Raw genomic sequence first — 57,671 nt, 5'->3', positions numbered from 1 at the left:
AAAAGGAGTTGTTATCATCACAACTAAAACTGGAAAACCGGCTCTGAAGAAATAGCTAAAAAAACTTCCTCAATTTAAAATTTACTCGCATGAAAAACGTAAAACTTATTTCATTAGCCCTTTCTATGCTTATCTCTTTGGTATCAAAAGCACAGGATAAAACATATCACGGAAAACAGGAAAAGAACAGTGCCAAAATAGAAATCACACCTACAACTTTTACCAAACCAAAGGATACAATTTCGAATGTAACAGTTTCTTCAAATTTTGTTCAGCCAACAGTTCCGGCTTCACTGATTAGAATTTGCGCTCCTTCCCTATCTCTTTTAAAAGAGCCTTTGTATATTTTAGATGGTGACATTATAAACGCCAAACAATTTTCTAAACTAAACCCGAATGATATCGAAGAAATAAAAGTACTAAAAGGTAATGATGCGATTTCAACTTACGGAAATCAGGCTATTAACGGGGTTGTTGTTGTTATCACTAAAGAGGATTAGTAATAAAGTGCAAATCAGTTATAACAAAAACATTAATCATTTAAATTCCATCTTATGAAAATACTTCTAACACTTTCCCTACTTTTTTCAATCAATTCATTTTCTCAAACCAAAACTTCAATCGAGAAACCTTTTATTGAAGCTTCAGGTAAGGCAGACACATTAGTCATTCCAAATAAAATATGGGTAAACGTGCTTTTAATGGAAAAAGATTTTAAAGGCAAAAAGTCTGTCGAAGACATGGAAAAAGAAATGATTCTGAAATTAGAATCAATTGGTATCAATACTGAAAAAAAACTTAGCCTTAATTATATGTCTAGTAATTTTAAGAATTATGCTCTGAAGCAAACTGATATTTTTAAATCAAAATCATATTCTGTTTTAGTTACTGATGCTAATACAACCGCAAAAGTTTTTATAAGCCTGGAAGAAATTGGAATTTCAAACGTCCGAATTGAAAAAGTAGAAAATACAGAAGAAGAGAAGATTAAACTTTTAATAAACGGGAAGGCAATATTAAATGCAAAACAGACTGCTGAAAGTTTTGCAAAACCTTTAAACCAAAAAGTTGGAAATGCCATTCAAATAAGTACCTTTGAAATTATGCCAAATCAAGTTACCGGACAATTAAATGAAGTCGTAGTAAGAGGATACTCTTCAAAACCATATGGGAATAGAAATCCGAATTATGAAAGTAATATTGAGTTTGAAAAAATAAAGATTTCAAGTTCAGTTCAGGCAAAATTTCTATTAGAATAATTAAACACATAAACTATATTCAAACAAAATTTTATGAACCCAATTTTAAATCAAAATTTATTTCTTGTAAAAGAACATATCGGAATGTTTAAAGCCTCAAACAATTATGATATTTATGATCCTGAAACCAATCAGATTATTATGAATTGCCGCGAGAACAATCTGGGCTTTTTCACCAAAATGTTACGTTTCACTGATTACAAAAGAATGACACCTTTTAATGTTGAAATTACGACCGCTGCTGGTGAAAAATTGATTTCTGTAAAACGTGGCATTGCATTTTTTCGTTCTACTGTTGAAATATTTGATGAGAAAGACAGACTAGTTGGAACTTTTAAACAGAAATTCTTTTCTATTGGAGGAAAATTCGAAATATTAGACAAAAATGAAAAACCTGTCGCAACTCTTCAGGGAAAATGGACAGGCTGGGACTTTAAATTCTCTCACGAAAACAAACAGCTTGCTCAGGTGAGTAAAAAATGGGCCGGAATGGGTAAAGAGTTTTTTACCAGTGCAGATAATTATATTTTGCAAATTGAAGAAACAGTAGCAGCAGATTCGCCGCTTAGACAATTAATTCTGGCAGCCGTAATGTGTATTGATATGGTTTTGAAAGAATAAACAAAAGCTGTTAAACTTAGATTAAGAAAATAAAAAAGCATCTTTTTGGTAAGCAAAAACCGTATTTTTGTAGTACTAAACAGATGCTTTCTGCATTTCTAAAAACGACACTCATGACAAACTTAAAAAATAAAAATGCGCTCATTACAGGAGCTGGTAAAGGAATTGGAAAAGCGATTGCAATTGCTCTTGCAAAAGAAGGTGTAAACGTAATTTTAGTGTCCAGAACTCAATTGGATATTGAACAATTAGCCATAAAAATTGAAAACTTCGGAGTTAAGTCATTGGCACTAACAGCAGATGTTGCAGATATAAACTCTGTCAATTCAGCAGTAGAAAAAGCTTTGGCTGAATTTAAAACCATTGACATTTTAATCAACAATGCCGGAATCGCTTCTTTTGGAAAATTCCTGGAACTAGAACCTGCCGAATGGGAAAAAATTATTCAGGTAAACCTAATGGGAACTTACTATACCACGCGTGCTGTTTTGCCTAATATGATTGAAAGACAAACCGGTGATATCATTAATATTTCATCAACTGCGGGATTAAACGGAAACGCATTGACAAGTGCTTACAGTGCTTCTAAATTTGCCGTTTTGGGATTAACTGATTCTTTGATGCAGGAACTTAGAAAACACAACATTCGTGTTACTGCCTTAACACCAAGTACGGTTGCAACTGATATGGCAAAAGATTTAAACCTTACTGATGGCAATCCTGAAAAAGTAATGCAGTCTGAAGATATCGCTGAATTAATAATCGCTCAACTGAAATTAAACCGCAGAGTGTTTATAAAAAACAGCAGTATTTGGTCTACTAATCCTTAACACGCAAAGCGTAAACTTCAAATTTTAAACCCCAAATTCCAAACTCAAAATTAGATTAAGTTTATAAAGTTTCTGAATTGGAATTTGGAATTTTAAAAAATTGAAAATTAAAAAAATAAGATGGAACAATATTTAAGACAATTGGTTTCAATTGCATTTACAGATAAAAAAGAAATCTTTACCGGTTTTTTGATTGATTATTCAGATGACTGGATTTTACTTAAAAACAATCCTATCGACTTTATACTTGATGGTTTTGTGATTTTAAAAAACAAAAATATTGAGGCAATCGAAAGAGATGAAGAACTGGCTTTCAATGAAAAAGTAATTCGTCTGAAAGGATTAAAAACAAATGCCGAAGACATTATTCCGATGAAAGATCTGAGTACTATCCTACACTACATCAATAATAAATATGGTATTTTTCAGATTGTAAAAAAGTCCCCAAAATCAGTTTATTTAGGCAAGCTCATTGAAGTCAATGAAGAAATACTGACTATTGATTTCCTGGACATTAGAGGTTCTTTTGGAGGCGAACTGAGTTTTAATCCTGAAAAAATAAGAGTAATCGAATTTGATACGGATTATATTAATTCACTGAAGCTAGTTTCAGAAGAAAACAAGAAATAGCATTTTTATCAAACACAAGAAAGTCCTTCATTAAAAAGGACTTACTTATGTTTTTATCATTTCCGTTAGTGAAATAACAATATTGTGAATTAAGCTTCTGCCAATTTGTTTAAAAACTCCAGACGAACACTTCCATCTTCATCAATTTTAGTCAGACTGATTTCCTGTAAAGTATTAACCAATTCAGGATTCCAAGGTGTTTTTACTTTTACATAATTTTCTGTAAAGCCATGAATATAGCCTTCTTTGTTTTCGCTTTCGAATAAAACCGTTCTTTTAGATCCTAACTGGCTTTCGTAAAAAGCGCGTCTTTTTTTAACTGACAATCCACGGAGCATTTTACTTCGTTTTGCCCTTACGTTAGCAGGGACAACACCCGGCATGCCTGCTGCTTCAGTATTATCTCTTTCAGAATAAGTAAATACGTGTAAATAGGATATATCCATCTCATTAAGAAAATGATATGTTTCTAAGAAATGCTCATCTGTTTCTCCCGGAAAACCTACAATTACATCAACACCAATACACGCATCTGGCATTACTTGACGGATTTTGTTTACACGATCTGTATATACTTCACGCTGATAACGGCGCTTCATTAATTTTAAAATATCATTACTCCCCGATTGCAGCGGAATATGAAAATGCGGTACAAAAGTGCGGCTTTTAGACACGAACTCAATGGTTTCGTTTTTTAACAAATTAGGCTCAATCGATGAAATTCGCAAACGCTCAATTCCTTCCACTTTATCTAAAGCCTGAACTAAATCTAAGAAAGTGTGTTCGTGTTTTTTATTTCCAAATTCGCCTTTTCCGTAATCGCCAATATTTACTCCCGTCAGAACAATTTCTTTAATGTCCTGAGCAGAGATTTCTTTTGCATTCTGTAATACATTCTCTAAAGCATCACTTCTTGAAATTCCGCGGGCTAACGGAATCGTACAATAGGTACATTTGTAATCACAACCATCCTGAACCTTTAAAAAAGCACGGGTACGATCTCCAATAGAATAACTTCCAACATAAAAATCGGCTTCAGCAATCTCGCATGAATGAACCTCTCCCATGTCGTTTTTACTTAAATCGTGGATATAATCGGTAATTTTAAATTTTTCAGTAGCTCCCAAAACCAAATCAACACCATCTACTGCTGCTAATTCTTCAGGTTTTAATTGCGCGTAGCAACCTACAGCGGCAACAAAAGCCTTCTCATTAAGTTTCATTGCTTTTTTTACCACCTGTTTGAATTGTTTATCAGCATTTTCAGTTACAGAGCACGTATTAATAACATATATATCCGCAACTTCCTCAAAATCTACCCTGTCAAAGCCTTCATCATTAAAATTTCTGGCAATTGTAGATGTTTCTGAAAAATTCAGTTTACATCCAAGAGTATAAAAAGCAACTTTTTTTCTATTTTCCATAGGAATACACTACGTTTTAAGTAGCAAGATTATTATATTTACATCCTCAATTGAAGAGTTTGCAAATTTACACACAAATTTCTTTAAAAGAAAATCAATAATAAATTATAAATCAACATATTGAATAAGACACAGATTCATTTTACCCAAATAACAGATAAATAAATTTTGTCATACTTCAAATTGATGTTATCTTTTAGGAAGAAAAGTTTAAAGCTGTAAATTCAAAATTGAAAGAAAAAATCGACAAAAAGCAAATAAATCCGACTAAATACAAAAAATCAGCTCTAAATTTATTTTTTTCTTAAATTTTTCTTTGCTGAAATAAATATTAAACCTAACTTCACAAAGCGAAATCTGATAAAAAAAATTAAATCTGAACATAAGATTATTCGATTTATGACGTTTTAAAATTTTTAAAAACAGACAATGGGAAAGCCGAAAACCATTTTAGAGTAGGCAAATTTTTAAACTTATAAAACCTTATGAAAGCATTTTTGCCCACAATCTGCTTAATGTTCTTAACTTTTTTTAGTGCACGGGCACAAACAAACGCTCCTGCTGCAAACTCAAATCCGTTTCCAACAATCAGCACACTTACTACATGGGCCAGTTTTAACTCACAACAGAAATTTGACATAGCCATACGTGCTGTAGGATTTAAATTTGAAGTTAAAGAGCCAGGAGAAGGATCTACTGCTTATACTTATATTAGAAAAGTAGTTGTTAATGAAGTTAATTATACTGACAGAATCGTTTACAGAATTACAAATACCAATTCTGCTAGTATTATTTCGCTTGTTACTGCTTCTACTGATTTGGTAAGTTTATATACCCCACAATTAGCAACTTTTAAAAATAACAACTGCAAAACTGAAATGTCTAAAGACAAAAACACAACCTGCAGCTGTTACGAAAGCGACAATTTCGCAATCGACCTTTGCGATGAGCGCGTAAAATTAACTATGGGTGACGGAAATAAATATTTTGTTTCTGTAGCGAAAAAATAATTGATATCGTTTTATAATACAATCTTACAGCTAAACTAAACCCCAAAAATTATTTTTTTTGGGGTTTTTAATTCGTACCAAACTTCTGTTTCTCCTTCATATATAAACGAGTTGACGTATGTAAAGCCCAGTTTTTTCAAAATCCTTCTTGAATTTTCATTTCCTTCGTCTGCATAAGCAAACACAACCTCCGCTTTTATTACGCTAAAGGCATAATCTATAAAAGCTTTACCTGCCTCTGTTGCATATCCTTTTCCCCAATGCTTTTCTATAAAACGATAGCCGATTTCATAAAAATCTTTATGATTATTAATTTCGGTGGTAATGAATTTTATTCCGGACCAGCCTAAAAATTCATTGGTTTCTTTTAGAATAACTGCCCATCGCCCAATTCCAAAATCCTCATATTGCTTTTGAATATTTTTAATCTGATCAATGCTTTCCTCAATACTTAAAACAGGTTTATTTCCAAGAAAAACATGTACATTGGGATTCGAATCCAGTTCATACATTCCGTCAGCGTCAGAAAGAAGTAACTCCCTTAAGAGCAAACGTTCCGTTTCAATTGGCATTTTCATACACAGAATTATTTAAAATAACGTGAGTTCGATATAAGAATATTTAAGCAACAAGTCTGTTATTTTCAAAATCGACATTTATAGAAGGCTTTTTAGGAAAAAAAGAATAGGCTATAAGTCCTGATAGTAAGTTTGTTATAAAATTATCAAAACTCCTATGTCTTGTATGTTCTATTTGGCAAATATTTTTCAATTGATCATAAACAGTTTCGATTAATGATCGTTTTCTAAGCATAATTTTGTCTTGTAAAAGCATTATACTATTCTTCATATTCTTTTTGATTTTAGTGACCAAATGGACTCCATCAATAAAAAGTTGTTCAAACAAATCTTTTCCAATATATCCCTTATCTCCAAAAAGTTTTCCGAATATTCTTTTATGAAAGTTGTTGCTTTTTAATGGTTCTCTATCGTCAACATTGGCTTGAGTAAGCATAAAATCAAGAATTTCTCCTTTGTCGTTTATAATCAAATGCAACTTAAATCCAAAAAACCATCCTGTTGAAGTATGCCCTTTTGTTGCTAAATCCTTAAATGTTTTGTGTTGTTTTTCTCGTCTAATATGGCATGATCGTAAAGGGGTTGAGTCAATAATGGAAATTCCTGTACATTGTCCCAAACAACAAGTTTTCAAAAATAGCGCCATTGGCACAATAGCTTTTTTTTGAAGTTCTACAAATCTGTTATAGGAAACAAGGTTTGGGAATTCTTTTTTCAAATGCTTCCCAATATAAAACAAATAAAAATGCTTCAAATTTTTGTAACCCATAGCGTGGAAAAGCACTAAAATAGTCATAACTTCACTATCAGTCATCGTAAATTTTCGGTTTCTTTTCTTTGGAGAATCTTTTTCATTTAAGCTATGAGCAGTCATGGTTTTATCAAATTCTTTCGAGAATTCGTCTATAATAAAGTAAATTTCTGTAATTTTAGCATTGGATAACATAGGGATGGTTTTAATTGTAATTAATTGTTTGTCAGACATTAATATACAAAAACCATCTCTGTTTTCCAAATATTTTTTACTTCCTTATATCGAACTCACGTTAAAATATAACGCTGAACCACCTCAGCAACACCGTCATCATTATTCGATGCTACAATTACATTTGCCTTGTCTCTTAATTCAGGTGTTACGTTATCGACCCAAACCCCTAAACCGGCATATTCTATCATGGAGAGATCATTTCCGGCATTTCCAACAGCAATAATTTCGCTTTGATGGATGTTTAATTTCTCTGCCAATATTTTTATACTTGTTGCTTTATCAATTCCGAATTGGGCTGCTTCAAGGAAAAATGGTTTTGACATAGCAACACTCAAATGAGGCATTGTTGCTTTTAAGTCTTTCTCAACTTCTTTCAAATATGAAGGTTCTTCCAGTAAAATGCATTTTACCGCCGGTTTTGTAACGGCTGCTTTAAAATTAGAAACTTTGTTATGTGGTAATCCGGTAATGTCTTTTTCAATTTCGATATACTGAGAATCCGTTTCACTTATAATTTCACCATCCAAATAGGTGATAATATGCGTTTTCATTTTTACACTGTAATCGTATAAATCATGAATTTGTTCCGGCGTCAGACATTGTTCAAATAAAACAAGATCATCCTTTACAGTACTGATTACAGCTCCGTTAAATGAGATAATATAGGAATCATTCAAATCCAATTCTAATTCTTTAGCAAAAGCCGTCATAGCAGATGTTGGACGGCCTGAAGCCAAAACAACGTAAACACCTTTAGCCTGCGCTTTAAGCAGCATTTTTTTGTTTAAATCTGAAATTTTATGATCATCTGTCAACAAGGTATCATCCATGTCGAGCACTAACATTTTATATTGCATTTTTTCTTACTTCTTAGTCTCTAGTACTTAGTCCCCAGTCTTATTTTGCACTTAGTGACTGAGGACTAAGTACTAGGGACTAAAAAACTATTTAAATACTCATTCTAAATTCTTCAATAACAGGATTTGCCTTTGCAAAATCGGTTTCCTGAATAAAAACCTCAACCGCTAAATCTGTTTGCCCAAAACCAGCTAATCTTGCTGACTGGATATTATCTTTTTTTACAGTTTCTATACCTGCTGCTTCCAATCTTTCCTGCAAAGCAATTGCTAATACTTCACTACCTGAAAACGCTTTCATTAATCCCATGACATTTTATTTTATTATTGTTTTATTCTTTATTGTAAAATTATTTTTAGCTGATTTTGAAAATCATCATTTTCATTTACACCAATATGTCCCTGATTTTTCAAAGGATAAAAATTGGCTTTTGATTTTAAAAGGTTCTTTAGCCTAACAGAATGATCTAAAGGAATTAATTGATCGTCTGTTCCGTGAAAAATATAAACAGGAGCTTTTACTTTTGGTAAATATCTAAAAGTTTCTAAGTGAAATTTCTTCATGAAATTTGGAAAAAATGGAACTTTCATGCTTGATAATTCTACAAAACTATAATAAGGAGACTGGAGAATCAAAACTTTTGGTTTGTTTTCTGAAGCCAGAATTGTAGCCAGGCCTGAACCGATGGAATAACCTGTAATGATAATTTTATCTTCTGGATATCTTGCTTTCATTGCTGCATAAACCATTGCAACATCTTTATTTAACTGACCTTCATTTTCTATTTCTCCTTCGCTCTTTCCAAAACTTCGGTAATCCAAAATAAAAATATCATATCCTAATGAAGTATAAATTTTAGAAATACTGCCCCAGGTTTCAAGCGTCCCGGCATTTCCGTGAAGATAAAAAACCAAACCCCTCGAATGCTCTGCTTTAAATAAGAGCCCATGAAGATTTACACCGTCAAACGACTTAATATTTAATTCTTCAAATTGACTCTGATATTCAAATTGATACTCTTTAGGAAGGGCTGCATTTTGAAAAATCATTCCTGTCTGATTGAAATATATATAAGAAACAATAATCAAATAAATTACAATGAAAAACGCTAAAAGTACAATCATTAAAAATTTAAGTGTTTTTATCATTTCCATAGATATCGTAAAAGCTCTACTCTTCTTCTATTTGATCCTCTTCTTCGTCCAGCTCTTCTTCACCCTCTTCATCCATATCAAAGAAATAAGGTTCCAACAGCATTTTATCCGCTAAAATTTCAATGCGTTCCGTCAGAGTTTCCGCAAAAATAAGGCGCTGAGTTTTAGCGATACTGTTCGAAATCCGCATTATTTTGGGTTCGTGACGCAACTTTAAAATCGGGTCAGCATCATCGAGAATAAACATTTTAAGGCGATTTACATTGTAACCAGCGGTACTAAACATATCATTCAGCTTTGTTGGAGTTCCTATTAAAACATCAATCCCGGTTGAAACATAGTTTTTATCATAATCCATATCGCCTTTGTCATGAACTCCATAAACTTCAAGATTATTATATTTTCCGTATTTCTCGAAAAGGGCTTCCATTGCCAAAACTTTTTCTTTATCTTCAACAACGATTAAAGCGCGAGGAGACTCTTCATTTTTACCTGCTAATTGCTGAATTACATTCAACACAATGGTTGTCGATTTACCCGTTCCGGCAGGGGAAATAATCAGACAGTCGGCACCACTTTTAATTGTAGAAAAAGTTTCAATTTGCAATATATTTGCTTCCGTCAAACCGTTTTGAATTAAAGCGTCTTGTAATTTCTCGTTTATTTTTTTTAGTTTCATTTCTAAATTTTAGATTGATGATTTTAGGTTTCAGTTTGAAAAACTAAATCATTATTTGCTGGCAAACATTTTCACGTCAGTTTCAGAAATTTCATTGCCTCCCAAAATAATCAGTCTTTCAACAACATTTCGAAGTTCACGAATATTCCCCGTCCAGTCATATTCCTGCAATAATTTTATGGCAGAAGCCGAAAATACTTTCACAGCGTTTCCTTGCTCCGAAGCAATTTTTTCTGCAAAATGAGAAATTAAAGCCGGAATATCATCCCGTCTTTCATTCAACGGCGGAACTTTAATTAAAATTACTGCCAGACGATGGTATAAATCTTCGCGAAAACGGCCTTCTGCAATTTCTGTTTTCAAGTCTTTATTGGTTGCAGCAACCACACGAACATCCACCTTAATGTCTTTATCAGCACCCACCCTGGTAATCATACTTTCTTGTAATGCACGCAAAACTTTGGCTTGAGCCGAAAGACTCATATCTCCAATTTCATCCAGAAAAATGGTTCCTTTATCAGCTGCTTCAAACTTTCCCGCACGATCTTTTACTGCCGATGTAAATGCTCCTTTTACGTGTCCAAACAACTCACTTTCGATCAATTCACTCGGAATTGCAGCGCAGTTTACTTCAATTAAAGGAAAAGCAGAGCGCTCGCTTTTTTCGTGTAACTGATGCGCTACTAATTCTTTACCTGTTCCGTTTGGCCCAGTAATCAAAACTCTTGCTTCTGTTGGAGCCACTTTATCAATCATTACTTTAATATGATTAATAGAATCACTGTCCCCAATCATTTCGTAGTTTTTGCTGACTTTTTTCTTCAGAATTTTATTTTCAACTACTAATTGTTTCTTATCTAAAGCATTACGAACTGTATTCAGTAAACGGTTTAAATCCGGCGGTTTTGAAATATAATCAAAAGCTCCTAAACGCATCGTTTGAATCGCAGTTTCCATATCGCCATGCCCCGAAATCATGACCATCGGAATTTCTGGCTTTACTTTTTTTACTTCTTCCAGCACCTCAACACCGTCCATTTTTGGCATTTTGATATCACACAAAACCAAATCGTAGTCGTTGTTTTTTATTTTTTCAAGTCCGGCAACACCATCTTCAGCTTCATCCACCTGATACGAATCATTTTCTTCTGATAAAATTTTCACCAAAACTCTTCTGATTGCTGCTTCGTCTTCTATAATTAGTATTTTACTCATTTTTTTTAGATTCTGATATTTTAAGCTGCTAAGTTTCTAAGTTTTTTTTCTGATAGCTAAATTTTAGCATCCAAGAACCTTATTATCTTAACATCTTTAAAAAATTAATATTTTAGCCATTTATACAATTCTTTCCAAGTTGGTTTTTTACCGTACATTAAAATACCTACACGGTAAATTTTGGCAGCGAACCACACCACAAGGAAAAATGTAGCAAACAATAATGATACCGAAATTACAATTTGCCACCAGGGCACTCCAAAAGGAAGCCTCATTAACATTACAATTGGCGACGTAAGCGGAATCATTGAAAAAATTACTGCTACGGTTCCGTGTGGATCATTTACAACTGTAAAAAAACCAATATAAACGCTTAGAATTAATGGCATTATGATGGGCAATAAAAATTGCTGTGAATCAGTCTGATTATCTACCGCTGCTCCAATGGCTGCGTAAAATGAACTGTATAAAAAATAACCTCCTATAAAATAAATTACAAATCCTGTTAAAATGCTGGCAATAGGTAAATTCCATAATTCAGCCATATACATTTGTATAGAACCTGAAAGTTCATGTTGCGCTGCTTGTATTAATTCTGGAGAAATTCTTCCGGTTGGACTAACATTTACTCCAAAAAATGCCGATGCTGCGAACATCAATCCTAAACCAATAATCGCCCAGATTATAAATTGTAACAATCCCGCAAGTGAAGTACCTACAATTTTACCGATCATCAATTGAAATGGCTTTACTGATGAAATAATGATTTCGATAATTCGGTTAGTTTTTTCTTCGATTACACTTCGCATTACCATATTCCCATAGATGATAATAAACATCATAATCAGATAACCGAATGCGCCGCCAATAGCAATTTTAATTTCATTTAATCCTTTTAAACTTTCTTCTCCGGAAGCTTTAATCAAATGAATATTGACATTTGACTGTGCTTTCTGAATGGCCAAAGTATCCAGTTTGGCCTGTTCAAGATTTAGTTTTGTAATTTTATTTCCAATAATATCCTGAGTGCTTTCAATAAAAGAAATACTAGGACTGTTATTCGAGATGAATTCAATTTTAGTTTCTAAATCCTTGTTGTTTTTTGTTTTAGGAATAACAATTAATCCGCTGAAATTTTCTTTTGCAATACTGTCTTTTAAAGATTTTACATCCATTTCAGATAAATTAAGGTATCTGAATTCTGCTCCTTTTTTATTTTCTTTTAAAAAATCAGCCGCAAAAAGTCTGGTTTCATCGTGAATCGCAATTCGTTTGGTTTCTGCCTTCATTGAACTCAGATAACCAATAAAAATCGCTATAGCAACAAATAAAAGTGGGCTCAAAAAAGTCATAACAACAAAAGACTTATTACGGACTTTTGCAATAAATTCTCTTTTTATAATCAACGAGATAATACTCATAAAATATTTTAATTTTCAAATTCCAAGTCCCAATTCAATACGTTCTAAAATTGGAATCTGGAATTTAATTATTGAATTTTTAATTTTTGTTCTCTGTTACTGTTTGAATAAAAATATCGTTTATAGTGGGTATTTTCTCCACGAAATGGGTTACCTGCCCGCGTTGTGTCAATATGTTCAATAATTCATTCGGCGTAGCGTTTCCAATCTGGATATTTAATTTCAAATCGTCATTTAGAGATTTGAAATTAGCAGGCGAAACGGTATACCTCTGAGTAATATCATACATCAAACCTTCTACATTATTGGTCAGGATTCCAACTTCAAAACTATTGGTTCTAAACTGTCGTTTTACATCTGCCACTTTACCTTCAATCAATTTATTTGATTTATGAATTAAAGCTATATGCTCGCACATTTCCTCAACACTTTCCATTCTGTGAGTAGAGAAAATAATAGTAGAACCCTGTTCTTTCAAAGCTATAATTTCATCTTTAATAATATTGGCATTCACAGGATCGAAACCAGAGAAAGGTTCATCCAGAATCAACAATTTTGGTTTATGCAAAACACAAACCACAAACTGAATTTTTTGCGCCATCCCTTTAGAAAGCTCCTGAATTTTCTTGTCCCACCAGCCCTGAATTCCTAAACGGTCAAACCAAAAATCGAGCTGTTGCTTCGCATCAGCTTTAGAGAGTCCTTTCATTTGTGCGAGATACAAACATTGTTCACCAACTTTCATCGAACTATACAAACCTCTTTCCTCCGGAAGATATCCTATTGTCTGCACATGTTTTGGCTGTAGTTTTTCTCCATCCAGAATAACTTCACCGCTATCCGGCAGGGTAATTTGATTGATAATTCTGATTAGTGAGGTTTTACCGGCACCATTTGGTCCTAACAATCCATAAATACTACCCTTCGGGACATTTAATGAAACTTCGTTAAGTGCGACATAGTCACCATATCGTTTTACGACTTTATGGACTTCTAGTAAGTTGCTCATGCGATATATTTAGATTTTTTGCGTCAATTTGACTATTGTGGCTTTGAGTCTGTAAAAGTAAATAATTCGTATTTAATCTGTGCCAGAATAAAGAAAAAACCCATTCTAAATTTGCAGTAGAATGGGTTTTATAAGTGCTTATTGTTTATAAAATTAGTTTATGAAAACATATCTTTTACTTTTTCAAAAAATGATTTTTCTGATTTTTCAGGATTAGGAACAAAATGTTCATTATTTAAAGCATTTTCAAAAAATTGCTTTTGCTCTTTGTTCAACGTTTTTGGCGTCCATACGTTTACGTGAACTAATAAATCCCCGTTTCCGTATCCGTTTAAGCTTGGAATACCTTTTCCTTTTAATCTTAAGATTTTTCCGGATTGGATTCCTTCTTCGAGTTTAATACGCACTTTTCCATTGATTGCTTCTATATCTTTAGAAACTCCTAAAACAGCTTCAGGAAAACTGATATACAAGTCGTAATGAACATTTTCACCTTCACGTTTTAAGAATTCGTGCTCAACCTCTTCGATAGCAACAATTAAATCTCCTGGAATACTATTTCCGGGAGCATCGTTTCCTTTGTTAGATACTTTCAACTGCATTCCATCAGTAACCCCTGCAGGAATTTTGATTGACACGGTCTCATCCTCCTGAACCATTCCCTGAGCATCCGCTTCAGAAGGTCTTTTATCAAGAATTTGTCCGGATCCCCCACATGTAGGACAAGTAGATGCAGACTGCATTCTTCCTAAAATCGTGTTTGTGACACGCATTACCTGACCTTGCCCGTTACAAGTCGAACAGGTTTTATAAGTAACACCTTTAGCCTGAACTTTACGTTTCACTTTTACTTTTTTCTCAACTCCATTTGCAATTTCTTCCAGAGTTAATTTTACCTTAATTCGAAGATTGCTTCCTTTAGCGCGACGAGGACCTCCGCCTCCGCCACCAAATCCGCCAAATCCGCCGCCAAAAATATCACCAAACTGGCTGAAAATGTCGTCCATATTCATACCGCCATGACCGCCAAATCCACCCGAACCATCAAATGCCTGATGCCCGTACTGATCGTACTTTGCTTTTTTCTGCGGATCACTCAAAACTTCATAAGCCTCTGCCGCTAGTTTAAAGTTTTCTTCTGCCTCTTTGTCACCTGGATTTTTATCAGGATGATACTTTAAAGCACTTTTTCGGTATGCTTTTTTAATTTCCGCAGCATCAGCATTTTTTGAAATGCCCAGTATTTCGTAAAAATCTTTTTTCATAATTAGGTTAAATTGCTTCGCCAGTTCGCTAGCGCTTGTGTCCAAATTTTAAAATTCCAAATTCCAAAATGAGCTGAAATTCCTATTTGCTTTTTTAGTTTCCAACAACAACTTTAGGGAAACGAATAATTTTGTCTCCTAATTTGTACCCTTTTTCAATAACATCAACGATTTTCCCTTTTAATTTGTCAGACGGAGCCGGAATTTGGGTAATTGCCTCTGCTATATCTGCATTAAAAGCATCGCCAGCCTGAATTTCAACTTGTTCTAGACCTTTCCCAACTAAAGTGCTTTTTAGCTTTTCATGAATAAGCTCTACACCTTTTTTTAAGTTTTCATCTTCAGATTTGTTGATTTCTACAGCAGCTCTGTCAAAATCGTCCAAAACAGGCAGCATTGCAAGCAAAACTTCCTGATTGGCAGTTTTAAACAAATCGATACGTTCTTTTGAAGTTCTTTTTTTGTAATTTTCAAATTCAGCAAATAATCTCAAAAACTTATCCTTTTCTTTAGCTAAGTCCTGAGCTAACTGCTCCTCAACACTTAATTCTTCAACAATTAATTGCTCTCCATTAGCGTTATTCTCTATCGTTGCATCATCTAATTCCTGATCGAATTCTGTATTTTCCGTAGTCATATTACTTTTATTTTTAAAAATATTTTTAAACTTCATTTTATTTCTTTCTGTTGGATTGCAAAAGTACTGCCAAATCTTTTAAAATGTCAAATTGTCACTCTAAAAAATTGAGAGACTTCTATGGATACATTTTTATAAAGAAAAATTTAATATAATTTTAAGACTATTACGTTCTCGTTTGTTATATATTTGAGACCGAAACCAAATCATTATTATAACCTATCAAAGTTTGAATTTAAGGGTTAGCCTCGGCTTATATAAATTATTAATTCAAGTTTACCTTATATTAAAAAAAGCTTCGCCAGATTGACGAAGCTTTTTTTTTATTTTAATTCTGTCCCGTCCTGAAATAGCGATACACAAAAACAATCGTTATGGAAGAATACAGCAATTATGTAAAGCGCACCCAGCGAGATTACAGCATGTCCTTAAAACTTCAAATCGTTAGAGAAGTTGAGCAAGGTAGTTCATCAATTACCCAAATTAGAAAACAATATGGTATTCAAAGCCATGCTACAGTTCTGGGCTGGTTACGAAAATTTGGTAACTTTGATTGGGAAAACCAATCCCCTTTGAATATGGCAAAGTCACCCGAACAAAAAATTATGGAACTTGAAGCCCAAGTCAAGCTATTAGAAAAACAAAAGGCTTTTTTAGAACGACAAGCTTACGTTGCAGATAAAAAAGCAATCTTGTTTGACATGATGATTGATTTAGCTGAGAAAGAATATCATATCGATATCCGAAAAAACTCTGCACCCGAACAATCGCCCGCTTTAAAGCAAAAGAACAAAAAACAGTAGCGTTTACCTGTTATTTGTTCGGGATAGACAGACAGGTTTATTATCGAAAGACTAGAAGAATAGCATCCAAACAAAACAAAGCCAAAGAAGTGATTTTGATGGTGAATAATATCAGGAAGACAATGCCTAGAATAGGTGCTCGAAAACTATATTATCTTTTGTTGGATAAACTTCAATTAATGAAAATTGGAAGAGATAAGTTCTTTGATATACTCAGAGCCAATCATTTATTGATACATTCTAAACGAAGTTATCATGTAACGACTAACTCACATCATCGATTTAATAAACATCAAAATCGAATTCTAGATTTAGAAATTAACAGACCAGAGCAAGTTTGGGTCTCTGATATAACCTATATAGGAAAAAGAGATAATCCTTGCTATTTAAGCTTAGTCACAGATGCTTATTCTAAAAAGATTATGGGATATTATGTCGCCGATAACATGAACACAGAAAGCAGTTTGAAGGCTTTTAAAATGGCTCTTAAACACAGAAACAACAAAAACTTACCATTGATACATCACTCAGACAGAGGGATTCAATATTGTGCTAATGACTATCAAAAGCAGCTTAATAAAAATAAAATTCTATGTAGTATGACAAAAAACTCTGACCCTTATGAAAATGCAGTGGCAGAAAGGATTAATGGTATTTTAAAACAGGAATTTAGGGTTGACAAATACAACCAAAAAGCAGAAATCATGCAAAAAATTGTAAAAGAAGCTATTGATATCTATAATGAAATCAGACCTCATTATTCTAATTACATGCTTACTCCAAATCAGGGATCAAAGCAAAAATCTGTGGGGATGCAAAAATTAAGCATAAATATTAGTTAGCCTAAAAAGGAAGTATTCTATATTTCTAACACCTCTAAATTTTGATCTAAATGCTTTTATTTTAGCATTGAATGATTCTGCAGAAGCATTAGTACTTCTGTTATCAAAATAATTTAAGATGGTTTGATAATGATTCATAATTGTACGAGAGATTGTACCGAAAGACTTAAATCCAGATTGATCTACTTTTTCATGCCATCTGGCTAATTTTGCAAAACCAATGATTTTATCGGTTGTATTCTCAAAGATGCCACGGAGCTCTTGAGTCAGATTGTATCCTTTTTGAATATCAGGATATAACTCAAATAGTAAGGCAGCACGTTCTATTTGATTTTGAGTCCATTTCGATTTGGATTTATACAAGAAATAGCGACTCCTCTTTTAAAAATATCTCACGCAAAAAAAAAACAGCGGACAGCCCGGTGAACAAGGAAACACCATAATTCCTTTTACACTTCTGTTAAATTAAAGTGAACTTTGATTTTAAATATGAATTTAGAGCACCCTTTTTGCTCTCGAATCTGTATTTTTGTTTTTAATTTTATAAGTTAAGTATGAAAAAAAGTGTTGTATTCTTAATGCTGTTTGTTATTTCAAACCTAACAGCGCAACAACGTCCCAAGTTGGTTGTAGGAATTGTGATAGATCAAATGAAAATGGAATATTTATATCGGTTTTCAGATGATTTTTCTGCAAACGGATTTAAAAGATTGATGAATGATGGATATGTTTTTCAAAACATGCATTATAATTATATGCCTACCTATACAGCTCCCGGGCACGCATCGATTTATACAGGAACCACACCAGCAACTCATGGGATTGTGGGGAATGAGTGGTTTAGCAGAGCTCTTGGAAAGCAAATGTATTGTACTGATGATACTTCAGTAAAAACAGTTGGTGACGGAACTAAAGATGAAGGTGAAATGTCACCAAAAAATCTGCAAAGCACAACTATCACTGATGAAGTAAGAATGGCGACAAATTTTCAGGGAAAAGTGATTGGAATGAGCCTTAAAGATCGTGGAGCTGTTTTACCAGCGGGACATTTTGCTAATTGGGCCTTTTGGTACAGTAAGACAGGGGCTTTTATATCCAGTACTTTTTATGGAGAGAAACTACCTGATTGGGTGTCAGAGTTCAATAATGAGAAAAATTACCTAAAGTATATTAATAAGGGTTGGGAGTTATACAAACCAGCTTCAACTTATAATGAAAGTCTCCCGGATAATAATCCTTACGAAGGGAAATTATATGGTAGTTTAGTACCTGTTTTTCCATATGATTTAAAAGCTATGTATGAACAAAATGATGCAGGAATTTTGCGGTCTACACCTTTTGGGAATGATTTATTAGCTGATTTTGCCAAAAGAGCAATTGAAAAAGAAGAGTTAGGAAAAGATAATATTACTGATTTCTTAACAGTGAGTTTTTCTTCTACAGATTATGTTGGGCATTTATTAGGGCCACGTTCCATGGAGCTTCAGGATACTTATTTGAGATTAGACCAGACAATAGCAGACTTTTTAACTTTTTTGGATAAAACAGTAGGAAAAAATAATTACCTGCTCTTTTTAACCGCAGATCATGCTGGTGCTGAAAATGTTATTTACTTGAAAGACCGTAAATATGATGTAGACAATTATCCTTCAAAAGATTTTAGAAAGAATTTACAGGATTTCTCTGTGAAAACATTTGGAGTAGATTTACTTTTGAATTATTCTAATTTTAATATCTTTTTCAATAAAGAAATTATTAAAGATAAAGGTTTAGACTTAACGAAAGTGAAACAAGCATTTAAAGATTTTTTAATTTCGCTGCCACAAGTTAAAAAAGCATACACCGAAGAAGAAATTTTAGCTAATTCCGGAAATGATTACTATTTGAATTTTGTAGCAAAAGGATATGATGTAACACAGGATGGTGATATGGTTGTAATTGGTAAACCTGGTGTTATGGAATATTTACCAACTGGAACTTCGCACGGAACAGCTTATACTTATGATACTCACGTGCCAGCAATTTTTTATGGATGGCATATAAAAAAAGGACAATCTTATGATAAAAAAGCAATTACTGAAATTGCACCAACCATTGCTCAAAAAATAAAAGTTGCATTTCCTAGTGGAACAGAAGCAAAAGTAATGCAGGAAGTGTTGGATGAGAAGTAATATTTTAGGCTTTATAAATTTAAACCTGTCTTTTGAGGCAGGTTTTTTATACAAAAAATGCTTTTCATTGTTGAAAAGCATTTTTAATAGAATTAGTAAGCACTATATTAATAATAGCTATGCGTTTGTTAGTATTACTTCTTCATTAAAAGGAAGATTCCATGCTTCAGCAACTCCCTTGTAAAGGATTTTTCCGTTTGCAATGTTTAATCCTTTTTTTAATTCTTCGTTTTCGTTACAGGCTTTTTCCCATCCTTTGTTAGCTAATTGTACTGCGTATGGTAAAGTAGCATTTGTTAAAGCTAAAGTAGAAGTATAAGGAACTGCCCCTGGCATGTTAGCTACGCAGTAGTGAACAATATCATCAATAATAAAAGTTGGATTTTCATGTGTTGTTGGAGTACAAGTCTCAATACAACCTCCTTGATCTACAGCAACATCAACAACAACAGTTCCAGGACGCATTAATTTAAGCATGTCTCTTGTAATTAAGTGTGGTGCTTTTGCTCCCGGAATTAAAACTGCTCCTACAATTAAATCAGCATCTTTAATTGCTTTTGTAATGTTATAATGATTTGACATTTCTGTATTTACGTTCGCAGGCATGATATCATCCAGTTGACGTAAACGTGGTAAGCTTAAATCCATAATAGTTACCTGGGCACCTAAACCTGCAGCCATTTTTGCAGCCTGAGTCCCAACGATTCCGCCTCCTAACACTAATACTTTTGCAGGCGGCACACCAGGAACACCTCCTAAAAGAATTCCTCTTCCTTTTAGTGGCTTCTCAAGGTATTTAGCACCTTGCTGAATCGCCATACGACCCGCAACTTCTGACATTGGGACTAATAAAGGCAAGCTTCGGTCTGTTTTTTCAACGGTTTCGTAAGCTAAACATACAGCTCCTTTTTCAAGCATGGCATGAGTTAGCTCTTCTGATGAAGCAAAGTGAAAGTAAGTGAAAAGTAATTGATCTTTTTTAATTAAGGGATATTCAGAAGCAATTGGTTCTTTAACTTTTATAATCATTTCTGCAATGGTATAAACGTCCTCTATTGTTTGTAAAACGACTGCACCTGCTTTTGCATATTCTTCATCGCTGAAACCACTTCCTAGACCAGCACTGGACTGAATATAAACCGTGTGTCCGTGTTTTTTCATTTCAGAAACACCTGCAGGTGTTAAGGCTACACGGTTTTCATTATTTTTAATTTCTTTGGGAACACCTATTATCATTTTTGTTATATTTTATGTTTCTTATTGATTTTGTGTTACAAATTTATTGATAGAGAATATATTATTAGTATTTATACTTTAAATAAGAAAATATTATTTTATTTTATACTTTTACAGTAAAACATTCTTTTTAGATTCTTTTCTGTTTTCTAAAAAAGAAAAAATGACTGATTTTGGATCAGTATTAAAAATATTTCTATTATGGCTTTGGATGAAATTGATAAAAAAATCTTACGTCTTTTACAAGAAAATGCTCATTATACACTGAAAGACATTGCAAACAAAATAAATTTATCCTTGACACCTGTTCATGATAGGGTTAAGCGTCTTGAAAAAGAAGGTGTTATAGAGAAATATGTTTCGATTTTAAATAAGAAGAAACTAGGGAATAATCTAACTGTTTATTGTCAGGTAACTCTAACAAAACAAACATATGATACATCGGAAGGTTTTAATCAATCAATTTTAAACATGCCTGAAGTTGTTGAATGCAATTATGTTTCAGGAAATTTTGATTATATGCTTAAGATTATCATTCCGGATATGGAAAGTTATCATCATTTTCATCAAAAAAAGCTATCGGTTTTACCTGAAGTTTCCTTAATTAATACTGTTTTTGTAATTTCTGAAGTAAAAAGTACTACCGTGCTTCCTATTTAAAATAGTAACGATCAGAAGAAGCATGTGAAAAATAAAAAGCCACCTTATTTTTTAAGATGGCTTTAAAGATATTTTATTTTCAGTTTGAAAACCTTAAAGTGGTATTTTAAATGATAATTCTAAAGATTTCTCCGTTTTTATTGATCATTTCAATTCGGACACTTTGACCTTCATCTTTTTTATTTAAAAGTTTAGAGACCGTTTCAACATTGGTTGCTTTTATATTGTCAATACTTAAAATTATATTGCCTTGTAATTCACTTTGGTACTGCATTAAATTTTCATTTGTAATGTTTTTAATTTTTACACCGTAGTCAATTTTGAATTTCTTTTTGTCGAGAGCGTCAATGTTTTCTAATTCTATACCTTTAAATTCCGTACTAAAAAATTCATTTTTACTTAACGTTACTGATGCTGTTTTAGATTTTCCTTCTCTAATATAGGTCACTTGTACAACATCATTCGGTCTTTTTGTATTTATATAGCCAGAAAGATCTGCAAATGTCGAAATATTCTGATTATCTAATTTTACAATAATATCACCTTTTGTAAGTCCAGCTTTTTGAGCGCCTGATTTAGGGGTAACTTTATTGATATAGAATCCCTGTGTTTCAGAAATACCTAATTCTTTGGATGCATTGCTATTTAATTCACCACCTTCAACTCCTAAAATCCCTCTTTGTACATTTCCGAACTCCATTATATCTTCTACAATTTTGCGTGCATTGTTTGATGGAACTGCAAAAGAATATCCAACATAGGATCCTGTCATTGAAGTAATCATGGTGTTGATTCCAATTAATTCTCCTCGAGTATTTACCAATGCTCCACCACTATTTCCAGGGTTTACAGCAGCATCGGTCTGAATAAAGGATTGTATTCCACTATTGTCTAAATTTCTGGCTTTAGCCGAAACGATACCAGCTGTGACAGTCGAAGTTAAGTTGTACGGATTACCAACAGCTAAAACCCATTCTCCAACTTTTACACTGTCAGAATTTGCAAAAGCTGTATATGGTAATTTTTCCCCTGCATCAATTTTTAATAAAGCAATATCCATCTTAGAATCTGTTCCAATTAATTTTGCTTTATATGATTTTTTATTGTTTAGTGTAATCTCAATTTCGGTTGCATCCTTAATAACGTGATTATTGGTTACGATATAACCGTCTTCAGAAATAATAACGCCTGAACCAGTTCCAACCTGTTCTTGTTGTTGCTGCCCTCCGTAACCGTAGAAAAATTCGAGCATAGGATTAGTAACCGTTCTTCGGGAAACATTTTTAACGTGAACAACAGTATGAATTGTTTTATCCGCAGCTTCAGTAAAATCTACAGCTTCAGCAGCAAGACCAACATTTCTGCCAAATGAATTTGGGGCAAGAGTAACAACAGGATTTTCTCTTCCCAATAAAGAATTGGTGCCGTCAAATAATAATTTGTAAGCACCAAGTGTAGTGGCACCACTTAATAATGACACTAAAAATAAGCTTGAAAATCTTTTCATAATTAGGATTTATGTTTAAGTTACTACTGTAAAATTAAAGCAAAAAAATATTTTGGAAAACGGTTTAACGCTCTTTAACACTGATTAACATTTCATTAATTAATAGTTCGTACTTTTGTACTTCTAATAACTAAAAAAATGCAAATAGAATTTTATAAATATCAGGGTACAGGAAACGATTTTGTAATGATTGATAACCGTTCAGATTTCTTTCCTAAAAGCAATGTAAGACTTGTTGAACGATTATGTGACAGACGTTTCGGAATTGGAGCTGACGGACTTATTTTACTGGAAAATGACGTTGAAACCGACTTCAGAATGGTATATTATAATTCAGATGGAAACGAAAGCTCGATGTGTGGAAACGGGGGACGTTGTCTTGTAGCCTTTGCTAATCAATTGGGCGTTATTCAGGATAAAACTACTTTTATCGCTACAGATGGATTACACCATGCAACTGTTAATAAAGAATCAATTGTTTCCTTACAGATGATTGATGTTGATGAAGTTCAAAAGAAAGATTCGTATACATTTTTAAATACTGGTTCACCCCACCACGTGCAAATTGTAGATGATTTAGAACATTATAATGTAAAAGAAAACGGAGCTGCTATTCGTTATGGAGAATTGTACGGGCAAAAAGGGAGTAATGTCAATTTTGTCAAAAAAATAAGTGACTCTGAGTTTTCACTTCGCACTTATGAAAGAGGTGTTGAAGATGAAACTTTAGCCTGCGGAACTGGTGCTACAGCCGTTGCAATTGCTATGAATGCAACAGGACAAACAGATAAAACGGCAATTGATATAAATGTTGAAGGTGGAAAACTAGCTGTTTCTTTTGATAAATTAGGAGAACATTTTACGAATGTTTTTTTAATTGGTCCTGCAAAATTTGTTTTTAAAGGAACGATCGAAATTTAACTGAAACAAATCCAAAGTCAATAATGATAACTCTCAAAGGTAACAATATTTATCTGCGTGCATTAGAACCTAATGATTTAGATTTTGTTTATGCTATGGAAAACGATGAGGATATTTGGGAAGTCAGCAATACAAACACGCCTTATAGCCGTTATTTAATACGACAATATCTTGAAAATGCCCAACAGGATATTTATGAAGCTAAACAATTACGTTTAGCCATTTGCCAGGATGAAGATTTTCCGGCGATTGGATTGATTGATTTATTTGATTTTGATCCTAAAAATAACAGGGCAGGAGTGGGTATTGTAATCCAAAATAAAGAAAAAAGAAAACAAAACATTGGTTCTGAGGCTTTAGAGTTATTAATTAAATATTCTTTTTACAATTTAAATCTTCATCAATTGTATGCAAATATTAGTGTAGGAAATGTAGCAAGTATAGCTCTTTTTACTAAATTTGGCTTTGAGCAAACAGGAATTAAAAAAGATTGGATTTTGCTAAATGGACGCTATCAGGACGAGGCAATTTTTCAGTTGATTAACAAACAAATTTAAAATTTATACTTTGAAATTAAAAAAAATTATCACGATAGTTGCCGTAGCTGTTATTTCAGTTTTAATGATTTACGGATTTATTTTAATTAGCAGAATTTTTAGTGCCAATACAAAATTTGAAGAAAAAGAACTTTATGTGTATGTCCCTACTGATGCAACTTATGCCGATGTAAAAAAAATATTAAAACCTTACATTAAGAATTTCGATAATTTTGAAATGGTTGCCAATAAGCGCAGCTATCCTGAAAATGTAAAGTCAGGCCGTTTTTTACTTAAAAAAGACATGAACAATATTGATTTAGTACGTGCAATGCGCTCTAATGTGCCTGTTAAACTTGCTTTTAATAATCAGGAGCGGTTAGAGAATTTTGCCGGAAGAATAGGTTCTCAAATTGAAGCCGATAGCTTGTCATTGCTTAAAGCTATTAAAGATTCCACTTTCTTAAAAGAAAATGGGTTTAATGAACAGAATGTTTTTGCCATGTTCATTCCAAATACTTACGAAGTGTACTGGAACACTTCTGCGGTAAAATTCCGTGATAAAATGATTAAGGAATACCATAATTTCTGGACTCCAGAAAGAATTGAAAAAGCTAAGAAACAAGGTTTAACACCAGTTCAGGCTACAATTTTAGCTTCTATTGTGCATAAAGAGTCCGTTAAGAAAGATGAAAGACCTCGTATTGCAGGTGTATATTTAAATCGTTTGCGTTTAGAAATGCCTTTACAAGCAGATCCAACAGTTATTTATGCTTTAAAATTACGTGATAATAATTTCGATCAGGTTATTAAAAGGGTTTTTTATAATGATTTGATTATGAAATCTCCTTATAATACTTATGTAAACATAGGGCTTCCTCCGGGACCAATTGCAATGCCCGATATTACTGCTGTTGAAGCAGTTTTAAATCCTGAAAAACATGATTATATTTATTTTTGCGCAAGTACAGATCGTTTTGGATATCATGAATTTGCTTCAAGTTATGAGCAACACACCATTAATGCAAAAAAATATTCAGACTGGATTGCCGGTCAGGGCGTAACAAGATAGTTTTGAGTTTTAGAATTTATTTATTTTTATCGATTTTATTCGTTATGTGTATTCAGTATGCTGAAGCACAGAATAAAATCGATAATTTTTTTAAGCCTTCTGACACTTTGAGTGTAAAAAGGCAAAATACAGTTATCATAACTGAAGCTGCCTTGGCTTCAGCAACATTAATTGGACTCAATCAGATTTGGTATGCAGATTATCCAAGATCTGATTTCCATTTTATAAATGATAACAATGAGTGGCTTCAGATGGATAAAATAGGTCATCTTTATTCTGCTTATCATTTAGGAAGATTTGGAGCTGAAGCGTTGAATTGGAGTGGAGCAAGTAAAAAGAATCAACTTATTTATGGAGCAGGTATAGGATTCGCTTTCCTTACAGCAGTTGAAGTTTTAGACGGATATTCTGCAGAGTGGGGTGCATCTTCAGGTGATATAATTGCTAATGCAACTGGAACAGTCTTCTATGTTTCGCAGGAATTACTTTGGAAAGAACAGCGAATTATACCTAAATTTTCTTTTCATACTACGCAATATGCTAGTAAAAGTCCGGATAAGCTTGGAAAATCCCTAAATGAACAGATTCTAAAAGACTATAATGGACAAACTTATTGGCTTTCAGTAAACCTATATTCTTTTGCTAAACAAACAAAAATCCCGAGGTGGTTAAATCTAGCTTTTGGATATGGAGGTGAAGCCATGTTATCTGGAAATAATAAAACTGAAATTCCTGATTTGAATCAAAACTCGCAAAAATTTCGTCAGATTTATCTTTCTTTTGATATCGATTTTGCTAAAATTAACACAAAATCACATTTTTTAAAAACTATTTTTTCTGTTTTTAATACGATTAAAATACCGGCGCCAACTCTCGAATATAGCGCAAATAAAGGGTTTAAAGGGTATCTGATATATTTTTAAAACGCTAAACATCTGATTTTTAGTATTTTTTTTAATTCATTATCTTTGCACCGCAGAAATTTCAAAAGGGTGACAGCGTTTTGAAGAAAAACAATTTATGATAAAGAAATGGTATTTTTATGCGGGTTTAGTCGTTATTATTACATTTTTAAGTTTGGGTTTCAAACCCTTTAATCGGGATACTAATTCCTGGTTTTTAACAGAAAAAACAGATGGATCAGAATACATTTTTCCATCGCAACAAGAGGATGATTATCCTAATTTAAATGTTCCATACACCGGAAATCATTTTATTGGTTTCAAAGAAGCAATTGCTTTTAAAGAATCTCAGGGTAAATACCGAAAAGTAAATTCAATTGGCTATATGGGAAAATACCAATTCGGATCTAACGCTCTAAGATCTGTTGGTGTTAAGAATCAAAAAGCTTTTTTAAAGAATCCTGCCTTACAAGAAAAAGCTTTTATTGCGTTATTATCTAAAAACAAATGGATTTTACGTAATGAAATCGAAAAGTACGAAGGAAAAGTGATCAGCGGAATTGAAATTACCGAGTCAGGAATTTTGGCAGCAGCCCATTTAGGAGGGGCAGGTTCAGTAAAAAAATTTTTCAAAAACAAAGGGAACAAACATTTTAGGGATGCTTACGGCACTTCATTAAGAAGTTATATGAAAGCCTTTGGAGGTTATGATCTCTCTTATATTGAGGCAGATAGCAACGCAACAATTAACGACTAATAAAAAATAAAATCCCGACAAGTTCGGGATTTTTTATGCAAATAGAGTTTTTTAATCTATTAATATTTCTAAGATTTTAATAGCTGCTTCACTAATTTTTGTACCAGGCCCAAAAATAGCAATTGCTCCCGCATCGAATAGATATTGATAGTCCTGCGAAGGAATTACCCCTCCGACAATAACCATAATGTCTTCACGGTCATGTTTTTTAAGTTCATCAATTACTTGCGGTACTAATGTTTTGTGACCTGCAGCCAATGACGAAATACCTAAAATATGGACGTCATTTTCAATAGCTTGTTTTGCGGCTTCTGCTGGAGTTTGAAATAAAGGCCCAATATCAACATCAAAACCTATATCGGCATAACCTGTTGCCACTACTTTTGCGCCGCGGTCATGTCCGTCCTGTCCCATTTTGGCAATCATGATTCTTGGTCGCCTTCCTTCTTGTTTAGCAAAAGTGTCAGCAAGCTGCTTCGCTTTTTCAAAATTTTCATCGTTTTTAATTGCTGTACTATACACACCACTAACAGATTGAATTTGTGCTTTGAACCTGCCGAAAACACTTTCGAGAGCATTACTGATTTCGCCTAAGGTTGCTCTGTTCCTTGCAGCTTCAATAGTAATTTCAAGTAAATTTCCCTGACCGGTTTTAGCACAATGAATTAATTTTTCAAGGGATTGGTTTACTTTGTCCGTATTTCGGGTTGTTTTTATTTTTTCGAGCCTTTCGATTTGCTGCCTTCGAACAACTTCATTTTCTATATCTAAGATATGTAAAGGATCTTCTTTTTCTAATCTGAATTTATTTACACCTACAATGATATCCTGCCCGCTGTCTATTCTAGCTTGTTTTCTTGCGGCTGCCTCTTCAATTCTAAGTTTAGGAATTCCGGTTTCAATGGCTTTTGTCATTCCGCCTAATTCTTCTACTTCTTCGATAAGCTTCCATGTTTTTTCAACCATTTCATTGGTCAGGCTTTCCAGATAATAACTTCCTGCCCAAGGATCGACCGTTTTGGTAATTTTGGTTTCTTCCTGTAAAAAAATCTGAGTGTTGCGTGCAATTCTGGCAGAAAAGTCAGTTGGTAAAGCGATAGCTTCATCCAAAGCATTTGTATGTAATGATTGGGTTCCTCCAAAAACAGCAGCAGAGGCTTCAATACAAGTTCGTGTTACATTATTAAAGGGATCCTGCTCGGTTAAACTCCAGCCGCTTGTCTGGCAATGCGTTCTTAAAATTAATGATTTATCGTTTTTAGGATTAAATTGTTTTACCAGTTTCGCCCAAATCATTCTTCCGGCTCTCATTTTGGCAATTTCTATAAAATGATTCATCCCGATTGCCCAGAAAAAAGATAATCTTGGTGCAAATTCATCAATGGTCATACCTGTCGATAATCCGGTTCGGATATATTCTAAGCCATCTGCCAAAGTATAAGCGAGTTCGATATGAGCCGTTGCACCTGCTTCCTGCATGTGGTATCCTGAAATTGAAATAGAATTGAATTTCGGCATTTTTTTGCTTGTAAATGCAAAAATATCGGCAATGATTTTCATCGAAGGGGTTGGCGGATAGATGTAGGTATTGCGAACCATAAACTCTTTTAAGATATCGTTTTGTATGGTGCCTGAAAGTTTTTCAGTCGCAACTCCCTGTTCTTCTGCTGCGACAATATAAAAAGCCATGATAGGTAAAACGGCACCATTCATGGTCATGGATACCGACATTTCATCTAATGGAATTTGGTCAAAAAGTATTTTCATATCTTCAACCGAATCAATAGCAACACCTGCTTTTCCAACATCTCCCACGACTCTTTCATGATCGGAGTCGTAGCCCCTATGTGTTGGTAAATCAAATGCGATTGATAAACCTTTTTGACCTGCTGCTAAATTTCGTCTGTAAAAAGCATTGCTTTCTTCTGCGGTTGAAAATCCTGCATATTGTCTAATGGTCCATGGTTTTTGTACATACATAGTTGCATATGGACCACGCAGATTTGGTGCAAAGCCTGCCCCAAAATCTAAAAAGTCAAATTCCTCAATATCTTTTTCAGAATATCTTTTTTTGATTTCGATTCCTTCTGCTGTAATAAAGTTATCAATGGTTGATTCTTGATCATACAATTGTTGATCTGATTCTTCACTTTTAATTTCTAACTTAATATGTTTAAGGTCTTTTCTCAATTGTAAAGGCATTTAAAAAAGGTTTAATTCACTATCCCTTGATGTATGAAAAATAGATTTAATTACAATACAATTTTCATAAATCGAATAATGTAAAGCGTAGGGAAAAGTTTTAAAAAATATGATTCTTATATTGTCATATTTAATTTGAAATAAAAATGGATCTTTTTGAATTACAGCTATGCTGTTTTTAAATGAATCATTAAATCTGATCGCTAATTTTGGATGTATATTTTTATACCATAGTAATGATTTTTTATAATCCATTTTAGCTTCTGGAATGATTACTATTTTATAATTCATTTTCAATTTCTTTTAAAAAATCATCAATGTCAATAACATTATTTGGATTTTTTAAATAAATCTCAGTTCTTTCTCTAACCTGATCAATCTGCCATTGGGGAGTTTTGTATTCGTTATATTGAACAGGTAAAATAATCACTTCTACTTCATTTGCGGTAAAATCATCAGGTAAAATAATAGTCACAGAATGGTTTTTTACTGGTATTATTTGTCTTATTGCTTCCATAATCACTTTAGTTTTATTCAAATATAAATGTTTCAGATTAGTTTTACTCAAGTTCTAGTCGTTCCTGTTCCAGTTTTTCTGCTAATCTTTTTTCAATTATCGGTGTAATCAATGTTTTTCTGGGCTTTATTTTTACAAAAGGAAACAGTTCTAAATCGTTTTTCATTTTGTCTTCCGGGTTTGGATATTTATTCGTCCCTAATAGAACTTCTTTTTGAGCATCGAATAATTCTTGTTCTTTATTAGCGCTTTCCTGAATTTTCTTTTTAATGGTTCCATTGTTCAAGAGTTTCAAAAAACCTCCATTGGCTTCAATATCTTTAAATAAAGCCAGACTTTTTTCTGCAAGTTGTATGGTTAAGCTTTCAATATAATAACTGCCATCAGCAGCATTGTCTACTTTATCAAAATAGCTTTCGTGTTTTAAAATCAGTAATTGATTTCTTGCCAGTCGGTCGCCAAATTCATTGTCTTTATGGTACAAAGAATCGTAAGGCAAATTAGCAACAGCATCAGCACCTCCTAATATTGCCGACATACATTCTGTCGTGGTGCGAAGCATGTTAACATTATAATCGTATATGGTTTTATTGCGTTTCGTTGGCGTAACCAATAAATGACACTCCAAATCCGGATTATATTCGGCAGCAATTAAGTTAAAAAGTATTCTCAGGGCGCGGAGTTTTGCTATTTCAAAGAAATAATTTGTTCCTATAGCTGCCTGAAAGACAATTGGTTTTGTCCAATCTGGAAAACGATTCAGATATTCGTTTGTATGTGCAAGACTATATGCGATTTGCTGTGTTATATTGGCACCTGCATTTTGATATAAACTTAAATCGACGCTAAGTAAAGAAAGATTTGTCGTTGCTTTCGAAATTTTTTCAAGAGTTTCAAAATTATTTTTATCAGAAGTTACAAACCAATTTCCTTCCCTGCCTAAATACCCAATTGGATCTAAATTGCAATAAAAAACAGCTTTTTTCTGAACAGAAATAGTATCTAGTATCTTAACGAAATCGATTGAAATAAAATTCAAATTAAAGTAAATGATTCGGTTTTCTAAAGGAAGATTTTCTAATAATTTTTGAATATTTATTTTCTCATTTTGAATGGTAAAGCGTAAGCTTTCTGCACCTCTTTCAAGTGTGTTTAAGGCTCTTTGAATCGATTTGTCTACATCGTAAACGAAAATGTTTTGACAGATTTTAAAATTAGAAGACAGCGTTTTTACCGGAGCGGTTTTGTAATCTTCGTCGTAATGGTAAAATGGTTTTACCTGAATGTCTTCCGGAGAATTCCAGATTACGGTTTTGTTGTAATCGGCACCATCCAGTTCAAACTGAATTTTTTGTTTCCATTGTTTGGATGAAATCGGACTAAAATCGTCGAATAGGGTAGTAGCCATTTGTGTTTTTCTAATTATTCTTTTTCCTGAATCGTATCACCTTCAAATTTGATAATGTATATGTCTTCGCTGTCTTTTTTCATGAAGTACTTTTCGCGGGCATATTTCTCAATCTGTTCAGGATTTTTGAGCTGTTTAATCTGTTCCTGATCTTTTTTTATTTCTTCCTGATAATAGTTTTTATTGTCTTCAAGCTCATGAATCTGATCGTTTAAAAACCGGTGGTCGAAATAAGAGTAATTGTCTAAAAACAGCATCCATACTATAAAAAAGAGTAATACCCAAACGTATTTATTGCTAAGGAATTTAAACCAGGATTTATCTTTGTACGGATTTTTCATTATAGTTTTATTTTTTAGCCTCTATGGAGCCGGTATCCTTTTTATGGCTTTTTCTGCCATAAAAAGATAAAGGCGAGAGCGGGACACGAGCGAAGCGAACTGGCAAAGCAAATAGCTCCTTATTTTTATGGAATAAATTTACAAATAAAAATTATAAAATCCTTTGATTAATTACGGCACGAACTACATCAATCGCAACGGTATTGTATTTGTCATTTGGAATTATAATGTCGGCAAAAGCTTTTGAAGGCTCGATAAATTGTTCATGCATCGGTTTTAAGGTGTTTTGGTAACGATTTAAAACTTCGTCAATATCACGTCCGCGTTCTGAAATATCTCTTTTTAAACGACGAATTAATCTTTCATCAGAATCGGCATGAACGAAGATTTTAATATCGAACATATCCCGTAATTCAGGATTTGTTAAAATTAAAATACCTTCAACTATCATTACTTTTCTTGGATGTGTTGATATAGTGTCATCTGTTCTGTTATGCTGAATGAAAGAATAAACGGGCTGATCTATGGTTTCGCCTGCTTTTAAGGCTTTAAGATGTTTTACCAGTAATTCAAAATCTATCGCACGAGGATGATCAAAATTAATTAGAGCTCTTTCATCAAATGACAAATTATGGGTTTCTTTATAGTATGAATCCTGAGAAATTACACCTACTTCCGTATCCGGTAATTCGTTCATGATTTGGTGTACTACTGTTGTTTTTCCACTTCCTGTTCCTCCGGCAATTCCAATAATGAGCATAAATTTTGATGTTATAATTTGTTTCGCAAAAATAATAATTTAACTGAATCACTAAACATATTCTGTATTTAAACCATATACGTAATGTAAGTAAAATGAAGCTATAAAATATTTAAACAAAATGCTACTTAACTAAAATTATTGCTGTTATATTAACAAAAGACCGAATCATTTTATTCTAAACTATTTAAGTAATGTAAGTGGTTTAATTAGTGTACTTAAATGAGCTTCTAAATTTATAGAAAAAAAACATAATAAATTTACAATCTCTATATGCGCTTATATGGTAGAAAAGCAAAAAAATCCCGAAAGTAAACCTTCGGGATTTGGTGCAATCAGTATAGTTTTTATAAAATATTCTGAATTTAGTAAGCACTTGTAATTATTTATTCTTTTTTGCTTTAATCATCATTTCAAGCTGATCCCAAAGTTCTTCAGGAATTGCTTCTAATAAGTTGAATTGTCCTGCACCTTTTAGCCATTCGCCTCCATCTATTGTTATAACATCTCCGTTTACATAAGCTGAAAAATCAGACACCAGATAGGCTGCCAGATTTGCCAGTTCCTGATGATCACCGACACGTTTTAAAGGTACTTTTTTGGCCATGTCAAATTTGTCTGCCAAATCCCCGGGTAATAATCTGTCCCATGCACCTTTAGTTGGGAAAGGTCCCGGAGCAATAGCATTAGAACGAATTCCGTATTTTGCCCATTCGACAGCCAGACTTCTGGTCATAGCTAAAACTCCTGCTTTTGCCGTAGCACTTGGAACCACATAAGCAGATCCTGTCCAGGCATAAGTCGTTACGATATTTAAAATCGTTGCCGATGTTTGTTTGCTGTCGATCCAGTGTTTCCCAAAAGCAAGGGTGCAGTTTTTAGTGCCTTTTAATACAATATCTATAACTGTGTCAAATGCATTAGCAGACAAACGTTCTGTTGGGGAAATGAAATTTCCGGCTGCGTTATTTAAAAGAACATCTACTTTTCCAAAAGCTTTTAAAACTTGCTGAAGCATATTTTCGACTTCTTCATAATGTCGCACATCGCATTGAATTGGTAAACATTTTCCGCCGGTTTCAGCTTCCAGTTCAGTTGCTGTTGTTTTAAGTTTTTCTAAATCTCTTGAAGTAATCGCTACCTGAGCTCCTAATTCTAAAAAATATTTGGTCATTGCTTTTCCTAAACCACTGCCGCCGCCTGTAACTACAATGACTTTACCTTTTAATGCATCGTCCCGTAACATTTTATCTGTATAGCTCATACTTTTGTGTTTTTACAAAATTAATTAATTTAAATAGGATGCACGCATAATATTGTTATATTTTTTTTAAAAAAATTAAAGTGCACATATTTTTTTTGCTGCTGATTCGAGTGTAAAGTCATCTTTGGCAAAACAAAATCGTATCAACTTATGGTCTTTATGATCCGAATAGAAAGTTGAGATTGGAATTGCAGCAACACCATGATTTGTGATGAGTTTTTTACAAAAAGTAACATCGTCGTCGTTTGAAATTGAAGCATATGAAGCAACCTGAAAATAAGTTCCTTCACAAGGTTTTAATTCAAATCGGCTGTTTTGAAGCAGTTTTTGAAAATAATCCCGTTTTTCCTGATAGAATTTTCCAAGTAAATTGACGTTCACTATATCTAAATATTCACTTATTACAGCTTGTGAAATGCTGTTAACACTAAAAACCAAAAACTGATGCACTTTCTTGAGTTCTTTCATTAAATGTTCAGGAGCTATGGTGTAGCCAATTTTCCAACCAGTAATATGAAATGATTTTCCAAAAGAAGAAACCATTATGCAGCGGTCTAAAAGAAAACTTTTGGTGTGGGCAGAAATATGTTTTTCTTCGAAAGTGATGTATTCGTAAACTTCATCAGCTAAAACAATACTATCTGGGTGTTTTTCAAGAATATTTTTTAATTCAACAAAATCTGCTTCGGTTAGTATTTTCCCCGTTGGATTATGCGGATTATTGAGGATGATCATCTTCGTTTTTGAAGAACACGCTTTTTCTATGGTTTCCCAATTTGGAGTATAGTCATCATGTAAAGCTACTCGAATTGGTTTTGCATTGCACAATAAAACTGGAGATTCATAAGAATCGTAGCTTGGATCCAGAATAATAACTTCATCGTTTTCTTTAACTAAGGCTAGAATCGTAGTAAAAATTCCCTGAGTCGCACCAGCTGTAATTAAAAGTTCTGTGTCAGGATTTATAATTCTGTTATAGGAACTCAGAACTAATTTTGCAATTTGATTCATCAACGGCGGATATCCTGCCATTGGTGTATATTGGTGTACATTTTCTTTGGATAACTTCGCTAAAATATCGGTCAATCTTTCATCAACAGGAAAATTTGGGAATCCTTGTGAAAGATTTATTGCATTGTGTTCAGTGGCCATTTTAGACATTACTGTAAAAATGCTGGTGGTGATATTTGGAAGTTTACTCATAAAAAGAATTAATGAAAAAGCTATAATACTCCTTATTGCTGTACAGGAAATACAATAGAATACATTGTTCTTACTATTTTACCATTCTGTTTTCCGGGTTTCCATCTTGGAGATAATTTTAAAACTCTTATTAGTTCTTCTCCAGTCCCATATCCAATATCACGTAAAACATTTATATTACTTAGCGAGCCATCCCTCTCAATAATAAAAGTAGCAAACAACTTACCTTGAATCGTTGGTCTTTTGCTTGACTTTTTATAGTTATCATCTAAAAAACGATTAAACTTAACTCTGCCACCTGGGAATTCGGGTTTAATTTCTATATCTATAGGAATATAAATTGCATTTTCATCTTGAAGAATTATCTTTCCATTTTTATCTTTTTGAAGATCATTAATTCTTGTGATTTTTTGAGAAAATATGGTTTGAGCTAAACTAATTAAAATTAAAATTAAAACCTTTTTCATAGGCAATGGGCTTTTAAGATTTACATTTTATGAATAATAAAAATCGCAGGACGTTTATCAAGATCAATTTTTAATTTTTTCCAGTCAGCAACTTTCATTGTTTTGATGAATTCTGTTGGCAACGTAATATCTGCTGCAATACAAAGATGTGTTGAAGGATTTAAAATCTGCAAAAGATCTTCAATAAGTTTGTTATTTCTGTATGGAGTTTCAATGAATAATTGCGATTGATTTTTATCATACGATAATTTTTCAAAATGACGAATTGCCGATTTTTTTTCGTCTTTATCAATTGGTAAATAGCCATTAAAAGTAAAACTTTGGCCATTCATTCCGGAAGCCATCATAGCTAATAAAATAGAAGAAGGGCCAACTAATGGTACAACCTGAATTCCTTTTTGGTGTGCCAGTTTGACAATCACAGCTCCGGGATCAGCAACTCCGGGACAGCCGGCTTCGCTCATTAATCCCATATTTTTTCCTTCTAATAAAGGTTTTATGAAGTCTAAGTGTTCGCTCGTTTCAGTTCGTTTATTAAGTGTAAAAAGAACTAATTCGGATTGCTTTTTCTCAGGTAAAACTGTTTTTATGGATTTTCGGGCAGTTTTATCGTTTTCAACAATATAATGGTCGATAACTTCTATCGTTCTTCTAACCGTTTGAGGCAAAACATCCATAGGATCACTTTCGCCCATTGTGGTTGGAATTAAATATAGTTTTCCGAAAGAATTCATAATGTGTTTTGTTTAAAATTGAAAAATTCAATTATCTCTTTTTAGAAACAATTGAATCGAATTAGGAGTGTTTTTTAAGAAGCTGATCTGCGATGACGTCAGTTACTTCGTCCAGCATTTGGTAAACGTTGTCAAAACCATTTACAGAGCCATAATATGGATCGGGAACATCGACATTTTCATTTGGGAATAAATCGTTCAAAATCAAACGAACTTTGTTTTTGTGATCTGGTGTTTTTGCCAGATGTATAACATCCCGAAAATTCGAATTATCCATTACATAAATATAATCGAATTCATCAAAGTCAGAAACTTGAATTTGTCTGCCTTTTTGTGAGCTGATGTTTATTCCATTTTTTTTAGCGACTTCAATAGAACGTTTATCAGGACAATGTCCAACATGCCACGAACCTGTACCGGCAGAATCTACCAAAAATTTATCTTTAGGAAGTTTAGAAGCTAAAATGCCTTCGGCTAAAGGGGATCTGCAGATATTTCCTAAACAAACCATTAAAATTTTTACTGGCATGATGCGCGTTTATAGCGTTAATTTTTTGTTGATGTCATCGACAAATTTTTTAAATTGTTTGTCTGTTGAAACTAGATTGTCGACTGTTTTACAAGCATGTAATACGGTAGCATGATCGCGATCCCCAATTTGAGATCCAATGTTTGCCAAAGAAGCTTTTGTAAATTTCTTTGCAAAAAACATGGCCAATTGTCTCGCCTGAACCACGTGTCTTTTTCTTGTTTTTGACTGAAGAGTTTCAATATCCAGCTGAAAATAATCAGACACAATTTTTTGAATATAATCGATAGAGATTTCTCTCTTTACGTTTTTAACAAATTTCTCTACTACGTTTTTAGCTAACTCAATTGTGACTTCTTTTTTGTTGAAGGAAGATTGAGCAATTAATGAAATAATAGCTCCTTCAAGTTCTCTGACATTGGTTTTGATATTACGTGCCACATATTCGAGTATGTCTTCCGGCATTTCGACACCATCACGGTAAAGAATGTTTTTTAATATCGAAATACGGGTTTCATAATCTGGCTGATGCAATTCAGCAGATAATCCCCATTTGAAGCGCGATAACAAACGCTGTTCAATATCCTGCATGTCAACAGGAGCTTTGTCAGAAGTTAGAATTACCTGTTTTCCGTTTTGGTGCAAATAGTTGAAGATATGGAAAAACACATCCTGAGTACCCGATTTTCCAGATAAAAACTGAACATCATCGATAATTAAAACGTCAATTAACTGATAAAAATGAATGAAATCATTACGATTGTTCTTTTTTACGGAATCAATATATTGCTGCGTGAAAATTTCTGCTGAAATATATAAGACGGTCTTTTCAGGATATTTATCTTTTACTTCAACACCTATGGCATGAGCCAGGTGTGTTTTACCTAGACCAACCCCGCCAAAAATCAATAGCGGATTAAAAGATGTTCCTCCAGGTTTATTGGCAACAGCCATACCTGCAGAACGAGCCAGACGGTTTGAATCTCCTTCAAGGAAATTGTCAAAACTGTAATTCGAATTTAATTGCGATTCAATTTTTAAATTTCTGATTCCAGGAATTACAAACGGATTTTTAAGTTCCGGATTAAGGTTTTTAAATGGAGCATCAACTTCTTGTGGTTTCATTGGCACTCTGTTGGAACTTGGCAGCTGTTCTGTAAACGGCTGTTTGTTTCCATAAGTGTTTTCCATTTTGATTTTATAGAGTAACTTTGCGTTTTTTCCCAGTTCTTTGGTAAGCGCAACTTTCAATAATTTTACGTAATGCTCTTCGAGCCATTCGTAGAAAAATTTACTTGGAACCTGAATATATAACGCGTTGTCGGTTAGCTCAACTGATTTGATTGGTTCAAACCAGGTTTTGTATGCCTGATCTTGAATATTGTCTTTTATAAAGGACAAACAGTTTTCCCATACTGATTGAGCAGTTTTAGTCATAAATTCAGATAAATTTTTTTATTATTGATAAAGATTCTCCTAATAAAAAGGAGCGATTTAATTCCATATTTTGGGATAACAAATATGTGAACAAAATTCTGTAAAAAAAAATATTTTGTTCTCTAATTTTATAAAATAATATTGTATAGAGGCTTTTTAAAATTAATTTTTTTTAATATTTAAATAATGAAAAATCATCAAACTCAGATACGTGTTCGCTACTCAGAAACCGATCAAATGGGAATCGTATATCATGGGAATTATGTTCCTTATTTTGAGATAGGTCGAGTGGAATGGCTTAGAAATAAAGGGATTTCGTATAAAAGTATGGAAGAAAGCGGAATCGGACTGCCTATTGTTTCGATGCAGATAAATTACAAAAAGTCGGCACGTTATGATGAGCTTTTAACAATTCATACTACTTTCAAAAGTCAGTCTTCAGTTAAGATTGAATTTGACTGTGCGATCTATAATGAAGCGAATGAGTTATTAACAACGGCAGTGTTTATTTTGGTATTTATTTCGCTAAAAACAGGTCGGCCAACTGCTCCTCCGGATTATATTTTAGAATTATTTAAAACGCTTGAATAATTGTTAAAATGAGGGGTGTTTTTATATCGATTTACATAATTTTTATATCGATTTCAAACATTAAATTAAAAGTGCTGAATATAGATTCAGCATTTTTTTTTCGCGTTTTGGTGATGATTTTGCCAATAGGAAGTCCCGAATTTTCATCAATTTCCATTTCCTGAGAGGTTATTTCGAGTTTTTTCTCCTTAATTACCCGCATTACCTTGTTCATGTTTTTATAATCGAAAGAAATTAGAAATTGAACATCAATGGTTTTTTCTATAATTTCACAAACTTCAAGTGTCATTTGTGCGGTAGTTTTGTATGCAGTTATTAATCCGCCAACTCCCAATTTTATTCCGCCAAAAAAGCGAACTATAACTACAAGAATATTGGTTAAACCAAAGGACTGTATCTGTCCATAAATCGGGGTTCCGGCTGTATTACCAGGTTCACCATCATCATTTGCCCGATATGAAATTTTTGGGACAGTGCCAATCTGGTAGGCGTAACAATAGTGTACTGCATGAGGATGCTGCTTTTTTAATCTTTCAATAATAGGTTTTACTTCTTCTTCATTTTCTATAGGAAAAGCATAACCAAAGAATTTGCTTCCTTTTTCTTTAAAAAGCACTTCTTCAGATTCAAAAGCAATAGTTTGGTAAGTGTCGTTGTATTCCAAAACTAAATTCTAAGTTTTTTTTAAAATATTAAGTTTAAGTTCACTCAGGTTTATAATTAAATTGGCCTAAATCAGGGTGAAAAATCATTTTAATCTTTAAAACAAAAACATCATTATTCTAATATTTTTTTCTCAAATAAATCTACAACATCCTCCTTGCCAACTTGTAAATTCCAGACATGAAGGCCTAATGCTGCAGCAGCATCGGTATTTTCTTTTTTGTCATCAACAAACAAAGTTCGTTTTGGCGATAATTTGTGTTTGTTGATAATGTATTGATACGCTTCCGGATTTGGTTTTCGTATTCCAATTTCAAATGAAAAATATACTTTTTCAAAACATTGATAAAAATCACTGTAAAATGGGATTCCACTTTTCTTTTCGAAAGTTGCAATATGAATTGAGTCGGTGTTGCTCAATAAAAAAAGGCGGTATTTTTTAGAAAGCATCTTGAGAAATTCTAATCGGTATGGGGGGAAATCTGCGAGTATAGCGTTCCATGCTTCCAGAATTTCTTCAATTGAAGCATTAGGAAGCTGGTTTTGAAAACCTGCCAAAAAATCATCATGCGAAATAGCACCAGTTTCAAACGACAGATTTAAACGGTCAAATTCTGAATTCCACTCGGTCATCCCTAATTTCTTCAGTCCGGAAATAGTAGCTTCTTTATCTAAATTGATGAAAATGTCACCAAAATCAAAAATTATTGTATCAATCATAATTTCTAATATATATTAATTCGTCGTTCTGAATGTAAGTCTTGGTTGTATTTTTTTGAGCAATAACCGGAGCCTTAATCCCTCTATTAAAAATATTTTTCCCTTTAAAAATGCGGGCTTCATCCCAAATATTCTGTTCAATGAAAGTCTGTAAAGTTTGTGAACCACCTTCGATAATAACAGACTGAATCTGATTTTGATGTAAAACATCCAAAATTTGCGGTATTATATTTTGTTTAAAATTAATTACTTCAAAAGTTGTATTTTCTGTTGATAAGCTGGTTTCAGATTTCGTAAAAACAATGGTTTTGATGCTGTTGTCAAAAATAAAACTGTCTGTTGTAATTCGGTTGTTTTGATCCAAAACTATTCTCGCAGGACTGTTTCCTGACCAGTCCCTTATATTTAATTTTGGATTGTCATCAATTACTGTTTGAGTGCCAACAAGGATGGCTTGTTCTTCGCTTCTCCATTTATGCACCAATTGTCTTGAATAAGGATTGGTTATCCAGACTGGATGGCGTTCCTGATTCGTTTTTTTTTCAGGTGCTAAGAAGCCATCCTGGGTTTCAGCCCATTTTAAGATAATATAAGGCCGCTTCTTGTTGTGAAAGGTAAAAAAGCGCTTGTTGAGTTCATAGCATTCATTTTCTAAAACACCAACAATTACATTAGAACCTGACTCTATTATTTTTTTTATTCCCTTTCCGGCAACTTTTTCGTTCGGATCAACAGTGCCTACAACCACATTTGGTATTTTATGTTCGATAATCAAATCGCAGCAGGGAGGTGTTTTTCCAAAATGACTGCAGGGTTCTAAACTTACATAAATAGTGGCTTTTTTGAGAAGCGATTTATCTTTTACAGATCGTATGGCATTGACTTCGGCGTGAGGTTCTCCCGCTTTTTTGTGCCAGCCTTCCCCAATAATTTTATCCTCATAAACAAGTATACTTCCTACCATTGGATTTGGATATGTTGTTCCAAAGCCATTTTTAGCCAGCTCAATGCAGCGTCTGATGTATTTCTCATGTCTGTTCACAATGCAAAAGTAGTCATTTTTGAGTTTTAGTCTAATGTTAACAGCGGAGTTGTAAAACAATACCAAAAGTATGTTTATTTTTGTGGAAGGCAGAATAAATTTTTAAAATGAAAAATTGGATTATCAGAGAAGTTAAAAAAGAAGACAATCAGGCAGTTGCCCAATTAATACGATGGGTTTTTGATGAAATGGAAATTCCGAAAACCGGAACAGCTTATGAAGATCCATATTTAGATTTAATGTTTGAACAATACAGTAAGCCGCAATCAGTTTATTTTGTAGTAGAGAATGAAGGTGAAATTGTAGGCTGTTGTGGCATTGCACCTTTGGAAAATGGTGATCCAAAAATTTGCGAATTACAAAAAATGTATTTTTTGCCTCAAACCCGCGGATTAGGAATTGGAAGCAAAATGATTGAAAAATGCTTAGAACTTGCTAAAGGCTTTGGTTTTGAAAAATGTTATTTAGAAACAATGCCATTTATGCATGCTGCCCAAAAATTATACAAAAAGTCAGGGTTTGTGTATTTAGATGATCCGTTAGGATGCACAGGGCACAATTCCTGCCCGGTTTGGATGTTAAAAGAATTGTAAAATGATATTTTAATAAAATTTATTTCTCAAAATTTAATAGGAAGTAATTTAAAGTCCCAAATGAAAATCAAACAATACAGAACACAATTTATCAAGGAACTCTCTTCGTTGTATGATGCATACGAAGCTGAGAGTTTTTTTTATCTGATATTAGAAGATAAGTATAATCTTAGACAAATAGATTTGGCACTGAATCATGAATTGGCTTTTTCAGATGCTGATTTAGAGGTTTTCGATGCTTTTTTAAATGAATTGAAAAAAGAAGTTCCGATTCAGTATTTACTTGGGAAAACAAATTTTTATGGACTGGATTTTGAAGTAAATGAAAACGTTTTGATTCCGAGACCTGAAACAGAAGAACTGGTTGACTGGATTATTAATGAAAATAAGTTCATTGATAAAACTAAAAAACTAAAAATTCTGGATATTGGAACCGGAAGCGGCTGTATTGCAATTTCGCTGGCAAAGAATCTGCTTAATGCAGAAGTTTATGCTATGGATATCTCAAAAAAAGCTATCGAAACGGCAAAAAAAAACGCAAGGAATAATAATGTCAAAATTATTTTTATACTTAAAAATGTTTTAGGATTAGATATCCTGAAATCTAATTTTGATATTATTGTTTCGAACCCACCGTATGTCCGTAACTTAGAAAAGAAGGAAATTAAAAAGAATGTTTTGGATTATGAACCGCATCTGGCACTTTTTGTGGATGATAATGATGCATTGGTTTTTTATAGGAAAATCGCTGAATTAGCTCAAAAAAACCTTTTAGAAAGAGGGCAATTGTATTTTGAAATCAATCAGTATTTAGGGGAGGAAATGACTGAATTACTCGAAAAAATGGATTTTAAAAATATTGAATTGCGAAAGGATATTTATGAAAATGATCGTATGATTTCCTGCAAGGTTTCCAAAATCTTGTAGGGATGTATTCTAAATATCATTATAAACCTATAAGGTTTTGGAAATTTTACAGAGAAATGAAAAGTTCTTGAAAAAATGATAGGTCTAACTTAGCCCCGATAGCAGTGAAAATCCTTTTATGCCGGGGTTCGGCATAAAAGATTGAAACGTATAGCGGGACAACTGGTCTTTAAAACGAGTAAATTCTGCTTCAAATAAAAATTATTCGTAACGTAAAGCTTCAATAGGATCTAATTGCGAAGCTTTAATTGCAGGGTATAATCCGGAAACAATTGCCACCATAAAGCTGGTTCCAAAAGCTGCAAAAATTGCCATCCATGGAATCACGAATGCAAAACTCATTGCGGCTGCAAATGCGAAACCGATTAGAATTCCTAATACAATTCCGACTAAGCCGCCAATTTGTCCAATCAATAAAGTTTCGATAAAAAACTGAACAGAAATAGTAATTTTTGTTGCACCCAAAGCTTTACGAACACCAATTTCTCGGGTACGTTCGGTTACTGAGACGATCATGATATTCATTAAGGCAATTGATGATCCTAAAATGGTGATGATACTGATAATCCAGGAAGCCCAGCCTAAATATTTAGTGATTCCGAGAATTCTGTTGATTAAATCATCGCTTCGGCCAATACCAAAATTATTATCACGAACAGGACTGAGTTTTCGAACTCTTCTCATCGTACTGGTTGCGTTATCAACAGCCTGATCTAAAAGTTCTTTTTTAGCAACCATTACACTTATCGTATAGTTGATTTTTGGTGCAGTAAACAACGAACGCGCTACCTGAATTGGAATCAAGACGCGTAAATCCTGGCTGTTACCAAACGTGGATCCTTTTTCTTTTAAAACGCCAATAACTTTAAAACGCGCTCCGCGGATTGAAATGATTTTGTCAATTGGATTAACGTCCTTTAATAGCCCTTTTTCGAAATCGGAACCTACCACACAGGAATACGTATTGTTGTCAATATCAAACTGATTGAATGGACGCCCTGAATTTATTTCTAAGCCAGAGTTGCCTATGAAATGTTCGTCAACACCTACAATTGTAATTTCAGGATCTGTTTTTTGATCTAAATATTTGACTTCGGCTTTTGAAGTTGCTGTAAATGAAAGTGAAGTCTCGGTAAACGGGTATTTGTATTTGTTTTTAAAAGCGACAGCTTCAGGGTAAGAAATAATGGGATTGATGATTTCGCGCTCATTTCCGCCCCGGTTTTTAACGGTGTTTTCGTATTGATTGATGTTGAAAGTATTTGCACCCATAGATGCAAAATTAGTAGAAACCGTATTCTCAAGCGCTGTTACAACAGTCAGAATCCCAACTAAAGCTGTAATTCCGATAGCGATAATCAATACGGTAAGAATAGTTCGCAGCAATTGCGTTTTGATAGAACCAAAAGCAATTCGGATATTTTCTTTAAATAATTTTAGCATCATGACCAATTTGTCACGAAAATACGGTTTTTGTTACAAGTTTGTTTTCGAAGTGTTATTATTTATTCTAAAAAGTAAGATATTTGCAGGCGATTTTAAATTAAGTTGAAAGTTGGAAAGTCCTAAAATCGAAAGGCCAAGAACCAACAATCAAAAAAATCTAGAAATAAATTAATTTTAAAGGTTTTGTATTTTAGTTTCACAGAAAGCTAAAATCTAAAATCAACAATCTAAAATAAAAGAAATGGCTTCAAAACCAAGTATTCCACAAGGGACAAGAGATTTTTCACCTGCAGAGGTGTCAAAGCGTCAATATATTATCCAAACGATAAAAAATGATTTTGAGAAATTTGGTTTTCAGCCTATTGAAACCCCTTCGTTTGAAAATTCGGATACCTTGATGGGGAAATATGGAGAAGAGGGCGATCGTTTGATTTTTAAGATATTGAATTCGGGAAATTTTTTCTTCAATAAAAATAAAATCGAATTGCCAGAATCTTTAGAAGTGCTTCAAACTAATTCGGCAGAAACAATTAATGTTGATCAAAGAATTGAGTTGAATAAGTTTACAAGCAGAATTTCAGAAAAAGCATTGCGTTATGATTTGACTGTGCCGTTTGCAAGGTATGTTGTACAGCACCAAAATGAAATTGAATTTCCTTTTAAAAGATATCAGATCCAGCCGGTTTGGCGAGCAGATCGTCCGCAAAAAGGCCGTTTTAGGGAGTTTTTTCAATGTGATGCCGACGTTGTAGGTTCAAAGTCGCTTTGGCAGGAAGTAGAACTGGTTCAGTTGTATGATACCGTTTTTACCTCTTTAGGTTTAGAAGGTGTGACTATAAAAATCAATAACCGAAAAATTTTATCTGGAATAGCAGAAGTTATAGGAGCTTCGGATAAATTAATCGATTTTACAGTTGCCCTAGACAAATTAGATAAAATTGGTGAAGATGGTGTAAAGAAAGAAATGATTGAAAAAGGAATTTCTGAAGAAGCTTTGGTAAAAGTACAGCCGCTTTTTAGTTTCAGTGGCACTTTTGCAGATAAAATCAACCAGCTTTCAGCATTATTGGCTTCTTCTGAAGAAGGAATGAAAGGTGTTGAAGAATTGAAATTTATTTGTGACAATGTTGCCGTTTTAGGATTGTCAAGCGCAATTTTAGATCTGGATGTGACATTGGCTCGTGGATTAAATTACTACACCGGTGCTATTTTCGAAGTTTCAGCACCAAAAACTGTTTCAATAGGTTCGATAGGCGGCGGTGGAAGATACGACGATTTGACTGGTATTTTTGGTTTAAAAAATATGAGTGGTGTCGGAATTTCTTTTGGATTAGACCGAATTTATCTGGTTTTAGAAGAATTGCAATTATTCCCGGAAACAGTTGCTGCGACATCAAAAGCGTTATTTGTCAATTATGGAGATAAAGAAGCTTTGTATGCTTCGCAGGCAATTCAGAAATTAAGACAGGAAAATATAAAAGTAGAATTGTATCCTGATAATGTAAAAGTTGGGAAACAATTTCAATATGCAGATAAACGTTTGATTCCGTTTGCTGTAATTGCAGGAGATCAGGAAATTGCCTCAAATTCTTATTCGCTTAAAAATTTAGTAACGGGTGAGCAGATTTCGGTTGATTTTGAGGGATTGAAAAATGCTTTACTGCAATAAAAAGATTTTAATTTTTTATTCCACACAGATTTCAGCAGATTTAAATTGATTTCTAATTGAAAATCTGTTCACATCTGCTAAAATCCTTTTAAATCTGCGTGAAACAACTTTTTTTTATAATAGATTTTTAGAGTAAATGACTTTGTTTTTCTCAGATTATGAGAAACTTAATAGATTTTATTTGATTAAAAACCTATTTACATCTGCTGAAACCCTTTTTAAATCTGCAAAAAATAGTTGCGCGGCAAGAAAAAAAACTCTTAATTTGCCGACCTTAAGTTACGGGCGTAGTTCAAGGGTAGAATAGCGGTCTCCAAAACCGTTGATGGGGGTTCGAATCCCTCCGCCCGTGCAAATAAAAATAGTAGATAACATTATTATTTACGAAAGGCTTTCGGAATGTCTAGTCCTGAAAAAGTGATACAGGATTAATAAGTACAATTTTAGACAGTAGCAAGCTCAGGTTTGCTACTGTTTTTTGTTTTATAGGTTCTCATTTTAATTTTGTTTTGGTTATGCATCTGATTTTTGCTTTGATCCAGGTTAGTTTACATAATAATTTAGGAATATCTCATCCTTTGATTATTTAAAAGCTTTCATAAAACAAAAAAACGCAATTACTTAATTTATAGCAATTGCGTTTTTTAGGGCTTTGTACTCAGAGCGGGACTTGAACCCGCACGGACATTTCTGTCCACTGGATTTTAAGTCCAGCGTGTCTACCAATTTCACCATCCGAGCATTTTGTGGTACCTCCAGGGATCGAACCAGGGACACATGGATTTTCAGTCCATTGCGGATCATAACATATTGTTGTGGGGAAATATTAAAATCTAGATATTTGTATGTTCAATCTATCCCCCAATGCAAGATTCTTTTATCGATATCCTTAAGTTGTTATTACCTGAGATAATAGTAGACTACTTCGAACTTACTTCTTATAAAAAGAAAGATGAAACACTCCATCTGTATTTAAAAGAGATTAATTCGATACCTAAAGAATACAGAGAATCAAAATTAAGCTCAAAAGGATTCTTCGAAGAGATAACGGTCCAGGATTTTCCTATCCGTGAACACCAAGTATATCTTCACATCACTCGCAGAAGATGGCTTAATGAAGATACTCGAAAGATCGTTTTTAGAGATTGGAATTTAGTAGCAGACGGAACTCGTGTAACCCAGGAGTTTGCGTCTTTTTTAAAAGAGATCAATAGATTCCAGTCCAAATGATTGTAATACCATTGCCTCTTTCTATGGAGTTTCTGGTAGAAACCTGCAATGTCAATACAAAGATTTTCTAAGTGATTTCAAAGTTTGGGATCAAATATCACATGCTAAAAAATGGCTTCTTTTTCCACAAAATATTGGAAAGCGTTTATCAATAGACGAAACCTCACTTTCAAATGGCGAACTCTATACTATTTTAAGGATCATAACATATTGTTGTGGGGAAATATTAAAATCTAGATATTTGTATGTTTAATCTATCCCCCAATGCAAGATTCTTTTATCGATATCCTTAAGTTGTTATTACCTGAGATAATAGTAGACTACTTCGAACTTACTTCTTATAAAAAGAAAGATGAAACACTCCATCTGTATTTAAAAGAGATTAATTCGATACCTAAAGAATACAGAGAATCAAAATTAAGCTCAAAAGGATTCTTCGAAGAGATAACGGTTCAGGATTTTCCTATCCGTGGACACCAAGTATACCTTCACATCACTCGCAGAAGATGGCTTAATGAAGATACTCGAAAAATCGTTTTTAGAGATTGGAATTTAGTAGCAGACGGAACTCGTGTAACCCAGGAGTTTGCGTCTTTTTTAAAAGAGATCAATAGATTCCAGTCCAAATGATTGCAATACCATTGCCTCTTTCTATGGAGTTTCTGGTAGAAACCTGCAATGTCAATACAAAGATTTTCTAAGTGATTTCAAAGTTTGGGATCAAATATCACATGCTAAAAAATGGCTTCTTTTTCCACAAAATATTGGAAAGCGTTTATCAATAGACGAAACCTCACTTTCAAATGGCGAACTCTATACTATTTTAACCAACAAATCCGGTAAAGGTAGAAAAGGAACTATAGTAGCTATGATTGCAGGAACTAAAGCAGAAACAGTTATTGGCGTTATTGAAAAAATTCCTCTTAAACAGCGGAATCTAGTCAAGGAAATTACTCAGGATATGGCCGGGAATATGGGATTGATAGCTAAAAAGTGTTTTGCTAATGCCACTCGAGTTACAGACCGATTCCATGTTCAAAAGCTAGCTGCAGAAGCCCTGCAGGAAATCAGGATTAAATATCGTTGGCAAGCCATTGATCAAGAAAATGATGCTATTGAAAAAGCCAAAAAGTCAAAAGTAAATTTCGAATCTAAAACACTTTCAAATGGGGATACCCTTAAGCAATTACTAGCGAGGAGTCGCTATTTCTTGTATAAATCCAAATCGAAATGGACTCAAAATCAAATAGAACGTGCTGCCTTACTATTTGAGTTATATCCTGATATTCAAAAAGGATACAATCTAACTCAAGAGCTCCGTGGCATCTTTGAGAATACAACCGATAAAATCATTGGTTTTGCAAAATTAGCCAGATGGCATGAAAAAGTAGATCAATCTGGATTTAAGTCTTTCGGTACAATCTCTCGTACAATTATGAATCATTATCAAACCATCTTAAATTATTTTGATAACAGAAGTACTAATGCTTCTGCAGAATCATTCAATGCTAAAATAAAAGCATTTAGATCAAAATTTAGAGGTGTTAGAAATATAGAATACTTCCTTTTTAGGCTAACTAATATTTATGCTTAATTTTTGCATCCCCACAGGTTTTTGCTTTGATCCTCCATTGCTCTACCATCTGAGCTAAGGTACCTCATTTTAAACAAAAAACCCTGTTTCATCAGAAACAGGGTTTTCAAAAGAAAGGCGACGACATACTCTCCCACAAAACTGCAGTACCATCTGCGCTGGCGGGCTTAACTTCTCTGTTCGGAATGGGAAGAGGTGAGCCCCGCCGCAATAACCACCTTAAGGTTGTTAGTAATTAGTCCTTAGTGCTTAGTAATTAGTTTTTAAGCTAATCACTACTTACTCTTTACTAGTTACTTTCCGCGTACGGACAATATCTTAACATACTGAGATAAAGAAAACTATTATTCTATTAGAAAGTGCTTCCCTCCCGTCTTTTACACGGGAGGAAAAAGGTGTACATAAGCTTACGGATTATTAGTACTACTCGACTATGACATTACTGCCTTTACATCTATAGCCTATCAACGTGGTCATCTTCCACGATCCTTAAAAGAAATCTCATCTTGTGGTGGGTTTCGCGCTTATATGCTTTCAGCGCTTATCCCTTCCCAACGTAGCTACTCTGCGGTGCCCCTGGCGGGACAACAGATACACTAGAGGTTAGTCCAATTCGGTCCTCTCGTACTAGAATCAGATCCACTCAAATTTCTAACGCCCACAGTAGATAGAGACCGAACTGTCTCACGACGTTCTGAACCCAGCTCGCGTGCCACTTTAATGGGCGAACAGCCCAACCCTTGGGACCTTCTCCAGCCCCAGGATGTGACGAGCCGACATCGAGGTGCCAAACCCCCCCGTCGATATGAGCTCTTGGGGGAGATCAGCCTGTTATCCCCGGCGTACCTTTTATCCTTTGAGCGATGGCCCTTCCATGCGGAACCACCGGATCACTATGCTCTACTTTCGTACCTGATCGACCTGTATGTCTCTCAGTCAAGCTCCCTTATGCCATTGCACTCTTCGCACGGTTACCAAGCGTACTGAGGGAACCTTTAGAAGCCTCCGTTACTCTTTTGGAGGCGACCACCCCAGTCAAACTACCCACCAAGCACTGTCCTCTTCTTCGAAGAGTTAGGCCTCAGATAAACAAAGGGTTGTATTTCAACAATGACTCCACAACGCCTGGCGACGCCGCTTCATAGTCTCCAACCTATCCTACACATCATTTATCCAAGGTCAATACTAAGCTATAGTAAAGGTGCACAGGGTCTTTTCGTCCCACTGCGGGTAAACGGCATCTTCACCGTTACTACAATTTCACCGAGCTCATGGCTGAGACAGTGTCCAGATCGTTACACCATTCGTGCAGGTCGGAACTTACCCGACAAGGAATTTCGCTACCTTAGGACCGTTATAGTTACGGCCGCCGTTTACTGGGGCTTCAATTCAATGCTTCTCCGAAGATAACATCTCCTCTTAACCTTCCAGCACCGGGCAGGTGTCAGGCCCTATACTTCATCTTACGATTTTGCAGAGCCCTGTGTTTTTGATAAACAGTCGCCTGGACCTCTTCACTGCGGCCCCGATTGCTCGGGGCGACCCTTCTCCCGAAGTTACGGGTCTATTTTGCCTAATTCCTTAGCCATGAATCTCTCGAGCACCTTAGGATTCTCTCCTCAACTACCTGTGTCGGTTTACGGTACTGGTACTAATTACCTGAAGTTTAGAGGTTTTTCTTGGAAGCCCTTAGGCGCACTATCTCTTTGTCCGAAGACTCCGAGTACTATCGTATTTCACCATTCTCTACGGATTTGCCTATAGAGAATATAGCTAGGTACTTTAACGAACTATTCCGTCAGTTCGCGGCGCTTTCATCACTCCGTCACCCCATCACAGTAATTAGTAGTACGGGAATATTAACCCGTTGACCATCGACTGTCCCTTTCGGGTTCGCCTTAGGACCAGACTAACCCACAGCTGATTAGCATAGCTGTGGAAACCTTAGTTTTTCGGTGTGCGGGTTTCTCGCCCGCATTATCGTTACTTATGCCTACATTTTCTTTTCCAGCCAGTCCAGAATACCTTACGATACACCTTCAACCCTGCTGGAATGCTCCCCTACCACTTGCAGTAAACTGCAAATCCATAGCTTCGGTAATATGCTTATGCCCGATTATTATCCATGCTCGTCCGCTCGACTAGTGAGCTGTTACGCACTCTTTAAATGAATGGCTGCTTCCAAGCCAACATCCTAGCTGTCTGGGCAGACAAACCTCGTTCTTTCAACTTAGCATATATTTGGGGACCTTAGCTGATGGTCTGGGTTCTTTCCCTCTCGGACTTGGACCTTAGCACCCAAGCCCTCACTGCTGTAAAACATTATATAGCATTCGGAGTTTGTCAGGAATTGGTAGGCGGTGAAGCCCCCGCATCCAATCAGTAGCTCTACCTCTATATAACTATTATCAGCGCTGCACCTAAATGCATTTCGGGGAGTACGAGCTATTTCCGAGTTTGATTGGCCTTTCACCCCTACCCACAGGTCATCCGAAGACTTTTCAACGTCAACCGGTTCGGACCTCCACACTGTGTTACCAGCGCTTCATCCTGCCCATGGGTAGATCACACGGTTTCGCGTCTAACACTACTGACTAAAGCGCCCTATTCAGACTCGCTTTCGCTACGGATCCGTGACTTAATCACTTAACCTTGCCAGCAACGTTAACTCGTAGGCTCATTATGCAAAAGGCACGCCGTCACCCCACCAAAGGGCTCCGACCGCTTGTAAGCGTATGGTTTCAGGATCTATTTCACTCCGTTATTCACGGTTCTTTTCACCTTTCCCTCACGGTACTGGTTCACTATCGGTCTCTCAGGAGTATTTAGCCTTAGCGGATGGTCCCGCCAAATTCAGACAGGGTTTCACGTGCCCCGCCCTACTCAGGATACCACTATCTATTATACTTGTTACCCATACGGGGCTATCACCCTCTTTGGCGCTACTTTCCAGTAACTTCCGGTTCCGTGTACATAAAATATCGTGGTCCTACAACCCCAACATTGCCGTAACAACATTGGTTTGGGCTAATCCGCGTTCGCTCGCCACTACTTACGGAATCACTTTTGTTTTCTTCTCCTCCGCCTACTTAGATGTTTCAGTTCAGCGGGTTTGCCCACCTATCGGTGTACTATGTCTTCAACATAGTGGGTTGCCCCATTCGGGTATCTGCGGATCAAATGGTGTGTGCCCATACCCGCAGCTTTTCGCAGCTTATCACGCCCTTCATCGCCTCTGAGAGCCTAGGCATCCCCCATACGCCCTTATTTTGCTTATTGTACCAATCTTGTTACTTAAAACAAGACCGTTTTTTTGTTTTCTTTTATTTGTATTACTACTAATAATAAAAAACGCTTTCTACTTTTTAATTTTTTCTTATCTCAATATGTCAATGAACTTTAACAATTAATAATTATCAATTGATAATTTTCAATTATTTCGTGGAGAATAACGGAGTCGAACCGTTGACCTCCTGCGTGCAAGGCAGGCGCTCTAGCCAGCTGAGCTAATCCCCCATTTTTTAGTTGTCAGTTAACAGTTTTTAGTTAACAGTACTTAAAACGGTTACTCAACCTCTAAAATTTCCTTTTTTTAAGTTAAATAGTAGTCCCGGGCAGACTCGAACTGCCGACCCCTACATTATCAGTGTAGTACTCTAACCAGCTGAGCTACGAGACTCTGTTTTTACTTAATTTTCATTATTTTTTTAAATTAACAGCAAGAGTAATCAAATCTTTCAATTCAGAACTTTCTAAATAATCATCTTTTATCCCCAACGTGTGTATCCACTAACATATGAGGCTCTAGAAAGGAGGTGTTCCAGCCGCACCTTCCGGTACGGCTACCTTGTTACGACTTAGCCCTAGTTACCAGTTTTACCCTAGGCAGCTCCTTGCGGTCACCGACTTCAGGCACCCCCAGCTTCCATGGCTTGACGGGCGGTGTGTACAAGGCCCGGGAACGTATTCACCGGATCATGGCTGATATCCGATTACTAGCGATTCCAGCTTCACGGAGTCGAGTTGCAGACTCCGATCCGAACTGTGACCGGCTTTATAGATTCGCTCCTGCTCACACAGTGGCTGCTCTCTGTACCGGCCATTGTAGCACGTGTGTAGCCCAAGGCGTAAGGGCCGTGATGATTTGACGTCATCCCCACCTTCCTCACAGTTTGCACTGGCAGTCTTGTTAGAGTTCCCGACTTGACTCGATGGCAACTAACAACAGGGGTTGCGCTCGTTATAGGACTTAACCTGACACCTCACGGCACGAGCTGACGACAACCATGCAGCACCTTGTAAATTGTCTTGCGAAAGTTCTGTTTCCAAAACGGTCAATCTACATTTAAGCCTTGGTAAGGTTCCTCGCGTATCATCGAATTAAACCACATGCTCCACCGCTTGTGCGGGCCCCCGTCAATTCCTTTGAGTTTCAAACTTGCGTTCGTACTCCCCAGGTGGGATACTTATCACTTTCGCTTAGCCACTGAACTTGCGCCCAACAGCTAGTATCCATCGTTTACGGCGTGGACTACCAGGGTATCTAATCCTGTTCGCTACCCACGCTTTCGTCCATCAGCGTCAATCCATTAGTAGTAACCTGCCTTCGCAATTGGTATTCCATGTAATCTCTAAGCATTTCACCGCTACACTACATATTCTAGTTACTTCCTAATAATTCAAGTTCAGCAGTATCAATGGCCGTTCCACCGTTGAGCGATGGGCTTTCACCACTGACTTACTAAACCGCCTACAGACCCTTTAAACCCAATGATTCCGGATAACGCTTGGATCCTCCGTATTACCGCGGCTGCTGGCACGGAGTTAGCCGATCCTTATTCTTACGATACCGTCAAATTCCTTCACGAAGGAGTGTTTCTTCTCGTACAAAAGCAGTTTACAATCCATAGGACCGTCATCCTGCACGCGGCATGGCTGGATCAGGCTTGCGCCCATTGTCCAATATTCCTCACTGCTGCCTCCCGTAGGAGTCTGGTCCGTGTCTCAGTACCAGTGTGGGGGATCTCCCTCTCAGGACCCCTACCCATCGTAGCCATGGTAAGCCGTTACCTTACCATCTAGCTAATGGGACGCATGCTCATCTTTTACCGTTGTGACTTTAATAGTAGGTTGATGCCAACTCACTATACTATGGGGTATTAATCCAAATTTCTCTGGGCTATCCCCCTGTAAAAGGTAGATTGCATACGCGTTACGCACCCGTGCGCCGGTCTCAAAGCCCGAAGACTTCTACCCCTCGACTTGCATGTGTTAAGCCTGCCGCTAGCGTTCATCCTGAGCCAGGATCAAACTCTTCATCGTATATTTTAATATTATATTGCGATGAATATCTATCGGTTCTTCTCGAATCTATCGATTCCATTACTCTTATTCTTTTGTCCTAACATCTCTGTTAAAACGGCTGTCAATTCAATATGTCTACGAACGTATCTTTCTTTATTTTTTTCGCTTATCGTTTGTTTCTTAAAGCGGGTGCAAAAGTAAAACTTCTTTTTGTTTCCTGCAAGAAAAATTTAAAAAAAATTGAAACTTTTTTTTCGTTTCTTTTTTCTCCTTTTTCTTTCAATCTCTCAACGAACTTTCCGTGTTTTGCGGGGTGCAAATGTAAAAGCATTTTTCAAATCTCGCAAGCTTTTTCTAATCTTTTTTTTGAAAATCTCTTTTCTCTCAATCAGCATGCTTGCCAGTATTTCAGTGAACGCCTTTCGTTATTGCGGGTGCAAAAGTAACACCTTTATTTACATTTACAACTCTTTTTTTTATATTTTTTCAATCTTTTTAAACCTTTTTTATTAACTAACTCATAACAAATTCCTTACAGATTAGACTTTTTTTGAAAAATTGTCAGTTTTTTATACTACAATCTATTTTTTCCTTATTTCAGCATGCTTTTTGAATTCCATTTTTAAGGAGTTTTTAATCTTTAATACTATTTGCTGAACAAAAGTTATGTTTTAAAAAAGCTTCTTTTCATCCTGAAAAACTTTGATTATATCTTTTCTACAGCTATTTCTCTTTAAAAAGCACCTCATAGCCCCGATAGAAGTGAAAATACTTTTGCTTTTTTCTTTAAAAAGCAAAAGATTGAAACCAATAGCGGGAAAAAGCTCCTTATTAAAAGTAAATACCCTTTTCTTAAATCCCAAACTAAAAGGTTTCGACTTTGTTTTCGGGATAATCGGGATAATCAGCCTTTAAAACTTACTACTTATTTCAACAAACCTTACGACCTTTCCCCTGTTACATATTATAGTAGCGTTTTATACTTATATATAGTACAATTTGCTACTCATTATATAATAGCAATCTTATACATATATATATTGTATGTATTTTTGTAATCATGTATATTTGCATTCACAAAATTATAAACAATGATCAAGATTACTTTACCCGATGGGTCAATTAGAGAGTTCGCTTCAGGCGCAACTCCAATGGAGGTCGCTAAAAACATTAGCGAAGGTTTTGCACGAAATGTTATTTCTGCATCTTTTAATGGTACAACTATTGAAACCGAAACTCCATTAACGACCGATGGTAATCTTATATTATATACTTGGAATGATGTGGAAGGAAAAAAAGCTTTCTGGCATTCTACTTCGCACGTAATGGCACAAGCTCTTGAGGAATTGTATCCCGGAATTAAATTAACTCTTGGACCTGCAATTGCTAACGGTTTTTACTATGATGTCGATTTTGGAGACCAGAAAATCTCTGAGGCTGATTTTAAAAAGATCGAAGACCGTATTCTTGAAATCGCAAGAGGTAAGTTTGATTTCAAAATGCGTCCAGTAACTAAAGCGGAAGCTTTAGAAATGTATAAAGACAACGTTTACAAGACTGAATTGATTTCAAATCTTGAAGACGGAACTATTACATTCTGCGACCACTCTACTTTTACTGATTTATGCCGCGGTGGACATATTCCGAATACTGGAATTATTAAAGCTGTAAAAATCATGAGTGTTGCTGGTGCTTACTGGAGAGGTGATGAAAAAAACAAACAGTTAACTCGTGTTTACGGAACTTCTTTCCCCAAACAAAAAGATTTAACTGAATATCTTGAACTTCTTGAAGAGGCAAAACGTCGTGATCACCGTAAATTAGGAAAAGAGCTTGAATTGTTTGCTTTCTCTCAAAAAGTTGGTCAAGGTTTGCCTTTGTGGCTACCAAAAGGTGCCGCATTAAGAGATCGTTTAGAGCAATTTCTAAAAAGAGCTCAAAAGAAAGCAGGTTACGAGCAAGTTGTTAGTCCGCATATTGGTCAGAAAGAATTGTATGTAACTTCTGGTCACTATGCTAAATATGGAGCAGATAGTTTCCAGCCAATTCATACTCCAGCAGAAGGTGAAGAGTTTTTATTAAAACCTATGAACTGCCCTCACCATTGCGAAATATATAATGTAAGACCGTGGTCGTATAAAGATTTACCGAAGCGTTATGCTGAATTTGGCACTGTTTACAGATATGAGCAATCTGGTGAATTACATGGCTTAACTCGCGTTCGAGGTTTTACTCAGGATGATGCCCATATTTTCTGTACTCCAGAGCAATTGGATGAAGAGTTCAAAAAAGTAATTGATCTTGTATTGTATGTATTTGGTTCCTTAGGTTTTGAAAACTTTACTGCTCAGATTTCATTAAGAGATCAAGAAGATAGGGAAAAGTACATTGGTACAGATGAAAACTGGGAGAAAGCTGAGAATGCGATTATTAATGCCGCAAAAGACAAAGGCCTTAATACCGTTGTAGAGTATGGTGAAGCTGCTTTCTATGGTCCAAAGTTAGATTTCATGGTTAAAGATGCTCTAGGAAGACAATGGCAATTAGGAACCATTCAGGTAGATTACAACTTACCTGAGCGTTTTGAATTGACCTATAAAGGTGCTGACAATGAATTACACAGACCTGTAATGATCCACAGAGCTCCTTTTGGATCAATGGAACGTTTTATTGCGATTTTACTAGAACACACAGCTGGGAACTTCCCTCTTTGGCTAATGCCTGAGCAGGCTATAATCTTGTCTTTGAGCGAGAAATACGAAAATTATGCTAAAAAAGTTTTAGATTTGCTAGAAAATCACGAAATTCGCGCCCTAATTGATAACCGAAACGAAACAATAGGCAAGAAAATTAGAGATGCAGAAATGCAAAAAACACCATTTATGCTGATTGTAGGAGAGGAAGAAGAAAAGAATAACACTATTTCTATTCGTCGTCACGGACAAGAAGGAAAAGGAAATATTACAGTTACAATTGATGAATTTATCAAAATTGTAAACGAAGAAATAAATAAAACATTAAAAGTTTTTACAGTTTAACTTAAATTATAAAGCCATAGCAATAAGAAGCAACAGAGGTTTTCAACCTCGCGTAGAAAAAAAAGATGCACACAGAATAAACAATAATATTCGTGGTGTACAAGAAGTAAGACTAGTAGGCGAAAATATTGAGCCTGGTGTATTTAAACTAGCCGAAGCATTACGATTAGCCGATCAATTTGAATTGGATCTAGTTGAGATTTCGCCGAATGCTGAACCACCGGTTTGCAAAATCATGGACTACAAAAAATTTGTCTATGAACAAAAAAAGCGTGACAAGGTATTAAAAGCTAAATCGTCTCAGGTTGTAGTAAAAGAAATTCGTTTTGGTCCACAGACTGACGAACATGACTATGAATTTAAAAGAAAAAATGCTGAGAAGTTCCTAAAAGAAGGTGCTAAGCTAAAAGCATTTGTATTTTTTAAAGGACGTTCAATCATTTACAAAGATCAGGGTCAGATTTTATTGTTGCGCCTTGCTCAAGATTTGGAAGAACACGGTAAAGTTGAAGCTATGCCTATACTAGAAGGAAAGAGAATGATTATGTTCATTGCTCCGAAGAAAAAGAAATAAGTCGTAAAGCAGAAAGTCATAAAGCCAAAAGTCAAAACAGACTTTCAAGCTTTAGACTTTTAAACTTTCAGACTAAGATATAAGTAAGTAAGAATAAATTAAAACACTAGGAAAAATGCCTAAAATGAAAACAAAATCTAGCGCTAAGAAACGTTTTAAAGTTACTGGCTCTGGAAAAATTAAAAGAAAGCATGCTTTTAAAAGTCACATCCTGACTAAAAAATCTAAAAAACGTAAATTAGCTTTGACACACTCAGCGCTAGTTCACCAAACAGATATGAAAAGCATTAAACAACAATTAAGAATTATCTAATATAAGTCGAAAGCAAAAAGTCTTAAAGTTTAAAAGTCTGTAACTGACTTTTGACATTTGACTTTAAAACCTTTGACTAGAGAATTTCTTTAGGTTAAAAAATTATTTATATAACCTTGG

Annotated in this window: 56 protein-coding genes, 4 tRNA genes, 3 rRNA genes and 1 pseudogene (1 of these 64 running past the window's edge); 27 read left to right on the top strand and 37 right to left on the bottom strand. The window is 34.7% G+C overall.

Annotation, left to right across the window (positions count from 1 at the left end):
- From ACNC7R_RS05645 to ACNC7R_RS05620, 6 genes are all read left to right on the top strand, one after another.
- A protein-coding gene (locus ACNC7R_RS05645; RefSeq protein ID WP_417939974.1) for a hypothetical protein crosses the window boundary here: on the top strand, window positions 1-55 show its end. Its footprint begins 887 nt before the window's first position; 55 of the gene's 942 nt are visible here — the last part of the coding sequence; its start codon lies off the left edge, out of view; it ends in the stop codon at window positions 53-55.
- 34 nt (window positions 56-89) lie between these two features.
- On the top strand, window positions 90-500 hold the full coding sequence (locus ACNC7R_RS05640; protein ID WP_417939973.1) for a TonB-dependent receptor: 411 nt from the start codon (window positions 90-92) through the stop codon (window positions 498-500).
- Window positions 501-554: 54 nt separating this feature from the next.
- Window positions 555-1,259, top strand: a complete 705-nt coding sequence (locus tag ACNC7R_RS05635) for an SIMPL domain-containing protein (RefSeq protein WP_417939972.1) — start codon at window positions 555-557, stop codon at window positions 1,257-1,259.
- Between the two features lie 33 nt (window positions 1,260-1,292).
- Window positions 1,293-1,880 carry an LURP-one-related/scramblase family protein gene (locus ACNC7R_RS05630; RefSeq protein ID WP_417939971.1) on the top strand — a complete coding sequence of 196 codons (588 nt, stop codon included), beginning with the start codon at window positions 1,293-1,295 and terminating at the stop codon, window positions 1,878-1,880.
- 113 nt (window positions 1,881-1,993) lie between these two features.
- A complete protein-coding gene (locus tag ACNC7R_RS05625; protein WP_417939970.1) occupies window positions 1,994-2,710 on the top strand; it encodes a 3-ketoacyl-ACP reductase in 717 nt (238 codons plus the stop codon).
- 120 nt (window positions 2,711-2,830) lie between these two features.
- On the top strand, window positions 2,831-3,340 hold the full coding sequence (locus tag ACNC7R_RS05620) for a hypothetical protein (RefSeq protein ID WP_417939969.1): 510 nt from the start codon (window positions 2,831-2,833) through the stop codon (window positions 3,338-3,340).
- 89 nt (window positions 3,341-3,429) lie between these two features.
- On the opposite strand, the gene mtaB is transcribed toward ACNC7R_RS05620, so the two are convergent.
- On the bottom strand, window positions 3,430-4,764 hold the full coding sequence (mtaB, locus tag ACNC7R_RS05615; protein ID WP_417939968.1) for a tRNA (N(6)-L-threonylcarbamoyladenosine(37)-C(2))-methylthiotransferase MtaB: 1,335 nt from the start codon (window positions 4,762-4,764) through the stop codon (window positions 3,430-3,432).
- 485 nt (window positions 4,765-5,249) lie between these two features.
- On the opposite strand from mtaB, the gene ACNC7R_RS05610 reads away from it, so the two are divergent.
- Window positions 5,250-5,774, top strand: a complete 525-nt coding sequence (locus ACNC7R_RS05610) for a hypothetical protein (RefSeq protein ID WP_417939967.1) — start codon at window positions 5,250-5,252, stop codon at window positions 5,772-5,774.
- Window positions 5,775-5,809: 35 nt separating this feature from the next.
- Here the strand turns inward: ACNC7R_RS05610 and ACNC7R_RS05605 are convergent, their stop codons facing one another.
- The 11 genes from ACNC7R_RS05605 to ACNC7R_RS05555 all read right to left on the bottom strand — a co-directional run bounded on the left by ACNC7R_RS05605 (window position 5,810) and on the right by ACNC7R_RS05555 (window position 15,614).
- Window positions 5,810-6,352, bottom strand: coding sequence for a GNAT family N-acetyltransferase (locus tag ACNC7R_RS05605; protein WP_417939966.1), 543 nt, complete (start codon window positions 6,350-6,352; stop codon window positions 5,810-5,812).
- A gap of 43 nt (window positions 6,353-6,395) precedes the next feature.
- Window positions 6,396-7,298 (bottom strand): IS982 family transposase, encoded by a 903-nt coding sequence (locus ACNC7R_RS05600; RefSeq protein WP_417943122.1) that lies wholly within the window; start codon window positions 7,296-7,298, stop codon window positions 6,396-6,398.
- A 95-nt stretch (window positions 7,299-7,393) separates the two neighbouring features.
- On the bottom strand, window positions 7,394-8,197 hold the full coding sequence (locus ACNC7R_RS05595) for a Cof-type HAD-IIB family hydrolase (RefSeq protein WP_417939965.1): 804 nt from the start codon (window positions 8,195-8,197) through the stop codon (window positions 7,394-7,396).
- Window positions 8,198-8,288: 91 nt separating this feature from the next.
- The gene (locus ACNC7R_RS05590) at window positions 8,289-8,507 is read right to left on the bottom strand and encodes a putative signal transducing protein (protein ID WP_417939964.1); all 219 of its coding nucleotides are present in this window, start codon (window positions 8,505-8,507) and stop codon (window positions 8,289-8,291) included.
- Between the two features lie 29 nt (window positions 8,508-8,536).
- Window positions 8,537-9,322, bottom strand: coding sequence for an alpha/beta hydrolase (locus ACNC7R_RS05585; RefSeq protein WP_417939963.1), 786 nt, complete (start codon window positions 9,320-9,322; stop codon window positions 8,537-8,539).
- Window positions 9,323-9,368: 46 nt separating this feature from the next.
- Window positions 9,369-10,031 carry a DEAD/DEAH box helicase gene (locus tag ACNC7R_RS05580; RefSeq protein WP_417939962.1) on the bottom strand — a complete coding sequence of 221 codons (663 nt, stop codon included), beginning with the start codon at window positions 10,029-10,031 and terminating at the stop codon, window positions 9,369-9,371.
- A gap of 51 nt (window positions 10,032-10,082) precedes the next feature.
- Window positions 10,083-11,246 carry a sigma-54-dependent transcriptional regulator gene (locus tag ACNC7R_RS05575; RefSeq protein ID WP_417939961.1) on the bottom strand — a complete coding sequence of 388 codons (1,164 nt, stop codon included), beginning with the start codon at window positions 11,244-11,246 and terminating at the stop codon, window positions 10,083-10,085.
- A gap of 104 nt (window positions 11,247-11,350) precedes the next feature.
- Window positions 11,351-12,667 (bottom strand): ABC transporter permease, encoded by a 1,317-nt coding sequence (locus ACNC7R_RS05570; RefSeq protein ID WP_417939960.1) that lies wholly within the window; start codon window positions 12,665-12,667, stop codon window positions 11,351-11,353.
- Window positions 12,668-12,746: 79 nt separating this feature from the next.
- Window positions 12,747-13,676 (bottom strand): ABC transporter ATP-binding protein, encoded by a 930-nt coding sequence (locus tag ACNC7R_RS05565; RefSeq protein WP_417939959.1) that lies wholly within the window; start codon window positions 13,674-13,676, stop codon window positions 12,747-12,749.
- A gap of 158 nt (window positions 13,677-13,834) precedes the next feature.
- Window positions 13,835-14,941 (bottom strand): molecular chaperone DnaJ, encoded by a 1,107-nt coding sequence (gene dnaJ, locus ACNC7R_RS05560; protein ID WP_278010822.1) that lies wholly within the window; start codon window positions 14,939-14,941, stop codon window positions 13,835-13,837.
- Between the two features lie 94 nt (window positions 14,942-15,035).
- Window positions 15,036-15,614 carry a nucleotide exchange factor GrpE gene (locus ACNC7R_RS05555; RefSeq protein ID WP_417939958.1) on the bottom strand — a complete coding sequence of 193 codons (579 nt, stop codon included), beginning with the start codon at window positions 15,612-15,614 and terminating at the stop codon, window positions 15,036-15,038.
- Between the two features lie 338 nt (window positions 15,615-15,952).
- On the opposite strand from ACNC7R_RS05555, the gene ACNC7R_RS05550 reads away from it, so the two are divergent.
- Both ACNC7R_RS05550 and ACNC7R_RS05545 read left to right on the top strand, forming a co-directional pair.
- Window positions 15,953-16,381 carry a transposase gene (locus ACNC7R_RS05550; protein WP_417939275.1) on the top strand — a complete coding sequence of 143 codons (429 nt, stop codon included), beginning with the start codon at window positions 15,953-15,955 and terminating at the stop codon, window positions 16,379-16,381.
- A 14-nt stretch (window positions 16,382-16,395) separates the two neighbouring features.
- Window positions 16,396-17,223, top strand: a complete 828-nt coding sequence (locus ACNC7R_RS05545) for an IS3 family transposase (protein ID WP_417939957.1) — start codon at window positions 16,396-16,398, stop codon at window positions 17,221-17,223.
- Here ACNC7R_RS05545 and ACNC7R_RS05540 read toward each other — a convergent pair.
- A pseudogene (locus ACNC7R_RS05540) lies at window positions 17,203-17,592 on the bottom strand (ISL3 family transposase); the annotation flags it as partial. The gene ACNC7R_RS05545 and the pseudogene ACNC7R_RS05540 overlap by 21 nt on opposite strands.
- A 185-nt stretch (window positions 17,593-17,777) precedes the next feature.
- Here ACNC7R_RS05540 and pafA point away from each other — a divergent pair.
- A complete protein-coding gene (gene pafA / locus ACNC7R_RS05535; protein ID WP_417939956.1) occupies window positions 17,778-19,394 on the top strand; it encodes an alkaline phosphatase PafA in 1,617 nt (538 codons plus the stop codon).
- A gap of 117 nt (window positions 19,395-19,511) precedes the next feature.
- Here the strand turns inward: pafA and ald are convergent, their stop codons facing one another.
- Complete coding sequence (ald, locus tag ACNC7R_RS05530; protein WP_417939955.1) at window positions 19,512-20,630, bottom strand: alanine dehydrogenase; 1,119 nt, start codon at window positions 20,628-20,630, stop codon at window positions 19,512-19,514.
- A gap of 201 nt (window positions 20,631-20,831) precedes the next feature.
- Between ald and ACNC7R_RS05525 the strand changes: the two genes are divergently transcribed.
- Entirely contained in the window at window positions 20,832-21,290 is a 459-nt protein-coding gene (locus tag ACNC7R_RS05525) for an Lrp/AsnC family transcriptional regulator (protein ID WP_163394545.1), read from the top strand.
- A 106-nt stretch (window positions 21,291-21,396) separates the two neighbouring features.
- Here the strand turns inward: ACNC7R_RS05525 and ACNC7R_RS05520 are convergent, their stop codons facing one another.
- Window positions 21,397-22,797 (bottom strand): trypsin-like peptidase domain-containing protein, encoded by a 1,401-nt coding sequence (locus tag ACNC7R_RS05520; RefSeq protein WP_417939954.1) that lies wholly within the window; start codon window positions 22,795-22,797, stop codon window positions 21,397-21,399.
- 138 nt (window positions 22,798-22,935) lie between these two features.
- Between ACNC7R_RS05520 and dapF the strand changes: the two genes are divergently transcribed.
- The 5 genes from dapF to ACNC7R_RS05495 all read left to right on the top strand — a co-directional run bounded on the left by dapF (window position 22,936) and on the right by ACNC7R_RS05495 (window position 26,985).
- Window positions 22,936-23,718, top strand: coding sequence for a diaminopimelate epimerase (gene dapF / locus ACNC7R_RS05515; protein WP_417939953.1), 783 nt, complete (start codon window positions 22,936-22,938; stop codon window positions 23,716-23,718).
- A gap of 23 nt (window positions 23,719-23,741) precedes the next feature.
- Entirely contained in the window at window positions 23,742-24,275 is a 534-nt protein-coding gene (locus ACNC7R_RS05510) for a GNAT family N-acetyltransferase (RefSeq protein WP_417939952.1), read from the top strand.
- Window positions 24,276-24,285: 10 nt separating this feature from the next.
- On the top strand, window positions 24,286-25,326 hold the full coding sequence (gene mltG / locus ACNC7R_RS05505) for an endolytic transglycosylase MltG (protein ID WP_417939951.1): 1,041 nt from the start codon (window positions 24,286-24,288) through the stop codon (window positions 25,324-25,326).
- Window positions 25,327-25,370: 44 nt separating this feature from the next.
- Window positions 25,371-26,249 carry a DUF2279 domain-containing protein gene (locus ACNC7R_RS05500; protein WP_417943147.1) on the top strand — a complete coding sequence of 293 codons (879 nt, stop codon included), beginning with the start codon at window positions 25,371-25,373 and terminating at the stop codon, window positions 26,247-26,249.
- A 97-nt stretch (window positions 26,250-26,346) separates the two neighbouring features.
- The gene (locus tag ACNC7R_RS05495) at window positions 26,347-26,985 is read left to right on the top strand and encodes a peptidoglycan-binding protein LysM (RefSeq protein WP_417939950.1); all 639 of its coding nucleotides are present in this window, start codon (window positions 26,347-26,349) and stop codon (window positions 26,983-26,985) included.
- 51 nt (window positions 26,986-27,036) lie between these two features.
- Here the strand turns inward: ACNC7R_RS05495 and scpA are convergent, their stop codons facing one another.
- From scpA to dnaA, 12 genes are all read right to left on the bottom strand, one after another.
- Window positions 27,037-29,187, bottom strand: coding sequence for a methylmalonyl-CoA mutase (scpA, locus tag ACNC7R_RS05490; RefSeq protein ID WP_417939949.1), 2,151 nt, complete (start codon window positions 29,185-29,187; stop codon window positions 27,037-27,039).
- Window positions 29,188-29,478: a type II toxin-antitoxin system RelE/ParE family toxin gene (locus ACNC7R_RS05485; protein ID WP_417939948.1), complete on the bottom strand. Its 291-nt coding sequence runs from the start codon at window positions 29,476-29,478 to the stop codon at window positions 29,188-29,190.
- Complete coding sequence (locus ACNC7R_RS05480) at window positions 29,468-29,704, bottom strand: hypothetical protein (protein ID WP_417939947.1); 237 nt, start codon at window positions 29,702-29,704, stop codon at window positions 29,468-29,470. Before ACNC7R_RS05480 ends, ACNC7R_RS05485 begins: the two co-directional genes overlap by 11 nt.
- A 43-nt stretch (window positions 29,705-29,747) precedes the next feature.
- On the bottom strand, window positions 29,748-31,112 hold the full coding sequence (locus ACNC7R_RS05475) for a methylmalonyl-CoA mutase subunit beta (protein WP_417939946.1): 1,365 nt from the start codon (window positions 31,110-31,112) through the stop codon (window positions 29,748-29,750).
- A 14-nt stretch (window positions 31,113-31,126) separates the two neighbouring features.
- Window positions 31,127-31,453 (bottom strand): FtsB family cell division protein, encoded by a 327-nt coding sequence (locus tag ACNC7R_RS05470; protein ID WP_417939945.1) that lies wholly within the window; start codon window positions 31,451-31,453, stop codon window positions 31,127-31,129.
- 151 nt (window positions 31,454-31,604) lie between these two features.
- Complete coding sequence (udk, locus tag ACNC7R_RS05465; RefSeq protein WP_417939944.1) at window positions 31,605-32,213, bottom strand: uridine kinase; 609 nt, start codon at window positions 32,211-32,213, stop codon at window positions 31,605-31,607.
- Window positions 32,214-32,595: 382 nt separating this feature from the next.
- Window positions 32,596-33,477, bottom strand: a complete 882-nt coding sequence (locus tag ACNC7R_RS05460) for an SDR family oxidoreductase (RefSeq protein WP_417939943.1) — start codon at window positions 33,475-33,477, stop codon at window positions 32,596-32,598.
- Between the two features lie 75 nt (window positions 33,478-33,552).
- Window positions 33,553-34,680, bottom strand: a complete 1,128-nt coding sequence (locus ACNC7R_RS05455) for a methionine aminotransferase (protein WP_417939942.1) — start codon at window positions 34,678-34,680, stop codon at window positions 33,553-33,555.
- A gap of 32 nt (window positions 34,681-34,712) precedes the next feature.
- Window positions 34,713-35,147: an energy transducer TonB gene (locus tag ACNC7R_RS05450; protein WP_417939941.1), complete on the bottom strand. Its 435-nt coding sequence runs from the start codon at window positions 35,145-35,147 to the stop codon at window positions 34,713-34,715.
- Between the two features lie 20 nt (window positions 35,148-35,167).
- Window positions 35,168-35,881, bottom strand: a complete 714-nt coding sequence (locus ACNC7R_RS05445; RefSeq protein ID WP_417939940.1) for an SAM-dependent methyltransferase — start codon at window positions 35,879-35,881, stop codon at window positions 35,168-35,170.
- Window positions 35,882-35,942: 61 nt separating this feature from the next.
- The gene (locus tag ACNC7R_RS05440; RefSeq protein WP_417939939.1) at window positions 35,943-36,410 is read right to left on the bottom strand and encodes a low molecular weight protein-tyrosine-phosphatase; all 468 of its coding nucleotides are present in this window, start codon (window positions 36,408-36,410) and stop codon (window positions 35,943-35,945) included.
- A 9-nt stretch (window positions 36,411-36,419) separates the two neighbouring features.
- Window positions 36,420-37,847: a chromosomal replication initiator protein DnaA gene (dnaA, locus tag ACNC7R_RS05435; RefSeq protein WP_417939938.1), complete on the bottom strand. Its 1,428-nt coding sequence runs from the start codon at window positions 37,845-37,847 to the stop codon at window positions 36,420-36,422.
- A gap of 186 nt (window positions 37,848-38,033) precedes the next feature.
- Here dnaA and ACNC7R_RS05430 point away from each other — a divergent pair, with 186 nt between their 5' ends.
- On the top strand, window positions 38,034-38,438 hold the full coding sequence (locus ACNC7R_RS05430; protein WP_223681826.1) for an acyl-CoA thioesterase: 405 nt from the start codon (window positions 38,034-38,036) through the stop codon (window positions 38,436-38,438).
- A gap of 31 nt (window positions 38,439-38,469) precedes the next feature.
- On the opposite strand, the gene ACNC7R_RS05425 is transcribed toward ACNC7R_RS05430, so the two are convergent.
- The 3 genes from ACNC7R_RS05425 to ribD all read right to left on the bottom strand — a co-directional run bounded on the left by ACNC7R_RS05425 (window position 38,470) and on the right by ribD (window position 40,863).
- Window positions 38,470-39,102 (bottom strand): IMPACT family protein, encoded by a 633-nt coding sequence (locus ACNC7R_RS05425; RefSeq protein WP_417939937.1) that lies wholly within the window; start codon window positions 39,100-39,102, stop codon window positions 38,470-38,472.
- Window positions 39,103-39,215: 113 nt separating this feature from the next.
- A complete protein-coding gene (locus tag ACNC7R_RS05420) occupies window positions 39,216-39,821 on the bottom strand; it encodes an HAD family hydrolase (RefSeq protein ID WP_417939936.1) in 606 nt (201 codons plus the stop codon).
- Entirely contained in the window at window positions 39,814-40,863 is a 1,050-nt protein-coding gene (gene ribD / locus ACNC7R_RS05415; RefSeq protein ID WP_417939935.1) for a bifunctional diaminohydroxyphosphoribosylaminopyrimidine deaminase/5-amino-6-(5-phosphoribosylamino)uracil reductase RibD, read from the bottom strand. The genes ACNC7R_RS05420 and ribD overlap by 8 nt, the downstream gene beginning before the upstream one ends.
- Window positions 40,864-40,970: 107 nt before the next feature.
- Between ribD and ACNC7R_RS05410 the strand changes: the two genes are divergently transcribed.
- A complete protein-coding gene (locus ACNC7R_RS05410; protein WP_417939934.1) occupies window positions 40,971-41,456 on the top strand; it encodes a GNAT family N-acetyltransferase in 486 nt (161 codons plus the stop codon).
- Window positions 41,457-41,516: 60 nt separating this feature from the next.
- Entirely contained in the window at window positions 41,517-42,383 is an 867-nt protein-coding gene (gene prmC, locus ACNC7R_RS05405) for a peptide chain release factor N(5)-glutamine methyltransferase (protein WP_417939933.1), read from the top strand.
- Window positions 42,384-42,584: 201 nt separating this feature from the next.
- Here the strand turns inward: prmC and ACNC7R_RS05400 are convergent, their stop codons facing one another.
- Window positions 42,585-43,829 (bottom strand): ABC transporter permease, encoded by a 1,245-nt coding sequence (locus ACNC7R_RS05400; protein ID WP_417939932.1) that lies wholly within the window; start codon window positions 43,827-43,829, stop codon window positions 42,585-42,587.
- Between the two features lie 241 nt (window positions 43,830-44,070).
- On the opposite strand from ACNC7R_RS05400, the gene hisS reads away from it, so the two are divergent.
- Complete coding sequence (gene hisS / locus ACNC7R_RS05395) at window positions 44,071-45,498, top strand: histidine--tRNA ligase (protein WP_417939931.1); 1,428 nt, start codon at window positions 44,071-44,073, stop codon at window positions 45,496-45,498.
- A gap of 281 nt (window positions 45,499-45,779) precedes the next feature.
- A tRNA-Trp gene (locus tag ACNC7R_RS05390) sits at window positions 45,780-45,850 on the top strand.
- Between the two features lie 303 nt (window positions 45,851-46,153).
- Here ACNC7R_RS05390 and ACNC7R_RS05385 read toward each other — a convergent pair.
- Window positions 46,154-46,239, bottom strand: a tRNA-Leu gene (locus ACNC7R_RS05385).
- A 123-nt stretch (window positions 46,240-46,362) separates the two neighbouring features.
- On the opposite strand from ACNC7R_RS05385, the gene ACNC7R_RS05380 reads away from it, so the two are divergent.
- The 3 genes from ACNC7R_RS05380 to ACNC7R_RS05370 all read left to right on the top strand — a co-directional run bounded on the left by ACNC7R_RS05380 (window position 46,363) and on the right by ACNC7R_RS05370 (window position 48,322).
- Window positions 46,363-46,728: a transposase gene (locus ACNC7R_RS05380; RefSeq protein WP_417939930.1), complete on the top strand. Its 366-nt coding sequence runs from the start codon at window positions 46,363-46,365 to the stop codon at window positions 46,726-46,728.
- 264 nt (window positions 46,729-46,992) lie between these two features.
- Window positions 46,993-47,358, top strand: a complete 366-nt coding sequence (locus tag ACNC7R_RS05375) for a transposase (protein WP_417939511.1) — start codon at window positions 46,993-46,995, stop codon at window positions 47,356-47,358.
- Entirely contained in the window at window positions 47,339-48,322 is a 984-nt protein-coding gene (locus tag ACNC7R_RS05370; protein ID WP_417943128.1) for an ISL3 family transposase, read from the top strand. The genes ACNC7R_RS05375 and ACNC7R_RS05370 overlap by 20 nt, the downstream gene beginning before the upstream one ends.
- A gap of 112 nt (window positions 48,323-48,434) precedes the next feature.
- Here ACNC7R_RS05370 and rrf read toward each other — a convergent pair.
- The 5 genes from rrf to ACNC7R_RS05345 form a co-directional block, all read right to left on the bottom strand.
- Window positions 48,435-48,544 (bottom strand): 5S ribosomal RNA (rrf, locus tag ACNC7R_RS05365).
- A 175-nt stretch (window positions 48,545-48,719) separates the two neighbouring features.
- Window positions 48,720-51,601, bottom strand: a 23S ribosomal RNA gene (locus ACNC7R_RS05360).
- A 163-nt stretch (window positions 51,602-51,764) separates the two neighbouring features.
- Window positions 51,765-51,838, bottom strand: a tRNA-Ala gene (locus tag ACNC7R_RS05355).
- A gap of 89 nt (window positions 51,839-51,927) precedes the next feature.
- Window positions 51,928-52,001 (bottom strand) — tRNA-Ile (locus tag ACNC7R_RS05350).
- A 129-nt stretch (window positions 52,002-52,130) separates the two neighbouring features.
- Window positions 52,131-53,644 (bottom strand): 16S ribosomal RNA (locus ACNC7R_RS05345).
- The 16S, 23S and 5S rRNA genes sit together here with 2 tRNA genes alongside, the layout of an rRNA operon.
- Before the next feature lie 1,073 nt (window positions 53,645-54,717).
- Here ACNC7R_RS05345 and thrS point away from each other — a divergent pair.
- The 3 genes from thrS to rpmI all read left to right on the top strand — a co-directional run bounded on the left by thrS (window position 54,718) and on the right by rpmI (window position 57,551).
- On the top strand, window positions 54,718-56,664 hold the full coding sequence (thrS, locus tag ACNC7R_RS05340; RefSeq protein WP_417939929.1) for a threonine--tRNA ligase: 1,947 nt from the start codon (window positions 54,718-54,720) through the stop codon (window positions 56,662-56,664).
- Between the two features lie 16 nt (window positions 56,665-56,680).
- Window positions 56,681-57,238, top strand: coding sequence for a translation initiation factor IF-3 (infC, locus tag ACNC7R_RS05335; protein WP_417943145.1), 558 nt, complete (start codon window positions 56,681-56,683; stop codon window positions 57,236-57,238).
- A 115-nt stretch (window positions 57,239-57,353) separates the two neighbouring features.
- A complete protein-coding gene (rpmI, locus tag ACNC7R_RS05330) occupies window positions 57,354-57,551 on the top strand; it encodes a 50S ribosomal protein L35 (RefSeq protein ID WP_026727505.1) in 198 nt (65 codons plus the stop codon).
- Window positions 57,552-57,671 lie beyond the last annotated feature (120 nt).

The organism is Flavobacterium adiutor (genome assembly GCF_048282555.1).
Classification (GTDB): domain Bacteria; phylum Bacteroidota; class Bacteroidia; order Flavobacteriales; family Flavobacteriaceae; genus Flavobacterium.
Note: the sequence above shows the minus strand (reverse complement) of the source record. Positions and strands in the feature narration are given on the sequence as shown.

Bases quoted from the DNA above. Each gene is read 5' to 3' on its own strand.
- ACNC7R_RS05640 (WP_417939973.1), top strand. From the start codon at position 90: ATGAAAAACGTAAAACTTATTTCATTAGCCCTTTCTATGCTTATCTCT.
- ACNC7R_RS05635 (WP_417939972.1), top strand. From the start codon at position 555: ATGAAAATACTTCTAACACTTTCCCTACTTTTTTCAATCAATTCATTT.
- ACNC7R_RS05630 (WP_417939971.1), top strand. From the start codon at position 1,293: ATGAACCCAATTTTAAATCAAAATTTATTTCTTGTAAAAGAACATATC.
- ACNC7R_RS05625 (WP_417939970.1), top strand. From the start codon at position 1,994: ATGACAAACTTAAAAAATAAAAATGCGCTCATTACAGGAGCTGGTAAA.
- ACNC7R_RS05620 (WP_417939969.1), top strand. From the start codon at position 2,831: ATGGAACAATATTTAAGACAATTGGTTTCAATTGCATTTACAGATAAA.
- mtaB (WP_417939968.1), bottom strand. From the start codon at position 4,764: ATGGAAAATAGAAAAAAAGTTGCTTTTTATACTCTTGGATGTAAACTG.
- ACNC7R_RS05610 (WP_417939967.1), top strand. From the start codon at position 5,250: ATGAAAGCATTTTTGCCCACAATCTGCTTAATGTTCTTAACTTTTTTT.
- ACNC7R_RS05605 (WP_417939966.1), bottom strand. From the start codon at position 6,352: ATGAAAATGCCAATTGAAACGGAACGTTTGCTCTTAAGGGAGTTACTT.
- ACNC7R_RS05600 (WP_417943122.1), bottom strand. From the start codon at position 7,298: ATGTTATCCAATGCTAAAATTACAGAAATTTACTTTATTATAGACGAA.
- ACNC7R_RS05595 (WP_417939965.1), bottom strand. From the start codon at position 8,197: ATGCAATATAAAATGTTAGTGCTCGACATGGATGATACCTTGTTGACA.
- ACNC7R_RS05590 (WP_417939964.1), bottom strand. From the start codon at position 8,507: ATGGGATTAATGAAAGCGTTTTCAGGTAGTGAAGTATTAGCAATTGCT.
- ACNC7R_RS05585 (WP_417939963.1), bottom strand. From the start codon at position 9,322: ATGATTGTACTTTTAGCGTTTTTCATTGTAATTTATTTGATTATTGTT.
- ACNC7R_RS05580 (WP_417939962.1), bottom strand. From the start codon at position 10,031: ATGAAACTAAAAAAAATAAACGAGAAATTACAAGACGCTTTAATTCAA.
- ACNC7R_RS05575 (WP_417939961.1), bottom strand. From the start codon at position 11,246: ATGAGTAAAATACTAATTATAGAAGACGAAGCAGCAATCAGAAGAGTT.
- ACNC7R_RS05570 (WP_417939960.1), bottom strand. From the start codon at position 12,667: ATGAGTATTATCTCGTTGATTATAAAAAGAGAATTTATTGCAAAAGTC.
- ACNC7R_RS05565 (WP_417939959.1), bottom strand. From the start codon at position 13,676: ATGAGCAACTTACTAGAAGTCCATAAAGTCGTAAAACGATATGGTGAC.
- dnaJ (WP_278010822.1), bottom strand. From the start codon at position 14,941: ATGAAAAAAGATTTTTACGAAATACTGGGCATTTCAAAAAATGCTGAT.
- ACNC7R_RS05555 (WP_417939958.1), bottom strand. From the start codon at position 15,614: ATGAAGTTTAAAAATATTTTTAAAAATAAAAGTAATATGACTACGGAA.
- ACNC7R_RS05550 (WP_417939275.1), top strand. From the start codon at position 15,953: ATGGAAGAATACAGCAATTATGTAAAGCGCACCCAGCGAGATTACAGC.
- pafA (WP_417939956.1), top strand. From the start codon at position 17,778: ATGAAAAAAAGTGTTGTATTCTTAATGCTGTTTGTTATTTCAAACCTA.
- ald (WP_417939955.1), bottom strand. From the start codon at position 20,630: ATGATAATAGGTGTTCCCAAAGAAATTAAAAATAATGAAAACCGTGTA.
- ACNC7R_RS05525 (WP_163394545.1), top strand. From the start codon at position 20,832: ATGGCTTTGGATGAAATTGATAAAAAAATCTTACGTCTTTTACAAGAA.
- ACNC7R_RS05520 (WP_417939954.1), bottom strand. From the start codon at position 22,797: ATGAAAAGATTTTCAAGCTTATTTTTAGTGTCATTATTAAGTGGTGCC.
- dapF (WP_417939953.1), top strand. From the start codon at position 22,936: ATGCAAATAGAATTTTATAAATATCAGGGTACAGGAAACGATTTTGTA.
- ACNC7R_RS05510 (WP_417939952.1), top strand. From the start codon at position 23,742: ATGATAACTCTCAAAGGTAACAATATTTATCTGCGTGCATTAGAACCT.
- ACNC7R_RS05500 (WP_417943147.1), top strand. From the start codon at position 25,371: ATGTGTATTCAGTATGCTGAAGCACAGAATAAAATCGATAATTTTTTT.
- ACNC7R_RS05495 (WP_417939950.1), top strand. From the start codon at position 26,347: ATGATAAAGAAATGGTATTTTTATGCGGGTTTAGTCGTTATTATTACA.
- scpA (WP_417939949.1), bottom strand. From the start codon at position 29,187: ATGCCTTTACAATTGAGAAAAGACCTTAAACATATTAAGTTAGAAATT.
- ACNC7R_RS05485 (WP_417939948.1), bottom strand. From the start codon at position 29,478: ATGAATTATAAAATAGTAATCATTCCAGAAGCTAAAATGGATTATAAA.
- ACNC7R_RS05480 (WP_417939947.1), bottom strand. From the start codon at position 29,704: ATGGAAGCAATAAGACAAATAATACCAGTAAAAAACCATTCTGTGACT.
- ACNC7R_RS05475 (WP_417939946.1), bottom strand. From the start codon at position 31,112: ATGGCTACTACCCTATTCGACGATTTTAGTCCGATTTCATCCAAACAA.
- ACNC7R_RS05470 (WP_417939945.1), bottom strand. From the start codon at position 31,453: ATGAAAAATCCGTACAAAGATAAATCCTGGTTTAAATTCCTTAGCAAT.
- udk (WP_417939944.1), bottom strand. From the start codon at position 32,213: ATGCTCATTATTGGAATTGCCGGAGGAACAGGAAGTGGAAAAACAACA.
- ACNC7R_RS05460 (WP_417939943.1), bottom strand. From the start codon at position 33,477: ATGAGCTATACAGATAAAATGTTACGGGACGATGCATTAAAAGGTAAA.
- ACNC7R_RS05455 (WP_417939942.1), bottom strand. From the start codon at position 34,680: ATGAGTAAACTTCCAAATATCACCACCAGCATTTTTACAGTAATGTCT.
- ACNC7R_RS05450 (WP_417939941.1), bottom strand. From the start codon at position 35,147: ATGAAAAAGGTTTTAATTTTAATTTTAATTAGTTTAGCTCAAACCATA.
- ACNC7R_RS05445 (WP_417939940.1), bottom strand. From the start codon at position 35,881: ATGAATTCTTTCGGAAAACTATATTTAATTCCAACCACAATGGGCGAA.
- ACNC7R_RS05440 (WP_417939939.1), bottom strand. From the start codon at position 36,410: ATGCCAGTAAAAATTTTAATGGTTTGTTTAGGAAATATCTGCAGATCC.
- dnaA (WP_417939938.1), bottom strand. From the start codon at position 37,847: ATGACTAAAACTGCTCAATCAGTATGGGAAAACTGTTTGTCCTTTATA.
- ACNC7R_RS05430 (WP_223681826.1), top strand. From the start codon at position 38,034: ATGAAAAATCATCAAACTCAGATACGTGTTCGCTACTCAGAAACCGAT.
- ACNC7R_RS05420 (WP_417939936.1), bottom strand. From the start codon at position 39,821: ATGATTGATACAATAATTTTTGATTTTGGTGACATTTTCATCAATTTA.
- ACNC7R_RS05410 (WP_417939934.1), top strand. From the start codon at position 40,971: ATGAAAAATTGGATTATCAGAGAAGTTAAAAAAGAAGACAATCAGGCA.
- prmC (WP_417939933.1), top strand. From the start codon at position 41,517: ATGAAAATCAAACAATACAGAACACAATTTATCAAGGAACTCTCTTCG.
- ACNC7R_RS05400 (WP_417939932.1), bottom strand. From the start codon at position 43,829: ATGATGCTAAAATTATTTAAAGAAAATATCCGAATTGCTTTTGGTTCT.
- hisS (WP_417939931.1), top strand. From the start codon at position 44,071: ATGGCTTCAAAACCAAGTATTCCACAAGGGACAAGAGATTTTTCACCT.
- ACNC7R_RS05380 (WP_417939930.1), top strand. From the start codon at position 46,363: ATGCAAGATTCTTTTATCGATATCCTTAAGTTGTTATTACCTGAGATA.
- ACNC7R_RS05375 (WP_417939511.1), top strand. From the start codon at position 46,993: ATGCAAGATTCTTTTATCGATATCCTTAAGTTGTTATTACCTGAGATA.
- thrS (WP_417939929.1), top strand. From the start codon at position 54,718: ATGATCAAGATTACTTTACCCGATGGGTCAATTAGAGAGTTCGCTTCA.
- rpmI (WP_026727505.1), top strand. From the start codon at position 57,354: ATGCCTAAAATGAAAACAAAATCTAGCGCTAAGAAACGTTTTAAAGTT.